The organism is Aquimarina pacifica (assembly GCF_000520955.1).
In the GTDB taxonomy this organism is placed as follows: domain Bacteria; phylum Bacteroidota; class Bacteroidia; order Flavobacteriales; family Flavobacteriaceae; genus Aquimarina; species Aquimarina pacifica.
This window is the reverse complement of sequence record NZ_JACC01000001.1, coordinates 230,687-288,357: the sequence shown is the minus strand read 5'-3', so window position 1 is coordinate 288,357 and position 57,671 is coordinate 230,687. Positions and strand designations below refer to the sequence as shown.

Here is a 57,671-nt window from a genome sequence, read left to right as displayed (position 1 = left end):
ATTGCTCCCTGACCACCACCAGCGCCAACCAAAGTGTGTATTTCATCAATAAAGAGGACAATGTCTCCGTCACTAGTTGTTACTTCTTTGATGACCGATTTGAGTCGTTCTTCGAATTCACCTTTAAACTTTGCGCCGGCAATTAAGGCCCCCATATCTAAAGAGAATATTTGTTTATCTTTTAGGTTTTCTGGGATATCTCCTGCAACAATTCGATGTGCCAGCCCTTCTGCAATAGCTGTTTTTCCTACACCGGGTTCTCCTACAAGCATTGGATTATTTTTGGTACGACGCGATAAGATTTGAAGAACTCTTCGAATTTCTTCGTCCCTACCAATAACAGGGTCTAACTTACCGTTTTCTGCCATTTCATTTAAATTTTTGGCATATTTGTTAAGGGACTGATAGGTTTCTTCTGCGCTTTGAGAGGTAACACGTTCGCCATTTCTTATCTCTAAAATTGCTTCATTGAGATGTTTATCAGTTACTCCTTGATCTTTTAGAATCTGCGAAATCTTACTTTTTGATTTGAAAACTGCAAGCACAAGGTGTTCTATCGAAACAAACTCATCGTTCATTTTTTTTGCTATCAGATTTGCCTCATTAAGAGATTTTCCGGCTTCTCTAGATAATTGAAGCTCTCCGCCACTTACTTTAGGAAAACTTTCTAAAGTACTGTCAAGAACTTGTTGTAAAAGATTGATGTTTACATTTAATTTTTTTAATAGAAATGGAAGTACATTTTCATCTACTGTAAGAATTGCTTTAAAAATATGTTCATTTTCTATTTGTTGGTGCCCAAGACCTTGAGCAAGCTGTTGTGCTTGCTGTATGGATTCTTGTGACTTTATAGTGAAATTATTAAAATTCATTTGTATCTATTTTGAGTTCATTATGGGGTAGAACAAATAACATTCCTAATAAAATTAAATGTCAAAATGTCTTTAAATCTATTGATTTTACTGACTTTTTGGCATTTTTTAATTTTGGTTTAACAAGAACATTAGATCTTTATACTGCTACTATTTTAAAAGCTAAACACGTGTTTGAGTTTGATATAGTTTATAGTGTAAAAAATAAAAGTCTTTTTATGGCAAATAATGATATTGTAAAGTTAGTTAATATATATCGACTTATGTATTTAACAAACATTAGGAATCATTTGACTAAGTTTGTACTAATTATACTATAAAGATTTTACTACAAAGAGAACATGGGAATATTTGGTAAATTATTTGGATCTGAGGAGCAACAACCAAAAGAAGAAGAAAAAGCCTTGCCATGGCAAGTGCTTAATTCAATAGATATGTTGGATAAAATAGAGGAGCTTTCTACTACTAAAACACAAGTGATTTTTAAACACTCTACTCGTTGCGGTATCAGTAGAATGGTTCTTAAGAATTTTGAAATGGGTTTTGATCTTACAGAAAGCCAAGTTGATTTATATTATCTGGATTTACTTAACCATCGTGATATTTCCTCAGAAATTGCTGCAAAATTTCAGGTTTTTCATGAATCGCCACAAATGATAGTTTTAAGAAATAGGAATGTAGTTCATCATTCTTCGCATAGTGAAATTACTGCTGAGGCTTTACATCGTTTTGTTTAGAAAAAGAATTTAGGTTTCTATTCTTGTGTATTTTTATAAACAAAGTAGTTCCTATTTTTCTAGCCCGATCCTTTGCTAATGTAGCATTAGTACCTTCGTATTGTGTATCAATTGTTGTGATCCACAAACGTAGCCAAATTCCGAAATGTATGTTCGTAATTTTGTGATTGTTTTTTTTGTCTACTTCTTGATGTGCTTTAATAGGATTTCCTTTAAATTTTTGAACAAATAAAAGGTTGGTTTCCCAAAAATCCACAAGTCTCTTGATATGAGAATCCCAATCATCGATTATAGCATTAAAAATTGGGCCTAAGTCTTGGTCGTTTCTTACTTTTTCGTAAAATTTAGAAACTATTATCTGTATGTCGTCTCTGTTTTGAATATCTTTTTTTGTAATGGGGTTCATGAGTACTACTTGTTTTTATAAATTAGACTCTTATTAATTGGTATTAATACTATTGCGTATGTAGGCTAAAACCAAGAAAAGTTTATTGTAAGAGCGATAAGAGTAGTGTTAATTACTAGGCTTGCTATTAAAAGGTTAAATACGAATTTAGGTTTCATTTGTGCTAATATAGCAGCGTTAAAAGTCATGCAAATAATCACACATATAGTCAATTCTATAATTTGCAATAAAGATCGTTCTTGCATTAGAATATACATCGCTGCAATAGAACCCAAACAGCTAGACAAAATAATACTTAAAGGTATATAGGCCATATACATTTGTCGAAAACTATTGATAAGTTTAGAATACATTTTTTTTGTTTTTTGTTACCAATTCAAGAAAAACCAATTGAAATTATTTACATTTCATTTTGTACAAGCATTGGTACTTATTTTATATTACAAAAGTATTTCAAGAATAGTCTTCGGGTTTATGATTACAATCATAAACGAGAACAAAAAATGGAGAATAATTGATTGAAGTGCTTTATATCGCTTTGATATTAGAGGTATACTTTTCTGTTTTTAATTTGAAGTTCTTCTTTTTGCTCAAGTTTTTTGATACAACGTATTACAGTTTCTACACGCAACCCAGTAAGATCTGCTAATTGCTGTCGGGTAAGTTCTACTTCGTACAAATCGGGACTTTGAGAAGAAGTCTTAGGGTTATTTTTCTTGAGATAGTTCAGAATTCTTAGAATACGATGCTCAGGTTCTTGAGTTGATATTTCAGAAACCATAACCGCTTTGTAGTATAATCTAGATGCTAATGCACCAGTAAACTTATAGTGGATTTCTGGTTTTTCTTTTAAAAGTTGTAAGAATTTTTCTTTGGGTAACTCCCAAACTTCAGAATCTATTATAGCTTCTGCATTTGCTGGATATTTAAAATCGGAAAAAAGGGGAGGTTCTCCAAAACTTTTCCCTTTCGTAAAAATGCCTTGAATATATTCTTTCCCTCGTTCTGTATAATTGTTCATCTTAATCTTGCCCGAATGCACTTGATAATATAAACGCGGAAGATCTCCTTCTTTAAAAAGTAATTCACCACGTTTATATTTTTTTAGGATAGCCCCTATATCAATCAATTCCTTTTGATCAATCATATTTTTGATTTTCGAAAGTGTATATAAAAGTTACATTATCGGTATATAATTATGTCATTTTTTTACACTTTAGATACAGATGAGATGGGTACATTTTGAAATGAAAGACCACGTTTTATCTGAAATTATAATTGGTAATTATACTTTTCAGTTTATTTTTTAAGTCTTCCCCCGAGTCATATACCATTTGCTCATTCGTAGGAAATTGTACGGCTCTTTGCCCTAAGTATCCTAATAAATTTTCTTCGATAGCACGTTTGTCTCCATTATACTTGGCATATACATGTTGAAAAACATATTCGCTGGCTATGGGGAACGTTTCTAAAAGTTGTTTTGTACGTAAGTCTCTGTATTGCACATTACCTACTACATTTGCTGCTTTGAATTGAATAAACTCGTAATATTCACAACGCACCTTTACCATTTTATCGACTTTTACTTTTTCACCTTCTTCATCAATTACAATCTCATCATTTTCATCTAATAAGTACTCCCATCCATCTTTTACAAGTCTTTCTTTTTCTAATTGACGTTCTTTTACACGTTCGGGAGAAATATTGATTTCTCTTAATGATACAAGCATAGCATAATCATAGGATATTGATTTTTGTGGTTGACTATGATATACGGTCCAATGATCATTAAGTCCATATGTGCTAAAATTTAGTAAGTCGCTTTCTAGTCTTTTAGGAATAATAACCTCAGTGTTATTTTTCATAGTTACGCTTACAAAATCGGTTCCTTTGAAATGTGCTTCTTCAATCATTTCTTTAGTATCCTTGTGATTAGGGGTAATTTTATCTAAATAAATCAAATCATCATAAACCGCACGATACTCCATTTTTCCTTTTGATAATGCTAATGATTTTTTGGCATTATCATACAAGTAGTTAGTGAGTTTTTCTTTGGTAGATATTATTTTTTGATCATAATTATTAATAGAAAAATTCGCATTTCGACCTTTTTCTGAAAGATAAAGAGGTAGTAAAGGTTTTATTCTTTCTTGTCTTTTTTTGAGCCCTGTATATGTATTATAAATACGTTCTAGGTTGGCCGGGTTTCCATCTTTTTCTAGATAACTAACATTGTTAATATCTCGATCGGCCACTTTTGCATAGGCTTCTTCAAGCATCAAGATATAAGGCTGTTTTCCCTTTTTGTCTTTATTCGTTTTTAATTTGCCTAAAGCAATATTTATTGCTTGATCATAGTTTCCTGTATTAAGTGCCTTTTCTGTTTTTTTAACACTACTACAAGAATGAACAAGAGTCGATATAACTAAAATAAGTAGTAATTTTTTCATATTGGTATTGTTTTGATTTCAGTGATTAAATCAAGTTTGGTGCCAAAATAAATATACATGATCTCATAATAAAACTATTTTGAGGTTGTATACTTTGATTTCACTATTACTTTTTGAAGACCGGAAGAAGTTTGGTAGAGACTTCTCCGAATCCTATACGCACTCCATTTTTTTCGCAATGTCCTCTCATAATCACAGTGTCATTATCTTCAATAAATTTACGGTCTCCACCTGCATCAAGGCGAACAGGTTTTTCTCCCCTCCAACTTAGCTCAAGCATAGAACCATATGAATCAGGAGTAGGGCCTGATAAGGTTCCGCTTCCCATTAGATCTCCAGAATTTACTGGGCAACCATTTACAGTATGATGAGTAAGCTGTTGTGCCATGTTCCAGTACATGTGTTTGAAATTACTTTTAGAAACAATTGTTTCATTTTCATTTTCTGGCTTGATAGCTACTTCGAGATGAATATCAAAACTTTTATCTCCTTTATATTGAAGATATGGAAGCTGCTCCTTTACGGGTTTTGGTCCTTTTGTTCTGTAGGGTTCTAAAGCATCTAGAGTAATAATCCATGGAGATATAGAGGATGCAAAGTTTTTTCCTAAGAAAGGGCCAAGGGGTACATATTCCCATTTTTGTATATCTCGAGCACTCCAATCATTAAATAATACTAACCCAAATATATAGTCTTCTGCCTCTTCTATAGGAATAGATTCACCTAAGAGGTTAGCATCTGTAGTAATAAAGGCCATTTCTAGTTCAAAATCAACCAATCTAGAAGGTCCAAAAATAGGAGTTTCGGCACCATTGATTAATTTTTGTCCTTGTGGTCTGTGTATAGGAATGCCTGAAGGTATAATTGAGCTACTACGACCGTGATATCCCACAGGCATATGAAGCCAATTGGGCATTAATGCGTTGTCTTTTCCTCTAAACATTGTTCCTACATTTGTAGCATGTTCAATACTGCTGTAGAAATCTGTGTAATCTCCTACGATTACGGGCAGTTGCATCTCTATTTCATCTAATGAAAATAAAACTGCTTGTTTATGCTTTTCATTATTTTTTAAAGTATCGTTTTTCTCATCAAAGATATCTGCAATTTTGTTACGTACTAATCTCCATGTTTTTTTTCCGTCAGAAATAAAGTCATTTAAGGAGTCTTGTAAGAATATATCATCTGTTAGAGGAATATCGTCAAAATAACCAAGTTGATGAAGGGCGCCTAGGTCAATTGCTGTATCTCCAATTCGAGTGCCTATGGTAATGATATCATCACGAGTTAAGAATACTCCGAAAGGAATATTTTGTATAGGGAAATCTGTGAACGAAGGTGTTTCGATCCAAGTTTTTCTATCAGGATAATTTGCAGTTATGGGCATTATATTTTTTTTTGGTGTTGTTGGTAAATTTAGTAATCAAATATATGGTATTCGTAATATTCAAAGTTTTTAATTATGTGAAAAATATTTAAAATAATCCTAAGATATAGGTTTATATCTATTTAAATATAATAAATAACCCTGTTATTTTCGATGTTTTCAAAAAAATCATGATTTCACTCTATTGATTATCTGAAATAGGTTCAGATTATATTGGTATTCATCTTTTACTTCGGTGTATAATGTATTGAGATTGTGTACAAGTTGTTCATATTAATTAGGGATTGTTTACATTGAATTAAGGAATGTATTTCCTACTTTTGCATTTTTATTAACAAACTAAGAATACATGCAACGCGACGAACAAATTTTTGATTTAATTCAAGACGAAAAAGAACGTCAGATTAACGGTTTAGAGCTTATTGCTTCAGAAAACTTTGTAAGTGAACAAGTGATGGAGGCTGCCGGATCAGTATTAACTAATAAATATGCTGAAGGGTATCCTGGCAAGCGCTATTATGGAGGGTGTGCTGTAGTAGATGTTGTTGAGCAGATAGCTATTGATCGGGCAAAAGAGTTGTTCGGTGCAGCATATGCTAATGTACAACCCCATTCTGGTTCTCAGGCTAATACAGCAGTATATCATGCTTGTCTTAAACCGGGAGATAAAATATTAGGCTTTGACCTTTCTCATGGTGGGCATCTTACACATGGATCTCCTGTTAATTTTTCTGGTAAATTATATGTTCCTGTTTTTTATGGAGTAGAAAAGGAAACTGGAGAATTGAATTATGATAAAATTCAAGAAATAGCTACCAAAGAAAAGCCTCAATTGATTATAGCAGGTGCATCGGCATATTCAAGAGAGATCGATTATAAAAGATTTAGAGAGATTGCAGATAGTGTAGGAGCTATTCTTATGGCAGATATTGCACATCCGGCTGGTCTTATTGCCAAAGGTGTAATTTCTGATCCTGTACCTCATTGTCATGTAGTAACTACTACAACACATAAAACATTAAGAGGACCCAGAGGAGGACTTATATTAATGGGAGAAGATTTTGAAAACCCATTTGGAATTACCCTTAAAAGTGGGAAGAAACGTATGATGTCTTCTCTACTTGATAGTGCAGTTTTTCCGGGTAATCAAGGCGGACCATTAGAGCATATTATTGCAGCAAAAGCTATTGCTTTTGGAGAAGCCTTAACAGATAACTTTTTAACTTATATCGTTCAGGTTAAGAAAAATGCTGCGGTAATGGCCAATGCATTTGTAGAAAAAGGATATGAAGTGATTTCTGGAGGTACAGATAATCATATGATGTTGATTGATTTACGTAACAAAGGCGTGACAGGAAAACAAGCAGAAGAAGCATTAGGTGTTGCAGAAATTACGGTTAATAAAAATATGGTTCCTTTTGATGATAAATCTCCTTTTGTAACTTCTGGTATTCGTATTGGTGTTGCTGCAGTTACTACTCGTGGATTATTAGAAAATGATATGATCACAATTGTAGAATTGGTGGACAAAGTAATACAGAATGTAGAAAATGAAGAAGCACTTCATGCTATTGCTGATGAGGTAAATGCTATGATGGCTGATAAACCTTTATTTATAGCATAAATAATAGATAACCTTTTTTAGGTATAAGTAAAAAGAAATCGTCTAAAATAAATTTTTAGACGATTTTCTTTTTTTAGTTCATTTTACCGAATGAATGATATGGTTTAGATTCGTAAAGAAAAAGGGTAGGAGGTTTCTATTTGAATACTAAAAAAACCGCCTTAAAAGGCGGTCTCATATATCAGAAAGCGTATCTAAGCTCTAAAAGAAGTCGTCAAAGAAAATTTCATCTTCTTCAAAATTCATTTCTATAAACTCTTCTATGTACTCATGAATAGAGCACATTGGGGATTCTTCTTTTCCCCAAAACCCTTCTTGATATATTAACTTGCTATCGCTGTATAAGTCAGATCTATATGCTTGTCCTTGAGCTTCCATAAAATCTACAGCTACTTTTTCTATTTCTTCATCAGAAGAAAAATCTGTTACATTGGCAAGAAGGTGCTCTTTTAGCATATTAGATGCCGTAAAGGGTTCATAAGTAACCTCTGACAGATCCTTTTCTTGTTTATCTACTAATTCTAGATCCCCCAGCATTTTTATCAACTCGGTTAAAACATGTACAGAATCATCATGATTTTCTGTATAAAAATAACATTCTAATTCGCTTATACCATCCCAATGATCCAAATCAATGGTATGAAAATTATTTTTCCCTATACTATCAGCAATCTTAGTTTTATCAAATAATGTATTCTCTTTATAGCTTATACCAAGGGCTTCGATAAAAGAATCACCCAAATTTATAGTAATATTGAGGTATCTATATCCTCCTTTAAGCTCCCAGGTATCAATTTCAACAGTTGCTTTTTCTGCCGTTACTTCACTTCCTAAATTTAGATTGTTAGCTTCAAAAATGTATTTTCTGTTTTCAAATTCATTAATTCCGAGTGGTTGTAAATATTGCTCCATAAAATGTTTGAGGTTAAAATTCTTACTATTTTATTTTTTTTTTGGTATCTAAGTAAACTCTAAGTGTAATTTAGAGGATCCCTTTTAACTTTTTTAAGGGTATAAAAATAAGTAATATAACTTTTTTTAATCACCCTGTTTTCAGGGGTTTGCAATAATAAAGGAGCTGTGCGGATATACGATCGCTTTAGGTTAAAAGAGTTTAAAATAGTTTTTACTAGTTTCTGCTATAAAAACAGAATTAGCTATAAAAATGGTAAATAAAGATACAGCAAAGATGGTTTTTATAGTAATTTTAGGATGTGATAGATTTTTTAACGAATACTCTGAACTTTGATTAATATGGAGTACAAGAAATAGAATAAAACACACAGAAAAAAGGTTTTCTTTTGGCTTGCTTTTTTCTGTGCGTTTGTTGTAATTAATACTACAAGTGCGGATTATTTTTTGGTTTTATTGTATTTTTTTAGAATAAGTTTGCTACACTCGAATGCTACGATTTCTGACATGGCACTGATTTTCTCTTTTCCATTTTCCTTAAGGTCATCGATATGGAATTTTAATCTTTCGTCCTTGAGACCTCCATAACCAAGATTTGATTTCCAGATTATCGTAAGATCACTTTTTCGAATAATCCGTACTTCCATCCCAAGAGATAACCAATATTTTTTCCATTTTGTAGGTAAATAACTAGCTGTCCATAATCCAGCAGGAACAATTAACTCCATTATATAATCAGCTTCTACATCATTGTACTTGGATAAGTCTTTGAGTTGAGAGCGGTTCTGAAACTCAAAAGGTTCTTTTATAGACACGACATTATTCATTACTTCTTCGGCTTTTAGAAGACTATCAAGGTTTTTTTGTACCAACTTATTAGGATAGAACCGATGTTTTTCGAGAGATTTAGCATCGTCTGATTTCGTGAGTTCGGCAATTAAACCTTCTCCAGCAGCATTTTGGGGAGTCATAATGAAAATAGGTGGTGCCTCAAAGTAGAAAAGCTTTACATTGGCAGTTTTTAGATTTTCCTTTTCTGTGGCCGTTAATTTGCCCTTTTTTTGTGCTGTAAGTGTAGATGTATTACAAAGAAATAGTAAAAGTATGAGTTGAGTTGAGATCAGAAAGTTCTTCATTTTTTTAGTATTGATTGGTTTAAATTTTTATGTATGATATGAGTTATAAAATTAAAATTATTAATTAGGATATACTAGTTATCAATTTTTTGATAAAAAACTGTTACTTTTTTTTTGTTTTATTTTTCTGAGTCGATCGCATACGTAATGATCACGCTCTTGTGGTGATAAATAGAACCAGACAAGGTGTTTATTTGTTGATATACATGTTTGTGTTTTGACTTTTGCATTTAGGGTAATCATCTCTTGTGTAAAAAACTCATCATAAACTTCTATGGTACCTTCGAAAACACCTTCTTTTTTCTGTTTGAAAGAAGACTTAGTATCGGGAATGTTTTTAAAGAAATGAAAGTTAATTAAAGCGCCAGTATTCATGAGACCATCAAAATACATGTTCAAAACTCCTTCCAATTCTGAAGCAATTAGGTTTTACTCTTTATCGAGTATCCATAAAAAGACATAAGACAAGTAATCATCACTACTTTTTTCTCCCCAATCTGGGGCGAAACGAATATGTTCTTCACCGTTATATTTTAGATCTAGAGCAAATATCAAAAGGGAGTTCAAGCACTTCACTACGCCAATCATCTTTTGTTTCAAGAATATTTTTTATTGAGTTGTGTAACCTAAAATATAGATAGATTCCTACAGTCACAATAATTGAGACTACTAGTATTAGTATCTTTAAGAGTCTTCTCAGTATTTTTTTTGTACCTATTAATTATGATAAATTATCTGATCATAACTATACTGCTTTCATTGTTTCAAATGTATTAGAAAAAAGAGTATCCTTTATATTTGTATGTCATCATATTACAAATAATCAGATATATGAAGGATTTTATATCAATTTTGGGAGTTGAGTTTAGTAAGAATGCAGATCTTGAAGTTGCTGCACAGCAAAAAGCATATCTTAAAGATCAATTTGAACATTTTGGACTGAAAACTACCAAAAGACGGGAAATTCAAAAGCCATTTTTGATCAAAGAATTTTTACCTCAGAAAGAGGAGATTCCTGCTATCGTAAAAACACTTTGGCTAAAACCAGAGAGGGACTATCATTATTTTGCACAGGAGCTTACTCAAAAATATGTCAAACAATTTGAGAAAGACGATATTCAACTTTTTGAATTTATGGTACTACATAATTCTTGGTGGGATACCGTTGATTTTATTGCTACAAAATTGATAGGTGCTTATTTTAGAAAATATCCTGAACAGCGCAATGTATATATAAAAAAATGGCTTGGTACGAATAATATATGGTTGCAAAGATGCTGTTTATTATTTCAATTAAAATATAAAGAATCACTAGACCCAATATTTTTGAAGTATGTGATTACTTCTTTATTGGGGTCAAATGAGTTTTTTATTAATAAAGCTATAGGTTGGGTCTTAAGAGAGTATAGTCGTACAAATCCTGATTGGGTGATTTCATTTGTTGATAAAACAGACTTGAATCCTCTTAGTAGGCGAGAAGCAATTAGATTAATAAAATAACTACTGTTTTAAGCTTCTTTTAAGGGAGTTGTTTTTTTTCTCTGAATAAGAGTGCTAAGTAAGACTAAAATAGATCCTGTCATGATAGAAACATCTGCCAAATTAAATATTTCTGTTTTAATGATTCCTAGATCTAAAATCAAAAAATCGGTTACTGAGCCGTATAAAATTCGATCAAAAAGGTTTCCTATACCTCCTCCGATAATAAATGTAAAACCTATTACATGCTCTATAGAGGAATCGGTTTTAATAAGTATTCTCCATAGTAGAATAATCAATACAAGTACAGGAAGTATTTGTAAAATAATTACTTTTAATGTGGGACTCCAGTTCGAACCCAAACTATAGGCTGCTCCTGTATTTTCTACCTTAGTTAATATAAAATTGTCTTCGACAATTTCGATTCGTTCATTAGGTTTTATAGTCTCTCTAACTACTTTTTTTGATATCTGATCACAACTTATATTTATCAAAACCAATAATAGTATAAGGATTATTTTTATTCTTCTGGTAATTTTCATTTTGTAATGGAGGTATGAGTACTAAAATTACAAACAATAATGATAACTAAGGGCACTTATCTAAATTATTCTATAATTTTTGAGCTTAATTAATAAGTTGATGAATATGAATTGAATAACACCAATCATTAATTATTTAGGCATTTTTTATATAAAAAAAGAGAAAAGAGGGAGACTACTTTATTAAATCACCTAATAGGTTTTGGATTCGAAATCTTATATAGAACACATTTCTTTAGCCTATCATTATCTATTAATTTTGGATGTAGGAATGTATTTACGTATTGCATTCCAATTTTTTTCATTACCGATTCAGATTTTGTGTTAATTTCTGGGGCTACAGAGTAAATGTTTGAGAGTCCAATTGTTTTAAACCCATATGCCAGACACTTCTTAGCTCCTTCAGTTGCATATCCGTTGTGCCAGCTACTTTTTTTAAGTCTCCACCCAATATCTACAAAAGTTCCTAAGTCATTGATGTAGGTTTGTTCACAAAGGCCAATAAAACCTATACATTCATTAGTTTGTAAAATATCAACGGCAAAATAACAATATTTTTTTTCGGTATATAATTGCTGCATTCTTTGGATAAACCCTTCAGTATCTTTTTTTGAAGGTTTAAAAGGGAAAAACTCCATCACTTCATCGTCATTATTAATTGCATGTAGAGCTTTTAAATTGCTTGTTTCCCAGTTTCGGAAACCCAATCTTTCTGAGGTAAAAATATAGGATGAAGTTGACATTCTTATTTACAAATGTTACGTATGAATATGCTTTAGTTTTCCTCTTCAAAAATAACACTTTCATAAGCACCAATATCCGGAGCAGTTGCATTTCTATTAACTCCTAAAATGTCTGTTCCTGTTCCTAGAATCGTTGCTTTTCCGTTAGCAGCAGATTCTTCTCCTATCATAAACATATTTTCTGATGGCTCTTTGAAATTGGGATCTTCGTTCAAAATAACATTTTCGAACAAGTCGGTATTGGTAAAATCATATAAAGGGTTACCTACTGAGATTTCGTTGAGATCGTTAAATCGGATTACGCAATTTTTGAAATTATAATTAAAAAGTTTACTCTCATCTCTGATAAAACCTAATTCAATATTTTGATTTCCATAAATAATACAGTTGGTAAAATTCGCTTGTTCAAGATCAATCGAAAAAGGTATGCCATCAAATTCTAGCACATTATCTATTAAAACCGTAGGGAAATCCCTTACAACACTTCCAAAAGTAGTATAATTAGCAAAAGTACAATGAGTAAAGTTATATATACCACCTAAGGAACAGTTAAGTGCTACTTGACCTGCATTGTTGATAACTAGATTCTCACCTAGTACATTGCCTGTGCGTGCCAAAAGTCCTACATTAGAACTGTTGTAAATTTGTGTATTCGTGATAGTAAGTGTTGGGTCGGTCCCACCATCATTAGAGTCCATTAGAATACCGACAGTTGCATTTTTTATAGTAGTATAATTAATATTGTGCCCTGTACTTCCTGCGGTTAACCATATGGTACCCCATTGTCCAGGGACATCACTAAATCCTGGTTCTAAACGGTCACTTTCAAAAATCACTTCGTTTTCAAGAAGTTCAGGATCTTCACTTAATTCACCTTGTATGTTTAGCGTAGCTTCATTGGCAACAATGATACCTGAATCAGCATGAAAGTGTATTCGAGCGCCGGCATCAATTGTTAATGTACTTCCTGATGGGACCGCCGCATATCCGTAGATAACATAGGGTTTTTCATTGGTGAAATTGAGCTGATCATCATTTAAGAAAAAGCCTTCAATTCTAACTTCATTATCATCGTCATCTGTTCCTAATAACAGTGTTTCTATTTCTCCGGTCATGGCATCTCTTGACGGAAATAGAAATGTGGCATCTTTTATAAGTGTTACCAAATCAACATCCTGTTGACTTCCATTTGGATCAAATAGGATACGATCTGTATATAAAAAATCTAATTCAGTTGTTTGATCTGTAATATCTGTTGTTGTTTCTACAAAAACGAAAATACTATCTTTAGAAAGGACTTGAATGTTTTCTAAAGAGTTTCCTGATACCCCATCTACATTAAGTCTATAGTTAGAACTTTCTCCTCTTTCTAGTGTTATTGAAGGAATGTTGATATCAGAATTACTACGATTATAAACTTTAAAGCTATACGTGCTTGATCCAATATTAGTAAAAATAGTATCGAGAAACAGCGTATCTACCGAAAATTGCAAATTTCCAGTACTATCTTCAGCTTCAAAATCATTACGACATGAACCCCAGATGATGATGATGATAAGTAAAAAAAATGATGATAAATAGCGCATGGTATAATTTAGAAAAGCCTGTATTATTAGCGATTAAAAAAAAGTGAAAAAGTTGAATCTGCAAAGTAGCAAAGATTTTTATTTTTTACTGCTTCAAGATTTCATTCTTTTTAGATATTAATTATTAAAGTATAACTTTTAGATGAGATTAATATTGTTTTTTAATAAAATTACGTTTTACATAAATTATTTCTCCTTCCTTAAATTATTCTTTGATTACAGTCATAATTATTCTAAATACCTTTAAATTTGTCTTGATAATACTTAATAAGAGAACATAATAGAATATTATGAGTACATATGATGTGGCCGTAATTGGCTCTGGACCTGGTGGATATGTTGCAGCTATTCGATGCGCACAACTAGGTATGAAAACTGCAATAATCGAAAAATATTCAACACTAGGAGGAACTTGTCTTAATGTTGGCTGTATCCCTAGTAAAGCTTTACTAGATTCTTCTCATCATTATGAGCATGCTGTAAAGCATTTTGCTGATCATGGGATAGAAATTCCTGGGGATGTAAAGATCAATTTAGAAAAAATGATTGCCCGCAAGCAGACCGTTGTTGATCAAACTTGTGATGGTGTAAGTTTCTTAATGAAAAAAAATAACATAGACGTTTTTGAAGGCGTTGGTGCTTTTAAAGACGCTACGCATGTGAATGTAACCAAAGCTGATGGAAGTGTTGAGACTATTGAGTCTAAGTATACGATAATTGCTACTGGTTCTAAGCCTTCAACCTTACCCTTTATTACTATCGATAAGAAACGTGTAATTACCTCTACTGAAGCATTAAAGCTTAAAGAAGTGCCAAAACATATGGTAATTATAGGTGGTGGTGTTATTGGGCTTGAGTTAGGACAAGTCTACAGAAGATTAGGAGCAGAAGTTTCTGTAGTAGAATTTATGGATAGAATTATCCCAGGAATGGATAAAGCATTATCCCGAGAATTACAGAAGGTAATGAAGAAGCAGGGTGTAAAGTTCTATACTTCGCATAAAGTTACGGGTGTAAAAGCAACGACTAAAGAAGTTACTATTACAGCTGATGATAAAAAAGGAAATCCGGTAGAGTTTAAAGGAGACTACTGTTTGGTGTCTGTAGGGCGTCGTCCATATACAGATGGATTAAATGCCGAAGCTGCAGGTGTAAAACTAACAGATAGAGGTCAAGTCGAAGTTAACGATCATTTACAAACCAGTGGCGCTAATATTTATGCAATTGGTGACGTTGTAAAAGGAGCAATGCTGGCACATAAAGCAGAAGAAGAAGGAACGTTTGTAGCAGAGACTATTGCTGGGCAAAAACCACATATTGATTATAATTTGATCCCAGGAGTAGTTTATACCTGGCCAGAAGTTGCTGCTGTTGGTAAAACAGAAGAAGAACTTAAAGAAGCTGGTGTAAAATATAAATCGGGACAATTTCCTTTTAGAGCTTTAGGTAGATCTCGTGCTAGTGCAGACTTAGATGGATTTGTAAAAATCTTGGCAGACGAAAATACAGATGAGGTATTAGGAGTTCATATGATAGGAGCACGTTGTGCAGATCTAATTGCCGAAGCGGTTACTGCAATGGAGTTTAGAGCATCTGCAGAAGATATTTCTCGTATGTCTCATGCGCATCCTACATTTACAGAAGCCATAAAAGAAGCGGCACTTGCAGCTACTGATAATAGAGCATTGCACGTATAGATTAATTAGATATTTTTTAAAGAGGGTTTTTGTAACAAAAATCAGTTTTTGGAAGTATAGATATAATGAGTCATTCTTTATTAGAATGACTCATTTTTTATTTGATATTATCTATATCTTAGCTTATCATGATTTGTATTAAAAAACGAGTTCACCATGTATACTAATGATAAAACAGGAATAAAAGAATATCAGGCGTCATCAGGACGCTATGAAAACATGACTTATAAGCGATGCGGAAAGAGCGGTGTATTATTACCTGCTATCTCTCTTGGTCTATGGCATAATTTTGGGTTTGTAGATCAGATGCATACAGCAAGGGATATTTTAAGATCCGCTTTTGATTTAGGAATTACACATTTTGACTTGGCAAATAATTATGGACCTCCTTATGGTTCTGCAGAAGAGAATTTTGGGACTTTATTAAAAAAAGATTTTCAACCCTATAGGGATGAACTTTTTATTGCAACTAAAGCCGGATATGACATGTGGCCTGGACCCTATGGTAATTTGGGTTCGCGTAAGTATTTGATGGCAAGCATTGATCAGAGTCTTAAGCGTATGGGACTTGATTATGTGGATATATTTTATCACCATAGACCAGATCCCGATACTCCACTAGAGGAGACGATGATTGCTTTATCTGATATTGTTAGGCAAGGAAAAGCACTTTATATTGGGATTTCTAATTATGAACCTCAAGAAACAGCAAGGGCAAAAGCATTGTTACAAGAATTAAAAGTCCCTTTTATAATACATCAAGCACGATATTCTATTTTTGATCGAGAAGTTGAACAAGGTTTACTAGAAACGCTGGAGCGTGAAGGGTTAGGTTGTATTGCTTTTTCACCTCTTGCACAGGGAATGCTTACTGATAAATATTTAAAAGGAATCCCCGAAGACTCTAGAGTGGCAAAGAATTTTACATATCTGGATAAAGAAAAACTAAACCGTCATATCACCAGAATACAAAATTTAGCAGAAATGGCTCATCAAAGAGGTCAGAAACTATCTCAGATGGCTATTGCATGGTTATTACATCAACCTCAGGTAACTTCTGTACTTATTGGGGCAAGTTCTTCTGATCAGCTCAAGGAGAATATAAAAGCATTAGAACAATTACAGTTTTCTGAAGAAGAATTACATCGTATCGATGAGATATCGCAGTGAAGGTAAAGAAGTATTTTTTTTAGTTTTATTTTCTGGGGTTTACAAGTTTTTAGGTGTCTTTAAGTTATTCAGGTCGTTGAATTAAATATTTTCTAAACGTTCTAAAAACCTCTATTATATAATTTCTCTTTATACAAACCGAAGTTGCTTAGTTATTATGCGATCCATCACAATACGGTGGATTGCTTGTTTGTTTACATGTACATAGATATGCTTCGGTAGCTTCATCAACTTTGAAAATTGTGGGAGGAGTACCGCCTTCTTTCTTGTGACTGCCATTGCAAAAAGGTTGGTCTGAACTATGACCACAGGTGCACCATGCATAATTTTTATCTGCTTCTAATTGACAGGCAACAGGTGTATTACCACCTCTTATGTTATTTTTCATAGATGTTAGTTTATCCTAAATTTATTAAATATCCGATTAAGATTCATTTTAAATAGGTTTTTGATAAAAGTTGTTTGTTTTTTAATGTTTAAGAATCTAACTCCGATTATTTAAAGTATTTTAGTAACCACAAAAGTTCTTTACATAAATTATTCATCAACCGATATAGGTTTTACTTAATTGTGAATTAATAGGGAATCGTGTGAAAATCACGAACTGTCGCGCAACTGTAAGTAACCATATAGTTTTTATCAATATAATAATCCACTGTTGGCATACCAATGGGAAGGAGGATAAAAATGTTACAAGTCAGGAGACCTGCCATATATCGAATTGACTATGCTTTCGCGATCTGGAGCTATTGTTAAGTTTGATGCCATTACCAATATAAAAATAACTTTTTTATATTGGAGAGTTCTTATATGGCATTATTTTAATTTCTGTTTTTAGATGTCCAAGCATATTTAAATTTATACAAAGGATTTTAAGAATTTATATTAATTTTTAAAATTTTAAAAATGCTTACAAACAATTTAGGCTATCCGCGTATTGGTAGCAAAAGAGAGCTTAAAAAAGCCTCAGAACAGTATTGGTCGGGTAAATCCACCTACAAAAACCTAGTCCAAGTAGGAAAGAATATTAGGAAAGAAAATTGGCTTTTGCAAAAGAATAGTGGTATTGATCTGATACCATCCAATGATTTTTCATTTTATGATCAAGTATTAGACATGTCTCTTATGCTTGGTGCTATTCCTAAAAGGTACAAAGAGTTAGCAGAAGAACTAAAGAATCCTTTGGATCTTTATTTTGCCATGGCCAGGGGGTATCAAAGAAATGGTTATGATGTTACTGCTATGGAGATGACCAAATGGTTTGATACAAATTATCATTACATAGTGCCTGAGTTTTATGAAAATCAGGATTTTAAGCTATTTTCTACCAAAGTAATTGATGAGTTTTACGAAGCAAAACAATTAGGAATAATAACTAAACCTGTCTTAATAGGTCCTGTTTCTTATCTACTATTAGGAAAAGAAAGAGAAAAGGGGTTTGAGAAGATCCAGTTAATAAATAAAATACTTCCGGTTTACTTAGAGATTATAGAAAAACTTAATGATCTAGGAGTAGAATGGATTCAATTTGAGGAACCCTTTTTGGCATTAGACCTTTCTAAAGAGGAAAAAGAAGCGTTTAAAGAAGTGTATTTGAAATTGAAAAGTTCTTTTCCAAAAATAAAGATTATGGTTACCACATATTTTGAAGCTGTGGTAAACAATATATCATTGATATCTAATGATTTGTTAGTCGATGCATTGCATATTGACTTAGTGAGATGTCCCGAGCAGTTAGAAGAAGTATTAGAAAAAGTATCTTCTCGCATACATCTATCTCTAGGTGTTATTGATGGAAGAAATATCTGGAAAAATGAGTATCAAAAATCACTCAATTATATCACTAAAGCAGTTGAATACCGAACAAAAGATACTATCATGATTGCTCCTTCATGTTCTTTGTTACACTCGCCTTGTGATCTGGATTTAGAAAGCAGTAATACTAATATTTCTAGTGAAATAAAAGGTTGGATGTCTTTTGCTAAACAAAAACTAAGCGAAGTAGTTACGCTTAAACAATTATTTCTTTGTAAAGAAGGAGATCCTATATTGGTTGCACTAGAAGAAAATATTAAAATTCATATAGAAAAAAAGCAATCAAAGCAAATTCATAACCCAGAGGTAAAAGAAAGAATTCATGCAATTAATGAAAATAATACTGTGCGCAAGAATTCATTTACGTTTAGAAAGAAGGAACAAAGTAAAGAATTAAAACTCCCTCTATTTCCTACCACAACTATTGGATCTTTTCCTCAAACTAAAGAGGTCAGAGGTTGGCGATATCAGTTTAAGAAAGGAGATATTAGTGCAGAATATTACAATGAACTTATAAGTGAAGAGATAAAAAAAACGATTCGTTGGCAGGAAGAAGTTGGATTAGATGTTTTGGTGCATGGTGAGTTTGAGCGCAATGATATGGTTGAGTATTTCGGAGAGCAATTAGATGGTTTTGCTTTCACAAAGTTTGGATGGGTACAAAGTTATGGATCCAGATGTGTAAAACCTCCTGTTATTTATGGAAGCGTAAGTAGGCCTAACAAAATGACTATTGATTGGACAACATATGCACAATCTTTGACTACAAAACTAGTTAAAGGAATGCTTACTGGACCTGTTACTATTTTGCAATGGTCTTTTGTGCGAAATGATCAGCCGCGATCTATTACCTGTAAGGAAATAGCATTGGCTATTAGAGATGAGGTGAAAGATCTTGAGGAAAACGGAATTAAAATTATTCAGATTGATGAGCCCGCATTACGAGAAGGACTGCCATTACAACAAAAAGATTGGGCAGGGTACTTAGCGTGGGCTATTGAGGCATTTAGAATCTCATCTAGCGTTGTTTCTAATTCAACACAAATACATACCCATATGTGTTATTCAGAATTTAATGACATTCTTGATCACATAGCACTTATGGATGCTGATGTAATTACTATAGAATGTTCTAGATCTCAAATGGAGTTATTAGATGCATTTGCAGATTTTGAATATCCAAATGATATAGGTCCTGGAGTATATGATATTCATGCACCTCGAATTCCTAATGCTGATGAAATCATAGAATTAATAAACAAAGCACAACAATATGTCCCCGAAGAGCAATTGTGGATCAACCCAGATTGCGGATTAAAGACTCGTGGCTGGCAAGAAACTAAAAAGGCTTTAGAAGCTATGGTATCCGCAGCACTTCAACTAAGAGAATCCGTTTTAGAAACTACAGAATAATATTTTAAAAATTATAACGCTGTGATTGCCGAGTTCTGATTTGATATTAGAACTCGGTTTTTTTAGATCCTTGCTTGATAAGTATATAAATCGAAGTATCTGCCCTCTGAGGCTATAAGTTCATCATGTGATCCGCGTTCTGCAATTTTACCAGATTCGATTACCAAAATCTGATCAGCCTTTTTAATCGTACTTAATCTGTGTGCAATTACGAAAGTAGTTCTCCCTTTCATAAGTTCATTCAGACTTTTTTGGATCAAGGCTTCACTCTCAGTATCTAGGTTAGATGTAGCTTCGTCTAAAATAATGATTTTGGGATCTGCCAAGATAGCTCTAGCGATGGCGATGCGTTGTCGTTGTCCCCCAGATAATTTTACACCGCGTTCCCCAATTAGTGTATCTAATCCATCATCAAATCTATCGGTAAATTCATTAACATATGCTGCCTTTACAGCTTGTTGTATTTGCTCTTCTGTTGCGTCGGGTCTCGGAAATAGAATATTTTGGCGTATAGAGCCTTCGAATAAAAATTCATCTTGTAAAACGACACCAAGATGTCGACGGTAGCTATTTAGTTTTACTGACGAAATATCATGATCATCAATAGTAATACGTCCTGATTTTGGATTTAAGAATGTAGCAGAAAGTCCAGCTATTGTTGATTTTCCTGAACCAGAGCTTCCAACTAATGCGGTTACAGAACCCGAGGATGCTGTAAAACTTATATTATGTAATACTTCTTTACCTTCTTCATAAGAAAATGAAACGTCATCAAAAATAATATCCCCCTTAATAGTATCAAGTACGATTGTTCGATTCTCTATTTCTTCTTCGGGTGTCATATTCATCAATTCCTCAGTACGATCAAGTCCGGCAAGTGCTTCGGTTAATTGACTCCCAATATTGCTCATCTGTACTATAGGAGCTATCATAAAACCCAATAATAATGTAAATGAAAGAAATTCTCCTATGGTTAATTCCTCTATCATAATCTTGTAACCACCGATCCCCATAATACCGGTAGAGGCAATTCCTAATAAAAAAGTTGAAGAACTCGTCATTATTGCGGTTGCCGTTAAGCTCTTTTTTACATTCTGAAATAAACGATCAACACCTTCTTCAAAACTTTTGTTTTCCTGTTCTTCTGCATTAAAACCTTTGATAACTCGCACTCCAGCAAGTGTTTCTGTTAATCTTCCTTTTACTTCGGCATTGATTACACCTCGTTTTCTAAAAATAGGGCGTATATATTTGAATGCTTTTAGAGCTACAAACCCAAAAATAGTTACAGGAACTAATACAAATAAAGTCATAGAAGGGCTTATTCTTATCAAAAGGACTAGAGAAATAATAGCCGTGATTGTACCACCTACCAGTTGAACTAATCCGGTACCGATAAGATTTCGTACACCTTCTACATCACTCATAATTCTTGAAACAAGTGCTCCTGATTTTGTGTTGTCGAAGAAGCTAATAGGTAGTGATAATACTTTTTTTTGTACTTGTGCTCTTAGTTCTGATATCAAAAATTGAGCCTGTACACTCAAAATTCTTGTTAATAAGAAGGAGGTCACCGCTTGTACCAAAATAGCTGATGCCACACAGATGAGAAGTATTTTTAGCATTTCATAATCCTTTTTGGCAATCACATCATCAATCAGATATTTGCTTGCCATCGGTAATACCAAACTGGCTAATCTACTTAGAACGATTAGTAACAATCCAATGAATACCAAATTGCGCCTAGGCCAAATAATGGTCTTAAACGCTTGGGCTATAGAAACCTTACTCTTTTTTTTGTTCTTTGGTTTGGGGTTCGAAGCAAATTCTCTCATATGTTAGGTTTACTTTTTACTTTTTAATTGCAAATAAGGAAATGGTATAGTCTAATAATTCGCTATCTCCATAATTACCATGGCCAGGAATTGCAGTTTTTAATTTTGGATATGCTTGTTTGATTTTCGTTATAGTGTTTGACCATTCTTGCAAATTTGCATCGTCTATATTTCCTTTACTGGCTTTTAGACTTTTAAGCATACAACCACCAAAAAGAAGTTCTTCATCAGGAAAATAAGATACGATATTATCTTGGGTATGTGCCTCACCAAAAAAGGAGTTCAGTATGGTTTTATCACCTAATTGCAAAGTTAAGCTGGTGTCAAAAATTTGATCTGGCTGCTCTCTTTTTTCAGTAATAAGTAATTTTGCAGTCTTTTTACTACCTATAGTTAGAATACCATTTTTTTTGTAAATGGCGATTCCTCGCGTACTATCTTCATGAAAATGGTTAAAGATCACTCCTTTTATGGTAACTTTTAATTCTTTTTGGAGCCATTGTATCAGTTCGATAAGTGCTTGATCGTTTGCAGGACTATCAAATATATATACTTCATCATTATTTCTATAGATAAAACCATTACACCCAAACGTTGCTCCATTATCTAAAGTTATTGTAGAAGTATGAATATAGCTATGCTCACTTAGTTTCATTATTTTTAGGTTTTCAGAAACGTTTATTTCTTGAGCAATTATCATTTGCGTTAGAAAGCTTAGTAGAATAGCTAAAAAAAAGTGTTTTATAGTAAAAACTAGATTCATTCGTTTTGTGGAGGTTGTTTTGTTTTTTTTATATAAAGAGCGGCTAATATAAATATTGTTCCTGGGATTCCTACCCAAAGTATTTCACTTAACAATACTTTAATCCCTTTCATTCCGAGAAATCTATGAATTCCTATAGGAGATACCTGTATGGGGCGCCAATCAAAAAAGTATCGAGTGGTATCAAAAGGTGAGAAAAAAGCGACTCCTAATCCACCTGTAGTCATTGCATCTAATAATGCATGTGATGCTGTGCAAATACTAAAATAAAGTATCAATAAATATCCATCTTTGGTAAAAACTTGTTTTCGGTAAAATACTAGAGTGACTAGAATACCTAGAAGTATTGAGAAGGCAAAAGAATGAGTAAATCCGCGATGTCCCCAGAAATCCTCATATCTAATACCAAATTTGAAACTTATCACATCTGCATCAGGCAGGATGGCACAAACGATTCCTAACATCCAAAATTTGGTAGTCGATATTTTTTTTGAAAAGGTTTTACTAAACGCATATGCGGTAAATGCGTGGGCAAAGATTGAGGCCATATTGTATCTCTATAGTTTTTAATGGATCCTCCTAATGTAATTATATTATTTAATTTATATATGTTTTTGAAGTAGAATACATGGCATTACGATGTAGATACAACAATAAATATATAGTTGGCATCATGTTTTTCGATAATGCACCTTTGGTTACAACTAAAAACCGCCCTTCTTAAAGTGAAGAAGAGCGATTAGTAGAATTAGCCTTGTGTTATTTTTAAAAAGGAAAACTAGTTTTACCAAACCCGCCAGTGCCTAATTGTATTTCATTAGTATTATTAAATTTGACACTCCCCAGAGAGCACCCTGTATGATTACTTACTAACACATTCATTCTAGCTTTTACATGCACCACACCGCTTGCTGGCATGACAAAAGAGAATGAATCCGAAGCCCAAGAAGTCCAAGTAATAGAACGTGTAGGGTCGGATAGATTAGCGCCATAAATTGTAACTGTCAATTTCTCTCTAGTAGAACACCATGCGCCTAAAGTTCCTTTAAATTTTACCTGAATAACAGAACCTGGTTCTGCACGATATTCTCCGGTAATTGCATTTAGTTCCGAACGTGGATATAAGGTGGTCAAAGCGGTTATATCATTATTTGTAAATGGTCGGTCGTGATTAAAATCCAAGCAAGTAAGCATCCATGATTCTGAATCTCCTCCTGTTGGAGTTCCATCAATATGAATTCCTCCTTCAAGACCTCGTCCTTCATCATATGGGTCTCCACCACAGCTATAACTAGTGTTTTTGAAATCGGTATGTCTAAATCCAATAGCATGTCCAATTTCATGCGCTATTACAGTGGTAGCATTATCAAAAGTGTTATAGTCGGTATAATATTTTGTGTTTAATTTTATTCTTTGGTATGGGTCTCCATTCTCAGGGTACCCAGAAATTCCAAAAATAGTGCCCATATTAGCTCCTGTAATTTTGATATCATTATTGTTTTCATCTTCGGTTCGTTCAAATATCAAATTAAGATTAAGATTGTTAAACCGAGTTAAAGCATCTTCAAAAGCATTCTGCATGTCTTGATTGAAATCAGGTGCGAAGTATACTTTTATTGTTCTAGTGTAGAGATGTGGGACATCTACTAATTCTGTGGTATGGTATTGTTTTTCTTCTGGTTCATTGGCAAGGATATCAATTTGTTTTTCTGTCAAAAAAATGTCCTTTTCTACAATATAACCGTTTTCATAAGGTAGAATTTCGTGATTTGTATTAAATCCAGCTTGTTTTAGCTTGGTAATAATAGATTCAGGAACTATTTGTTCTTTGATTACTTCTTCCGGATTGTCGACTGTAGTTTCATCAGACTCACAGGAGAAAAATAAAGTTACTATGATCAGGAATAGGGGTTTAGGTAAGAAAATATTTTTTTTCATGAAATAAAAGATTTTAAGATTATAGTTTTAATTTTTTGACTAAGCCAAGTTGGTAATTATGAGATATCAGATACCTGGCTGTGAGGTGTTTTTGTTTTCGGTCTAAAATTCAGTATTTTACTTATAATAAAAATCCCTTTTTTCAGTAGAAATTAGATTACTGAAAATAGGGGTAAAAAAATTATACAAGTAATTGTGATTTGAAGTGTACAAAAAAGAAAGCAACTAGCGTTTGGGTACCATTTTAATTTATACCATTTATTACTCCTTTCCTGAAATTAGGAGGTATTGTGATCGCAATTTTATTAAGGTATTTTTATAAAACTATTTCTTTGAAGTATTTTTTTTGGCTTTGTTTTTAACATAGATAAGGATAGATTTTCCTTTTGCAGCTTCTCGTTTTTCTATTTCGAAATGATTAATAGATTGAATTAATGGTGTCAATTTTTGAAAGCCATAATTTCTGGAGTCAAAATTCGGCTGTTTTTTTTGTAAAAGACTTCCTATTTCGCCAAGAAAAGCCCAACCTTCATCATCAGCAAGATCAGATATAGTAGAAGCGATGAGTTTGATGTCTTTTGGGGTAATCTTATCGATATTATTTTGAGTATTCCTATTGGCTTCAGAAATTACCTCTTCATTTTCATATTTTAAGATTTCTAGATAAATGAATTTATCGCAGGCCACAATAAATGGGTTCGGAGTTTTCTTTTCTCCGATACCAAAAACTTTCATACCAGCTTCTCTTAGTCTGGTGGCTAAACGTGTAAAATCACTGTCACTAGACACCAAACAGAACCCATTTACTTTTTCTGAGTATAAGATATCCATGGCATCAATAATCATGGCAGAATCTGTTGCATTTTTACCTTTGGTATATCCATATTGTTGTATGGGAGTAATGGCATTCTCAAGAAGAATTTTTTTCCATTTTGATAGATCAGGTTTGGTCCAATCTCCATAAATCCTTTTGATGGTCGGGTTGCCATATTTAGCAATTTCTTCCATCATTTCTTTAATGTAGGTTGATGGGATGTTGTCACCGTCGATGAGAACTGCTAGATTTAAATCCATAATTATATGTATGCTTTAGTAAAAGGATAGGGAACTATTTTTAATGTTCAATTATTTGAATGGAGTAAATTATCTCCTTTTTTTCTTATTCTTAAGATTATATGTCTTGTCTCCTTTAGTTTTAGGTTTTTTGTATTTCTTTTTGATTATACGTTGATAAGAACCACCTAAGTTTACTTTTTGGTTTTTAGCTTTTTTTTCATGAAATGCTTCTCCGACTTCATCCTCGTTACGTTTATTAGGATTATTGATTTCTTTTACTTTGGGCTCTTCTTCGGGGGTAAGCTGTTTAGAGATTTCGACTTGATCAGGAAAAGGAACCTGTTCTACTTCCATATCCATTAAACTCTCAATTGCATCAAGGAATTCTTTTTCTTTTTCTGTGGTTAAGACAAAAGAGATACCTTCTTTTTTAGCACGTCCCGTTCTACCAATACGGTGCATATAATTTTCTGGATAGCTAGGTGTATCAACATTAATTACGTGCGAGATATCATCGATATCAAGTCCTCTGGCCATGACATCAGTAGCAATGAGGATACGACTTTCTCCATTTTCAAAAGCTTCTATACTTCGTAGTCGATAGTTTTGGGTTTTATTAGAATGGATAACAGCACATTGTTCGGGAAACGTTTTCTCAAATCGATCAAATAATCTATCCGCCATCTTTTTATTACTTACAAACAGAAGTACTTTTTTATATTCGGTTTGGTCGCTAATAATGTGTTCTAAAAGATTAACTTTTGTGTAAAAATTAGGTGCCTGATATCCATATTGTCGAATGTTTTGTAGAGGAGTTCCACTTTTTGCGACTGATATTTTTTGAGGATTCACAAAAATTTCAGAAATAAGCGTTTCAACTTCTTCTGTCATGGTAGCAGAAAACATAATATTCTGCCGTTGTTTTGGTAGGATGTCAAAAATATTCATAAGTTGATGACGAAATCCTAAATCCATCATAACATCGACTTCATCAATTACCAATTTTTGTACGGATTTAAGTTGTAAAGCTCTGCTTACTGCGAGGTCATATAAACGCCCAGGAGTTGCAACTACAATATCTAATCCTTGAGAAACAGCTTGTTTCTGCGTATTAATATTGGTACCACCATAGACACCCGTTATACGTAGATTAATATATGTAGAAAGCTTTTCTATCTCATCAACTACTTGAACTACTAATTCTCTGGTTGGCACAAGTACAAGGACTCTAGGGTTTTGTTGAACAGAATATTTTAACGTTCTTAAAATAGGTAACATATAGCCATATGTTTTTCCTGTTCCTGTTTGTGCGATGCCAACAACATCTTTTCCCGACATAACGGGAGAGAAAGCTTGTTCCTGAATTGGGGTTGGTATATTGAACCCTAAATCATCTAAGGCATTAAGAAGTTGTGTACTTAAATTTAAATCTCTAAAACTCAATTGCTATATTTTTAGGATACAAAGGTAGCCTTATTTTGGGACTGTTTGCTTTTTGGTTACATTTGGTTTTCTAATATGACTATCATGAAAAAAATTCTTGCCTTTGCAGGCTCTAATAGCAGTACTTCTATAAATAATAAATTAGTAAAATTTGTAGCTTCAGAAATTACAGAACATAATGTAAGGACGATAGAATTGATTGATTACGAGTTGCCTATGTATAGTGAAGATGAAGAAAAAAACAATGGTTTTCCGGGAATACTCATGGCGCTTAATCAACAAATTTCTGATGTAGATGCGTTACTTATTTCTGTAAATGAGCATAATGGTAGTTTGGGAGCTTTTTTTAAAAATATGATTGATTGGTTATCAAGATTAAATCGTAATTTTCTTGAAGGGAAGAAAGTCTTGCTTATGAGTACATCGCCTGGGAAACGGGGAGGAGCAAGCGCCTTAGAATTCGCGAAGACAGTTTTCCCAAGATTCGGAGCAGAGATTGTTGATAGTTTTAGTTTTCCTTCTTTTTATGATAATTTTTCTGAAGAATCAAATAAGGTCACAGACGAGACACTTTCGTTGGGATTAAAAGAGGTTGTAAGTACCTTTGCGCATCAAATTTAAGAAATCTAGTGAGGAGTATTAAAAAATATACCATAGATAATCCATCAGAATTTAAAATTCAACTGACATATTGGGCACAACAATTTGAAGAAATTATTTGGCTGGATTCTAATGATTATACCCAGCAATTTTCGAATTATGATGCTGTTTTGGCAGTAGATGCATTTACATCTATAAAAACAGATTATGATAGTGGTTTTGATAAATTAAAAGAATATCAAGAGCAAGCAAAAGATTGGATCTTTGGGTATTTGTCATACGATCTCAAGAATGATACCGAAACATTACGATCCCAAAATCATGATGAATTGGATTTTCCAGATTTGTTTTTCTTTCAACCCAAAAGACTTTTTTTAATTAAAGGCAATGAACTTGAAGTACATTATCTAAGAATGGTAGATGATGAAATTGATCAGGATATTACCATAATCAAAACTTTTGCTGCGGTAACTCGTATATCAAATAACGAAGATTCTGCTTGTGGTAAAGTGAAAATAAGTCTTAGAATGACAAAAGACAGTTATAAAAAGAAAGTTGAAGAAATGTTGAGTCATATTCATCGAGGCGATATTTATGAAGCTAATTTTTGTCAGGAGTTTTTTGCTAAAGATAGTTGTATAGACCCTTTACAGACTTATTTTCATCTTAATGATATTTCAACACCACCATTCGCGACTTTTTTAAAAATGAATCAGCAGTATGTTTTGTCAGCATCACCAGAACGATATTTGCTAAAACAAGGAGAAAAAGTTATTTCTCAACCCATAAAAGGAACTGCAAAACGGTCTGAGAATATTGATCAAGATAGAGAACTCTTAGAAGCGTTAAAAAAAGACCCAAAAGAAAGGTCTGAAAATATTATGATTGTTGACCTTGTTCGTAATGATTTATCAAAAACAGCTACAAGAGGTTCTGTAATAGTAGAAGAATTATGTGAGATATATTCGTTTAAACAAGTACATCAAATGATTTCTACAGTAGCTTCTGAGGTCGACCCGTCTCAGTCACCGGTTGACATCATAAGGACTACCTTTCCTATGGGTAGTATGACGGGAGCTCCAAAAGTGTCTGCAATGCAAATTATCGAGAAGCTAGAAGTTTCTAAAAGAGGTGTTTATAGTGGGGCTATAGGGTATTTTTCACCAGTAGGAGATTTTGATTTTAATGTGGTAATTCGAAGTATTTTGTATAATGAGGAGAAGCAGTATATCTCTTACACAGTAGGAGGAGCAATCACCGCAAAATCTGATCCAGATAAAGAATATGAAGAATGTCTACTCAAAGCAAAAGCGATGAGAGAGGTACTTGAAGAAAGTATCTAGTTACTTTATTGTTTAGAAATTTGCAAGCCCTTTTGATGCTCAAAACGGCTAATTTGCTTTTAGCTACTCATCTTTAATAAAGAGTGAGTAGCTAAAAGCTAGAAATATAAATTTGTTTGAATTCTTTACTTGATAGCATTCGCATCTATTCGTATATTTTTCATTTGGTTGTCTTTCTGAAGTAATATGGCATACTCCAAAATTGGGGATTCACCTTGGTTATATTCGACTTCATATAATGTACTTGTTATCAACCATCCTTTATATTTTTGATAAATGAATTTTCTCACATCTTTTGGTAGTGCAATATTACTAAACCTCTCTTTGGCATGAATTAGTGCTCCATCTGTATCATAGGTAATTTTCATATGTCCTTTATCTGATTTTAGTTTTAAGTGAAATGGCTCATCAGGTATTCCTTTTTTTGCAATTGTTCTCTCACCCATTTTTGAAGCCAGATTTTCGAAGTATTTTGTGTAACTCGGGGTGTTTTTGTTTTGTATTTCTCTTTCAAACTTCGATATCCTTTTCGTTTCTACATTAGACGAATTGGTCTTTATTTCGTAGGTAGCTTTTTCTATGGCATCTTGCATCATTTTGTCACTGATTTTAATTTCGTATGATGGGTTGCTGACAGCTGCGATCATTTCTTGTGCATTTGTTGTCAATGCAATTGTTGTTGTAAATAGGACTAATAGTATTTTTCTCATGACTTCTATATGTTTATAAGGTTACGGTACAAATCAACGGTGAGAATTAAGCTTTATAAAATCAGATTGACCATAGATCATTTATAACTGATTAAATAACATGTTTTATAAATAATCACGTATTCTTATCATTTTACTATAGAAGATTCACTTTATGCTATAAAACATACACTTGATCAATAAAATAATGCAGGTTATAATTGAAGGAGTGTGTTTTTAACAGAATATTGTAAGTTTGGTAATAGATATGAGCACAGAGATTATTTTTAGAAGTCTAAGAAAAGGATATGACTGGATAGTTAAGAACAAGGTATATCATTTGTTTTTCTGGTTTTTTTATCACTTTTTGTGGTGGACTATTTTTAAGGGAGGAGTGTCAAAGGTTTTTCACCAAATTAGTGATCCAATGACATTCGTTTCATTTGTCTCTTTTGTAATCTTTCAGGCAACCGGAGTTTATTTTTGTTTGTATTATCTCATACCACGGTATTTAGAAAAATCAAAGTATATTTTATATATAACATTTGTTATCGTAACGATTTTGGTCATTGCTTTGCTCATTATTATTCCCAATTTCGTTTGGTGCTATTTTTTGGGAGGAGAAATATGTTTTAATAGTTTGTCTAAGTTTTTTTGGAAAAACACCCTGCCTTCGTCAATAGGATCTATGACCCTTGGGATGAGTATTAAGCTAGCTAAAAATTGGCTTTCATCTCAAAAGAAGCAACAAATTCTCGAAAAAGAAAAACTAGAAACAGAACTTAAGTTTCTGAGATCACAATTTAATCCTCACTTTTTATTTAATACCATAAACTCAATATTTGTATTAATCAATAAGAATACAGAGATGGCAACAGAGTCATTGGTTAAGTTTTCTGAACTTTTACGCTATCAGCTATACGAATGTAATGCATCACAAATACCATTGCATAAGGAGATTTCATATTTAAGAAGTTTTATAGAATTAGAAGAATTACGACAGAATGATAATTTTATTCTTACTACAGAATTACCTTCTTTGATAGCCAAAAATTTCTCTATTGCACCTTTTTTATTAATGCCTTTTATAGAAAATGCTTTTAAACATATATCCTGTCACACAGATGTCCCTAATAAAATAGATATTAAAATTGTAATGATAGAAGATCAATTTGTATTTGATATTTCTAATACAGTATCTCATGAAATTAAAGGATCTGTAGATGCCGTTGAGTTTGGGGGATTAGGTTTGAAAAACGTAAAACGAAGATTGATGTTATTATATCCAGACAATTATACGCTCAATATAAGTCAATCAGAACAGTTGTATAAAGTAAAGCTCACACTAAACCTTACAATTTTGGAGGGCAATTAAAATCTTTTTGATTATGATAAAATGCGTTATTATTGACGATGAGCCTTTGGCAAGAGAATGTATAAATAATTATATAACAGAAATAGATTTTCTTGAAAAAGTGGGAGAGGGAACAAACCCTATAGATCTGACCAATATATTGAGTAGAGAAAAAGTAGATCTTGTTTTTTTAGATATTCAGATGCCAGTTATCAATGGTATTGATTTTTTAAAAATTACACCTGATCTTCCTATGGTTATTTTGACTACCGCATACCCAAGCTATGCAATAGATGGATTTGAGTTAGATGTATTAGATTATTTGGTAAAACCAATCACATTGAAACGTTTTATAAAAGCAGTTAATAAGGCAAATGATTTTTTTACCTTACAATCTTTGAGTAATAATTCAAATGCAGATGTAATTAAAGAGGATTACTTTTTTATAAAATGTAATCAGAAGTTTGAAAAGATTTATTTTGATGATATTCTTTTTATTCAAGCATTACAGAACTATGTAACCATATATACCTCAGATAAAAAGTATATATCGTTATTACCTCTTAAAAATGTTGAGCGAAAACTAAAAGGAAAGAAATTTATGAAGATTCATAAATCTTATATCGTTTCTTTGCCTAAAATTGATGCTATAGAAAATCATCAAGTTATGATCAGTTCTCAGGCCATACCCATTAGTAGAAATTATAGAAAAGAAATTAAAGAAAGAGTTTTGGGTAATAAATTATGGAAAAATGACTAGAGTCATGGGATCATTTCGATTAAAATATTCGTAATGATTTACTACAATTTATATTAAGTTTTTTCTAAAACTCTTTCTAACGTCTATAATAACTTCCTTAACTTCTTGCACACTTATCTCTTTTATAGTTGCTATTTCTTCAAAATTTAGTCTACCAAAAACAAATAAGTCAATAATTTTTGAAGCTTCTAAAGGCAGCCAGCTATAAAATTTCCCCAATAGCTTTTGTTTTCTATAATCTGAAGAGGATTCTGAGTCGATCATTTTCATAATCACAGAATCCATATCATCGTAGATAAAGTTTTGTTTGTTTTCAAAGTTTTGATGATAACAAATATCCGTCAGTTCCTCTTTCATAACAAGTTCATTATCCCCGCCAACGCTATAACTCTCCTCTAATTTCTCTAGTTCACTTTTAAGAAAGTAACTGATACTAATATTTTTTTGATGCCAACCCTCTCGAACATATAACTCATCAATTAATTCATCAGAAAGTTTAAAGAGCTTTAGTTCAAGTGATAATGTGTCTATTTGCATATTCAGGTCGTCATGATATAGCTTTAATATTGCATCATCGATAACACCATTAGAACAATACATGTTTTGGGGTAAAATCCCAACACTTTCGGCGATGTATAATCGATGTTTTACATAAGGATGCAGATGCGGAACAATTGATAATAATTTCTTACTGAATTCTCTTTGATCATCAGTCTCATAAAATTTCTGTAATTCTAAAGTGCTATTCATTTGTAAATGATTTAAGAGTTGTCATCTAAAAATAACAAAAACAAATAACATAAGGTGTTAAAAACTTGATAACCAGTAATTAAATATGTTTTATTCACAAAATTGTTTGAGCAATTCAAAATCGTATATTTGAATAACCAAATTAATAGTTAATCCCTAATCTGTTGATACAACAATTTAAAGACCATATTAAAACCAACCTCACATTTCTTTTAGGTAGCAAGTTATTGATTGCATGTAGTGCAGGTATAGATAGTATCACGCTTTCTCATTTATGCCATAAATTAGGCTTAGAATTTAGTATAGCCCATTGTAATTTTTCTTTGAGAGGAGAAGAAAGTGATGAGGATGAGAGTTTTGTACAAGAGTTTGCAGATAGTGTAAGATCTCCTTTTTTTGTAAAACGTTTCGATACAGGTGGTTATGCTAAGGATAATCAGCTCTCTATTCAAATGGCAGCAAGAGAACTTCGGTATAACTGGTTTCGAGAGTTAACGATGGAGTATCAATTTGATTATATTTTGACAGCGCATCACAGCGATGATAATTTAGAAACCTTTTTGATAAACTTATCCAGAGGAACGGGGATTGAAGGATTGACAGGAATCCCAGAGGTAAATAATTGTATTGTTCGTCCGTTATTGCCTTTTTCTCGAGATCAAATTTTGCAATTTTCGAAACAGAATAAACTCAAATGGCGAGAGGATAGTAGTAATAGTAGTACTAAGTACATGCGAAATGCCTTGAGACATGAAGTGGTTCCAGAATTAAAATCGATTACTCCACAGTTTTTAGAAAACTTTAATACCACATTGTCATATCTTAAGCAGAGTAATGAGTTTATTAAGGATCAAGTGGTTAGGTTTAAAAAGGAATTGTTTGAAGAATATGAGGGAGATAGAGTACGAATTCCTATTCATAGATTGCGTGAGTTCGGTAACCCCAAAACATGTCTCTATTTTATGCTGAAAGAATATGGGTTTACAGCATGGGATGATATCGGTAAAATTAGTAGTGCTCAGTCTGGAAAACAGATTTTTTCAAAAACCCATAGATTGGTTAAAGATCGGGATTATATACTTTTGAGCTCTATATCCGAAGAAATATCAAAACGCACATATTCGATTTTAGAAGCAGAAAGAATGTTAATGATTCCTTCGGGTACCCTTAAGTTTAAAGAGGTAGATGAAATTTTAGGGACAGACCTTAAAACAATATATGTCGATAAAGAAAAGTTAAAGTATCCTCTTATTGTAAGAAAATGGGAAGAAGGCGACTATTTTTATCCATTGGGAATGAAAGGGAAGAAGAAGTTAAGCAAATATTTTAAAGATGAAAAACTATCTTTATTAGCAAAAGAGCGGGTTTGGCTATTATGCTCAGGAAAAGAAATTGTTTGGATTATTAACTACCGAGCTGATAATAGATATAGAATAACACCCAAAACAAAACAAATACTTAAAATAACTATAACCTGATGAGGTACTTTTTTATACTAATAACACTGCTTTATTCGGTAAGTGTGATCTCTCAAAATGAAATAACCTGGACAGGATCTGTAGAGAAGGGCACAGAGGAAATGTATATTCTTAAGTTCGAAGCTGTTTTAGCCGAAGGTTGGCATTTATATTCTCAACAAGAAGCAGAGGATCCAGAAGCCATAGCACCAACACCAACCGAGTTTACATTTAATGCATCTCCCGAAACTTATGAGTTGATAGGAGAAACACAAGAACCTGTAGGCATAGAAAAGTATGATAATATCTTTGAAATGGATGTTAAGTATTTTGAGAATAAGGCCGTATTTACACAAAAGATCAGACGCATTAATAAAGATATAACTTCTATAAAAGCAGAAGTCTTTTTCTCTATTTGTGATGATGAAAAATGTTTGGCTCCAGAAGCAATAGAATTTGATGTACACCTGAACGGAAATATAGCCGAGAACAAAGGAGATCAATCCAGTATTACAACAGATGATCAAACGAAATCAGATACGTTATTGATCGATCTTAAGGGGAAAGATGTTTTTCTGTCTGAACAAGAAGAAGAAAAGAGCTATTTTACTATATTCCTTTTAGGCTTTTTAGGAGGGCTAATTGCTTTATTTACACCTTGTGTTTTTCCTATGATACCATTAACAGTATCTTTTTTTACGAAAGGAAACAAGGATAGGAAAAAGGGGCTGTTTAATGCAATTTTGTATGGTTTTTTTATTTTTATTATCTATGTTTTATTAAGCCTACCTTTTCATTTATTAGATTCAGTTGATCCAGAAATTCTCAATAATATTTCAACCAACGTAGCTCTTAATATTGTCTTTTTTATTGTTTTTATCGTTTTTGCAATATCTTTTTTCGGATATTTTGAGATTACATTACCCGCATCTTGGAGTAATGCACTAGATAGTAAAGCAAATAGTATTGGGGGAATTATCGGGGTGTTTTTTATGGCATTAACCTTAGCTTTGGTTTCCTTTTCTTGTACAGGTCCAATTTTGGGTTCTTTATTAGGAGGGTCCTTGAGCAGTGATGGCGGCGCCATACAATTAAGCTTTGGAATGGGCGGTTTTGGATTGGCCTTGGCATTACCCTTTGGACTCTTTGCATTATTTCCTAACTGGTTAAATTCTTTACCAAAGAGCGGAGGATGGCTTAATACAGTAAAAGTAGTTCTTGGATTTATAGAATTAGCATTGGCATTTAAGTTTTTATCAAATGCCGATCTTGTACAGCATTGGGGACTATTAAAACGCGAGGTATTTATTGGTATTTGGATTGTCATAGGTATTGCAATGGTTCTTTATCTTTTTGGTAAAATACGTTTTCCTCATGATGGTCCTATTAAAAAAATAAGTGCAGGAAGAAAGGTGTTAGGAGCACTTACATTGGCATTTGTGTTTTATCTTTTACCTGGACTAACCAATACGGCTTATGCTAATCTTAAATTATTAAGTGGGTTCCCCCCACCATTATTTTATAGTGTTTATGAAAAAGAAGCACATGGACCTTTGGGGCTAAATGCGTATACAGATTTTGAAAAAGGAATTGAGGCAGCAAAACTTCAAAATAAACCTATTATGTTAGATTTTACAGGATGGGCATGCGTAAATTGTCGTAAAATGGAAGAGCAAGTATGGAGCCATCCCGAAATTATGAATGTCCTAAAAAATGAATATATACTTATTTCATTATATGTTGATGATCGACAAGAGTTATCCGGTGAAGAGCAATTTAAGTTTTTAAAACCCGACGGAAGAGTTAAAGATATACGTACCATAGGCGATAAATGGGCCACATTTCAAACCATAAACTTCAAAAATAATTCTCAACCATATTACGTTCTTTTAGATAGTGATATGAATTTGTTAAACCATACCACAGCATATACTCCTGATGCTATTGAGTATTTACACTGGTTACAAACGGGGATAGAGAATTTTGCTAAATAAATGAAACCTTTAAAATAAATGTAAATTATTTCAACACCATTGGTTGTTATAAAGCATGTTAAAATCTCCTTAAAACACAATCCCCGCCAGTTGCATTTTTTTATATTGATCAGCTAACTCAACATAATCAAATGCAATCAGTCAGGTTTATATTATTTATTAAGTCATTTTTATTGATGGTATTAATAAGTAATGCTCAGGAAATAACTGAGTATAAGGTAAAAGATCATTATTCAAAAAAAGAAGTAGATATCGTAATGCGCGATGGTATAAAACTGCATACTACGATCTATTCTCCAAAAGATACTTCAAAACAGTATCCTATTATAATGCAAAGAACCCCCTACAGCTCAAGACCATATGGCGAAAATCAATTTAGAAACCTCATAGGTCCGAATGAGTTTATGATGAGAGAAGGCAATATAATAGTATATCAGGACGTACGAGGTCGATGGGCGAGTGAAGGCGTCTATGATAATATGCGGGCATATATTCCAAATAAAAAAGGAACCCAATTTGATGAAGCCAGTGATACCTATGATACTATAGAATGGTTGATTAATAATGTTTCGAATACAAATAAGAAAGTAGGGATTTGGGGTATTTCGTACCCTGGATTTTATGCAACCTATTCGTTATTAGATGCGCATCCAGCATTAAAAGCGGTTTCTCCACAGGCATGTATTGGTGATTTCTTTTTTGATGATTTTCATCATAATGGCGCGTATTTATTAAGTTATTGGAGAGCTACTGCCGTTTTTGGTTACGAAAAAACAAAACCTTTAAAAGAGAGTTGGTATACATTTCCTGATCTAAAGAGTGAAGATCAATATCAGTTTTTTTTAGACATAGGGCCTTTACATAATCTAGATGCTTATTATAAAGATGATAATGTTTTTTGGAAACAATTAAAGGAGCATCCGAACTATGATGATTTTTGGCAAAAAAGAGGGATAATTCAGCATCTTAAAGATATCAAACCAGCTGTAATGGTTGTAGGAGGTCTATTTGATGCAGAAGATCTTTATGGTCCTTTAGAGACCTACAAAACAATTGAGAAAACAAGTGCTAACTATAATACTATGGTTTTCGGACCTTGGAGTCACGGAGACTGGGCTAGGGGCAAAGAACGTCAGGCAATAGGAAATGTATATTTTGGAGATAGCCTTTCTACTGGTTTCCAGAAGAATGTTGAGGCCCGTTTTTTTAATCATTTTCTAAAGGGCAACGGAGATAAAAATACGGGGCTATCAGAAATTCAAATTTTTGATACGGGTAAAAAAGAATGGAACTCTTATACTTCATGGCCACCCAAAAATTCAGAAAAGAAAATATTTTATCTAACTGAAAACGAAATTTTGTCTGATAGTTCTGGTAATGGATATTCTGAGTTTATAAGTGATCCTAAAAAACCAGTACCGTATTCTGAGGATATAAAAATGGTTTTTACACCAAGAAAATATATGACAGATGATCAGAGATTTGCAGCTCGTCGTCCTGATGTTTTAGTTTTTGAAACCCCAGTGCTTACAGAGGATATGACACTCTCTGGAGCTATAATGGCAAAACTTAACGTAGCGATTACCGGTACAGATGCAGATTGGATAGTCAAAGTTATAGATGTATACCCTAATGATACTCCCGATACAAAAGAAACGCAATCATATCTTAAAATGGGAAATTATCATATGATGGTTAGAAGCGAAGTATTGCGAGGCCGTTTTAGAAATAGTTTTAGTACTCCAGAACCATTTGAACCGAATAAAAAAACAGCTGTAGGCATAAAACTGCAAGATGTGCACCATACCTTCAAAAAAGGACATAAGATTCAAGTACAGGTGCAGAGTACTTGGTTCCCGTTAATAGACTTGAACCCTCAGACGTATGTACCGAACATTTTTAAGGCAAAAGAATCTGATTTCACAAAACAAACGCATAAAGTATATTATGACTCTTCTATAGAATTTACAATTTTAAAGTAACTAACTAAAAAAATTATTTAAACCATGAATAAAGCTAAAATCAACATCATATTATTTTCGTCTCTCGCTATGCTTTTTGGGTGTAAACAGGAGGTGAAAACACCAGAAATAGATGAAGCCGCATTAGCTCTTGCAATAGAAGAACATTCAAAAGAATTAAATGATTGGTTCGAATTACAGTTCGAGGACGATGTTGCAAAATCTCCAAAAATGCAAACCTATTTAGGGATTAAAACAGCAGATTATGGAAAATGGGATGATATCTCATCAAAAAGAGAATTAGAAAAATTTGAAAAAGCAAAAGAACGCCTTTCTTATCTCAAGGACTCTGTTGATATCGCAAAGCTCGATGAATCTACAGCATTGAGTTATTCTCTTTTTCAACAAAAACTTGAAAATAATATTGAAGATTATAAGTATCGTTTTTATACCTATCCTGTAAATCAAATGCATGGGGTTCAGTCTGAGATTCCTGCTTTTATGATTAATATGCATAGGATAGAAAATAAAAGTGATGCAGAAGCTTATATTTCGAGGCTTAATGGTATAGATGAAATGTTTTTACAAGTGGTTGAAAACATCAAAATAAGAGAAAAGAATGGAATACTTTTACCCAAATTCGTGTTTTCTAAAGTACTTGATGATTGCCAAAATGTAATCACCGGTCAGCCATTTGATACATCGAATAAACAAAGTACATTATTTGCAGATTTTAGTACTAAAGTGGCAGCTTTAGAACTTCCTGAAGAAGAAGAAAATTCGTTGTTAGAAGGTGCAAAAAAAGCCTTGTTAGAAGGGGTGAAGCCAGGTTTTGATTCACTTATTTCCCTTCTGAAAGAACAAGAGCAAAGAGCTACAACCGAAGACGGTGCCTGGAAATTTCCTAAAGGAATAGCCTTTTATAATAATGCATTAAAACGAACTACTACAACAGAAATGACTGCAGAAGAAATTCATGAGTTAGGGCTTACGGAAGTAGCACGTATTCATAATGAAATGAAGGATGTGATGAAGCAAGTATCTTATGAAGGAACCTTGAAGGATTTCTTTTCTTTTATGAAAGAGGACAAGCAATTTTATTTTCTGGATACCCCAGAAGGAAAAGAGGAATATTTAGGTCAGGCCGCAGTATTGATTGATTCTATGAAGACAAAACTTGATCAACTTTTTATAACCAAACCAAAAGCTGATATCATTGTAAAAGCAGTAGAAGCATTTAGAGAGAAAAGTGCCGGAAAAGCATTTTATCAAAGAGGTACGCCTGATGGCACACGACCAGGGAGTTACTATGCCAACCTATATGATATGTCGGCTATGCCGAAGTATCAGATGGAAGCCCTTGCATATCATGAAGGAATCCCAGGGCATCATATGCAAATATCGATAGCACAGGAATTAAAAGATGTACCCAAATTTAGGAAGCACGGAAGATATACAGCATATGTAGAGGGTTGGGGACTCTATTCAGAGTTTTTACCCAAAGAAATAGGTGCATATAAAGATCCTTATTCTGATTTTGGTAGATTAGCCATGGAGCTTTGGAGAGCATGTAGATTAGTAGTAGATACAGGAATTCATGCTAAAAAATGGACAAGAGAGCAAGGGATTGCATATTATACTGATAATACACCAAACGCAGAAAGCGATGCCATAAAAATGGTTGAGCGCCATATTGTAATGCCAAGCCAAGCAACAGCATATAAAATAGGAATGAATAAAATTCTTGAATTAAGAGAAGATGCCAAAAAAGTACTAGGAGAAAAATTTGATATAAGAGAGTTTCATGATGTGGTATTAACTAATGGCCCTGTACCTCTAAATGTACTTGAAGAATTAGTGGCTTTATGGATATCATCAAAGAAGTCAGATAGAAACAAAGAAGAAATAAGTGCATTGTAGCATAGTAATTCTTATTAATGCTGTCTTAACAGATATAATAAATTAGTTATAAAAAAGTCCCGATGTATTTTTTAATCTACATCGGGATTTTCTTTCTATGAGAACAAATACAGGTATTAATTCAGTTTTTTTAGTAATAATTCTGCGACTAACTCTGATGAAGCTGGATTTTGCCCTGTAATTAATAAACCATCTTCTTGAGCAAAGGGAGTCCAATCTTCACCTTTAGAATACTTGCCTCCATTTTCTTTAAGCATATCTTCAACCAAAAAGGGAACGACAGAAGTTAATTGTACAGCATCTTCTTCTGTATTGGTAAAACCTGTTACTTTTTTATCTTTTACCAAGGGAGTACCATCGATATTTTTTGTGTTTTTAAATACTGCAGGTGCATGGCAAACAGCACTTACAGGTTTGTTGTTTTTATAAAAATCTTCTATCAAAGCAATAGAGTTTTTATCCTCTGCCAAATCCCAAAGTGGTCCGTGGCCCCCGGGATAAAATACCGCATCATAATCCGACGAATCGATTGTTTCTAGTTTTAATGTTTTAGATAAAAGTTCCTTGGTTTCGATGTCATCATTAAATTGTAGCGTAGCAGAAGTCTGAAAATCTGGTGTAGCACTTTTGGGATCGATAGGTGGCAGACCACCTTTGGGAGAAGCAAGAGTTATTGCAACTCCGTTATCTTTTAAGAGATAATAAGGAGCTGCAAATTCTTCTATCCAGAAACCAGTTTTATGTCCTGTGTTCCCTAAATCTTCATGACTTGTTAAAACAAATAATATGTTTTTCATTTTTTCATTTTTTTGTGTTAATAGTAACTCTGAATTGATAGCGAGTTTGTCTTTTTTAAAAAGTTTAAGTATTCACAAATAGTGAATTAAGTAAAAGTATTTTTAAAAAGGTTTATTTGATAATATCCGATATTTTTCTTTCAATATATCTTAAAGGTAACTTAAGTTTTTAGAGATTTATTTTTTGTGAATGATGCTGTCGAACGAAAAAGAATACGGTAGATTTGATACATGTTGACTAACTAAAGCACATTGTTGTTTAGGATGCGTAGTAAATTGATTATTAAATTTATGGTTGTTATTAGTTCGAATAACTTTTTATGTTTCGTCTATCTAATGTTGCCTATGAAAAAGTACAGAAGAATTTATAATTTTTCAGTTTAAAAATACAATGCTTTTTTATATTTTGTAAAAAGTAATACATCCGCAGTCAATGCCTATTCCCAGAGGTGATGGGGCTCCACCTGATCCATTAATTATTGTGTTTTGATAAGCTCCCAAGGCAGTAATACTGGTAAAAAGATAGTTATATGTGCCATCTCCATTATCTTTTATTTTGAGAGTATGGTTGCCTAAATTTAATCCAGGTATACTTGAGTATGGAACGTTCTGAACCCATATTTGATAATTGAAACCGATCGCAGTATTATTTTGCGCTTGTAGTTGATAAGAATTACCAGAACCATTTTGTCCATCATCAAAATAATTAATAATTAAGTCATTGGTTAATGTCCCGATCGGAACATCAAGAGTGGCTCCCACACGATACGTAATTCTCCTATTGGTTATTACATTACATGATTTTAGAGATAAAGTGATTTTAGTTCTGGTAGCGCTTATACATCCTGTTGTTGTGTTTCGGGTCTCTGCATAATAATCACCAGCACTGGATGGCGTATAATTTGTACTTGAACTAAGGAGTAATGTACCACCTATGTTATTTGTATACCAATCTACTGTTTCTCCCGCATTTATTGTTACAGTAAGTGTTGGAAATGTACTTGCATTACGACAGACGGTTTGATTCCCTCCACTTATGGGAGTGCTTGGTTGCGTATCTACTATAACATCAATAGAGTTTGTATTGCTAATAGAACCATCAGATATGGTCGCTGTATATGTATATGTCCCAGAACTTAGTCCTGTCTCTGTTGGATTTTCTAATGAAGAACTAAAGGAATAGCTTCCCGGTCCTGTACCTGTCCAGCTAATAGTAGCGCTGCCACTACCAGTTCCTGATGGGTTAGCCATTAGGGTAAGTGTCTCGCTAGGACATATAGGACTATTGGAGCTAGGAGTAACACTAAGGCTTCCTCCCGCGTTATTAAGATCATCAAAGGAGTAGTCAGCTCCCGCCCCGCCATTACATGTAGAATAGATAATTGTACCTATTTGGATTCTTTTAGCCGCACTACAAGGCCTTGATGTATCTAAACTACCAGAAGGGATAATAATAACCGCCGCTCCCTCAGGAAGAAAAAGAGTAACATTCGAAGTCCAAGTAGCATATCCACCATCTTCTATTGTTATTAATAATGTGTTCAAACTTGAAGTATTGGATACTTCTAAAGTATCCGTACCTCCTATGCCATCTCCCACAGTCAGAGAATTAATACTATTTGGAATTGTAGTATTGAGGTCTACAGAATTTCCTCCTTCTATTGACACGTTATTTGTACCAGAAACTTCTCCAGGGTAGTTTGTCGCCCCAACCCAAGAGGATCCATTATATACTTGCCATGTCAAAGGATCGTCCCAATCTCCATCTGTAGTTGATCTATAGTCATTTAGAGATTGTGAGAATAAACTTGTACTTGATGAAATCAAAACAACAACAACAAATTTTAACATTATCAAATATTTTTCCATGCTTTGGGGCAATTAGAATATATTAAATATAGTTAAAAAAATTAACATTTGTTTATTTGTTTGAAAATAATAATAAAACTATGAATATCATTTTAAGATGAGTTATGAACAAATATTTGGGAATTTATAAATAAGTAATTTGCTTTTTTTAACGATTTCAATATTTAAATTATTGATTTTAAGTGATTTTTTTTTTGATAAGTTTTTTTGTCTAAAGTTAATGTGAATTTACTTTTTTTGACTTGAAAAAGAATTGGTTAAACAAAAAGAGGAGGTTGAAAAATTATAACCTCCTCTTTTTGTTTTTAAATTTATATATAAAATCTTCCTAAATAATTAAGAGGATATTTAATTATTGGATAGGTGTATCACTAATATAATCTGTAGAAAAATCAGACCATCCGTATTTGCTTTTTAAATATTGCGCAGGGTTTTTGCAAATCATACCATTTTCCCATCCCCAAGGAGAACTTGCTTTATTACTACCGTTACCATTATCACCAACCAAAGCAGTGCCAGTAATTGTTTCGGGATTATTACGCTGAAGCCATAATGTAGTTTCTAATGGTAAAAGGTTGTAATGTACATTTTGTGGTAAATTATCAGACTCTTTATCTGGGCTTACTGCTTGTGCTACATTATAGTAATATTTGATATACGTTCCGTCTTGGTCAGAAGAGCCCGCGTAAGCTCGAATACCATGACCCTTGGCTTCAATAAACATTTTGGCAACAGTACTGTTGTTAAGTTGTAATTCACTAGATGAGTAGTCATAAACTTCAGTATGCCATATGGTTTGGGCGTCAATGACACCTCCGAATCCTCCGGTTGATTTTCTTGTTGCAGTAATTAATACAGCTTCCATATCATTTTCATGCGAATCCAAAGAGCATAAAAAAGGAATGTCGGTCCAATCTCGCGGATGATAAACGCTATAGAGAATAAAGAAATGAGTTTCAGTATAGGTTACATAATAATATACATAAGGGATTAGTTTACCCGAATCTCTTCCTGAGACCATATTATCCCAGTTATTTCCAGTTTTCCAATCACCATCATAATCGACGGCAGTTATCCAATCTGCAGATCCACTTTTTGATTGATTTCTACACCAACCATCGGTAATGTCTACATCCTGAAAAAATATAGGCGCATATCGAGCTGCAATCGCAGCATCTGTATGGCTTATTTTACTTTGGATGGTGTCTGATGTTTCAAATACATCAGAATCATCTGTACTACAAGCAACAGATAATACTCCCAAAATTAAAAAATAAAATTTGCTAAGATACTTTGTGTGAGTTTTCATAAATAGTTTTAAGTTTAGTTTGTTTCTCAAATATAAACTTAAAAAATTAATGAATTGTTAGGGAATAGTGTGTTGAATGTTATTTTGTGTAATGGTTGCTCTAGAAAGATGATAATAATTTAATTATAGAATGGGCTAAAATTAATTGTCATAGTATATACTAAGGGATACGAACTTGGTATTTAGGAATAAATATTAGTGCACCACTATCTAATGGATGTCATACTGTTTTTGAAAGGATACATAAATCATTTTCAGTAGTATATGTGTTGTGGTGATAGTAACACAATAGTAGATTAATGTAGCAAAATTCTACAACCAGTGGTTTATTACTTATCCATTAAATTTCTAAACTGATAGAAAAAACGTTCTATTAGACGAAGATCTTCAGTAATGATCTCTACCATACCTCTCATTTCTTGTTTAAAAGGAATTTCTTTGCTGTATGTTGTAATAAGTTTGTCTGGTAACGCTACATCAATAAGGTAAAGTCCTTCTTTGTCTGGTAAAAGAGAAATATGTTTTACTTTTCCTTTGAGCGTTCCGAATTCGTCATCAGGAAAGTTTTCTAATCTAATATTGGCGGTTTGTCCAATTTTTATTTTTCCTGAATTCTGAGCAGGTGCTTTTATTTTTGCTAAATAGGAAGAAGATTCTGAGGGAATAATGATAAAAATAAGATCACCAAGAGCCACTGTTTGGTTTACAGTCCAATAATTTAGAAAAGAAACACGACCGCTAATATCAGCAGAGAGTACATATTTTAGTTCCCAATCTTTTATGCTCTTTTTTAGTTGTCCGAATGATTGTAATACTTTTTTAAATAATTTTATTTCCTCTTTTCTCTTATTAATTTCTGTTCCTTTTGATGTTTTTGATGCATTACTTATACTTTCTGTAATCTGAGATAATTGCACATCATTATTTTCATAGGTTCGTTTGGCCTGCAAAAATTCGAGTTCTTTTCCTTCATATTCCTGAGCAGAGATTACTCCTTTTTCAAAAAGACTTTTTTGACGTAATAATTCTCTTTTATTAAAATCTAATTCAGTTTTGTTTAGTCTTTTTTGTGCTTTAAGGCTTTCTAGTCTTCTATATAGTTCAGATAGAGAAACTTCATTTGCAATAGCTTCATTAGAAAAAGGCTGTAGCTCTTTATTAAGAATATATTCAGAATAACTGTTTTCGAATAAGGCAAAATTGGTTTCGATTTCGCCAAGAAATAAGATTGGCAGTTCATCAATAGGGAAACTAAAAGATTCGTTACTAATAGTTATAGTATCGATAACTGATTTTAATAAAAATATATCTTTATAATTAGCGCTACTTTGTAAGATGGCTAGGGGAGTGCCTTGAGATACCCTCTGATTATCCTTAACCAAAATTGACTCGATTTTTTCGGTTACTTTGGCATATTCTTTTTGCGGTGGTATTCGCGTTGTTATAATTGCTTCGGCAGGTATTACGTCTGGATATTTAATTAACCAAGAAAGAAAAAGTAATAATAATACCAATACTAAAATCAATAGGTTACCCCATCGAATCATCCAATGAGGTACTCGAGTCAGAATTTCTTGTACTTCTTCACTACGGAGTTGTATGTCGTCTAATGTTTCTGGCATTATTTAGTAATTCTTAATTCGTAAATTATAACTTATTTTCCTAATTCAAGTTGGTTCTTGACTAGGTTATAATAGTTTCCTTTCTTAGCAATAAGCATTTCATGGTTTCCTACCTCGGCAATTTTTCCTTTGTCTAGCACTACTATTTGATGTGCATTTTTTACAGTGCTTAATCGATGAGCTATTACCATTACTGTTTTATTTTCAAAAAAAGTATCTAATTTTTCCATGATCACTTTTTCATTATTTGCATCTAGGGCAGAAGTAGCTTCATCGAAGAAGAGGAATCGTGGGTTTTTATAAACTGCTCGTGCAATAAATAAACGTTGTTTTTGACCTGTGCTTAATCCGACTCCTTCTAGTCCTATTTTGGTATTGTATGATAATGGGAGTGATTCTATAAATTCTTTGATATTGGCAACATCAATGGCATGGGCCAATTTTTTTTTGTCTACATAATCTTCACCGACGGCAATATTATTGGCAATGGTATCATTAAATATATATCCCTCTTGCATAACTACTCCGAACTGATCTCTCCAGAATTTTTGAGATACATTTTTAAGGTCATGGTTGCCAACAAAAATTTGACCATCTACGGGTTCATAAAATTTGAGAAGTAGTTTCATTAATGTTGTTTTTCCGCTACCGCTTACACCTACAATGGCTGTTATTTTATTTGAGGGAATAGATAGGCTAAGGTCTTCTAACACATGCTTATCTGATCCAACATATCTAAAACTTAAATTTTTAATGTCAAAACCAACGTTTTCTGCAATATCCCTTATTTTTTCGTCTCCGGTATGTTCCTCATCTTCTTTATTATGAATTTCTCCGAGACGTTCTAATGAGATTTGGGCGTCCTGTAATTCGCGTAAAAAATTAATAAGTTGTGCGATAGGAGCATTTAATTGGCCTACAATAGCAGTTATAGCAAGCATCATACCCAATGTAATTTCTCCGTCAATAACCAATTTTGCAGAGAATACGGTAATCAATATATTTTTTAATTCATTTATAAAAGCAGATCCTACACTCTGATATTGTTCTAATGCAAGATTTTCAATAGATATTCTGAATAGTTTTGCCTGTACAAACTCCCAGTTCCAGCGTTTTCTTTTTTCGGCGTTATGAAGTTTTATTTCTTGCATTCCATTTACTAACTCAATAACCTTACTTTGTTCCTCACTAATTTGTGAAAAACGTTTGTAGTCTAATTTTTTACGCTTTTTAAAAAAAATAAGAACCCAAGCAAAATACAGTGTGCTACCGACGGCAAAAATTCCGAAAATAGGAAGACTATAATAAATCAATACAATGCTAAATACTATTAGATTTACCATAGAGAATAAAACATTAAGCGATGACATAGTAAGTATCTGCTCTATTCTTTTATGATCATTAATTCTTTGTAAAAGGTCTCCTGTCATTTTTACGTCAAAATAGGAGATAGGTAAATTCATAAGTTTTATGAAAAAATCTGAGATCAACGAAATATTAATTCGTGTACTCAAATGCAATAAAATCCAACTTCTTAATACATCTATTAATGTTCTGCCAACAAATAAAGACAGCATCGCTATTAGCACCAAATAAACAAAATCAAGGTCTTGGTTTTTGATTCCTACATCTACAATGCTTTGAGTAAGAAAAGGAGTAATGAGTTGAAGTAAACTTCCTGCAAGCAGTCCTAATATAAGTTGATAGATGAATGCTTTATACTTGAATATATATTTAGATATGAATTTGAAACCAAATTTTTGTTCCTCTTCATCAAGGTTATCATTATAAAATTTCGGTGTCGGTTCTATCAGTAGTGCAACTCCCTCTTCGGTATTTTCGTCTGCATTATTTCCAATCCAGGCCTTCAGGAATTCTTCTTTAGTATAGGTAATTAATCCGTGTGCAGGATCAGAAATATAAATGGTTGTTTTACCTCTTCGGTTTGTTTTTACATCATAAAGAACTACGTAATGAATTTTGTTCCAGTGTATAATACAAGGAAGAGGAACCTCATCAAGTTTATTCATTGATAATTTGACTCCCAATGATCTAAAACCAATTTGCTCTACAGCTTCACTAAGTCCTAAGAGAGAACTACCTTCTCTTGTAGTTTCGCTTAATGTTCGTAAACTAGGTGTGTTGAGTACTTTTCCATAATATTTAGCTATAATTTTGATACATGTAGGACCACAATCTTTGGATTCGGCTTGATTATAAAATGGAAATTTTGACATTAAGTTACTGCGATTTAATTGATTTTACACATAATAAGCGTGCAGATGCAAAGTAAAGTAATTCTTTTTTATTTTACTACCCCAATTACAGTGCATCATATAATGTATTTTTCTCAGGAAATATTACTCCTTATAATAGGTAATATTTACGTTTTTTATCAAAAATATTTAGAACCTAAAAAAATGCTGAAACGTGATTTTGAGATTTTGATTTATTCTTAACTAAAAGAATGAGCATATGTTAAAATTTTGTGTGTTTTGTGATAAAAAACTGAATTTATCAACCGAAAACGTTTTAGTTTTTAAACAAATTAGGTTATTACTTCCATTAACGATAGCTTTGACTCAATGGCGCAAAAAATTAAAAATATAGCGGTACTAACTTCAGGAGGAGATGCTCCTGGAATGAATGCTGCAATAAGAGCGGTAGTTAGGGCATGTAGCTATTATAAAGTGAATTGCTTTGGAGTGTATAAGGGGTATGAAGGACTTATTAATAATGAGTTAGAAGAACTGAATGCACGATCAGTACGTAATATTATTAATAAGGGAGGTACTTTTCTAAAATCAGCACGTTCTAAAACATTTAGAACAGTTGAAGGAAGACAAAAGGCACATGCTAATCTGGTTAAAAATAATATAGATGCTCTTGTGGTAATAGGAGGTGATGGTAGTTTTACAGGAGCTCTTAAGTTATCAGAAGAGTTTAATTTTCCGGTTGTAGGGGTGCCTGGTACTATAGATAATGATATTAACGGTACTGACTATACGATTGGATATGATACAGCTTTGAATACAGTTGTAGATGCAATAGATAAGATCAGAGATACTGCGAGTTCTCATAATCGTCTTTTCCTTATTGAAGTTATGGGGCGAGATGCTGGAGATATTGCATTAAATTCTGGAATAGGTGCTGGGGCAGAAGAGATTTTAATTCCCGAAGAAGATATGGGGGTTGAACGTTTAATAGAATCTTTGAAGAAAAGTAAAACCACAGGAAAAACTTCTAGTATTATTGTAGTTGCAGAAGGAGATACCTCAGGAAAAAATATTTTTGAATTAGGCCAATATGTAGAGAATAACTTAGAGGGTTATGAAGTAAGAGTTTCTGTATTAGGTCATATACAAAGAGGAGGCACACCGAGTTGTTTCGATAGAGTACTAGCTAGCAAACTAGGAGTAGGTGCCGTAGAAGCTCTTTTAGATAATAAACGAGAAGTAATGATAGGGATTGTTCATAAGAAAGTAACTATTGTTCCTTTGGTAGATGCATTGAAAAAAAGAGTTCATAAACACGATAAATTGATTAAAGTTGCTGATATTACGTCAGTGTAATTATAACCACGTTTTTTAAAATAAAAAAAAACAACTAAATTATTAAATATGAGTACGTTAAAAATTGGAATTAACGGTTTCGGTAGAATTGGTAGAATTGCTTTTAGAATTGCTTCTGAGCGTGATAATGTAGAGATTGTAGCGATTAACGATTTACTGAATGTTGATCATTTGGCATACCTACTAGAATATGATTCTGTACATGGTAAGTTTGATGGAACTATAGAGGTAAAAGATGGAAGCCTTGTTGTTAATGGTAAAGAAATTAGAATTACTGCTGAGCGTAATCCTGAAGATTTGAAATGGGATGCTGCAGGTGTAGATGTGGTTATGGATTGTACCGGTATTTTTACTACTCTCGATTCAGCAGGAGCTCATATTAAGGCAGGTGCAAAAAAAGTAGTAATATCTGCACCATCAGCAGATGCACCAATGTTTGTAATGGGAGTAAATCATAAAGAAGTTAAGAGTTCAGATACAATTGTGTCTAATGCATCTTGTACAACGAATTGTTTAGCTCCTTTGGCAAAAGTAATTAATGATAATTTTGGTATCGAAGAAGGTTTGATGACAACTGTTCATGCTGCAACTGCTACGCAGGCTGTAGTTGATGCTCCATCAAAAAAGAACTATAGAGCAGGACGTTCTTCTTTAAATAATATTATTCCTGCATCTACAGGAGCTGCTAAAGCGGTAGGTAAAGTAATTCCTGAATTGAATGGTAAACTTACAGGGATGGCTTTTAGAGTTCCGACAGCAGATGTTTCTGTAGTTGATCTTACTGTAAAGACAAAAAAATCAGTTTCTTATGACGAACTTAAGGCTGTTGTAAAGAATGCTGCAGAAAATGAATTAAAAGGAGTTTTGGCATATACAGAAGAGCCAGTAGTATCTCAAGATTTTGTAGGAGAAGCGAATACATCTACTTTTGATGCAAATGCAGGAATTGCTCTTAATGACAACTTTTTTAAGTTAGTATCTTGGTATGATAATGAATACGGGTATTCTTCAAAATTAGTTGATTTGTCTACCTATGTAGGTAATTTATAAAAAAAGAACACTTGTCTAAAGTGTTTATAATATATTAATATAACTATCTTATTGAGTGCACACCAGAGCATCGATAGTATGATTTGTAGTGTTACGCTCAATAGGATAGTATATTATTTAGAAAGTAGTATTCTAGATAAACAATAAATCTGTATTAAAAATGATTTTATTAGCTGACGGTGGTTCTACCAAATGTGATTGGATTCTTCTTGGTTATGAAGGAGAAGTGATATTCAAAACCCGAACTGAAGGTTTAAATCCTGCCATATTTGATATCTCTTTACTAGAAAAGAGACTCAAAAAAAATGAGGAACTTGCGTTGCATCGCGATAAAATCGAAACTGTTCATTTTTTTGGTGCTGGGTGTGGTACATCAAAACCAACAGAAATGTTGACCCGAGTTTTTGAAGATTATTTTGTGAACTCAGATGTTGTGGTACGCGAAGACATGGTTGCTGCCGTGTACGCAGCTACTGCAGAACCTGGTATTGTTTGTATATTGGGAACAGGTTCTAATAGTTGTTATTTTGATGGAGATGAGATTAAGATGACCGTTGAGTCTTTAGGATATGTTCTTATGGATGAGGCAAGCGGAAACTTCTTCGGAAAACGACTTATACGTGATTATTACTACAAGCGTATGCCTCCTGAAGTTGCTGCAGAATTCGAAAAACGATTTGATCTATCGGCAGACTCGATTAAAGAAAATTTATACAAAAAAGATAATCCTAACACCTACCTTGCTTCTTTTGCAGAATTTATTTTTACCAGTGAGCGTAATGGATATTTTTATAAAATTGTAACCGAAGGGATTCAGTTGTTTGTAGAGAATAGAGTGCTTTGTTTTCCTGAGGCACAGAATGTTCCTGTACACTTTATTGGCTCTATAGCTCATTTTAGTGAAGATATTATTAGAGCAGCAGTTTGGCCCTATAGTTTGACTGTAGGAAATATAGTTAGAAGACCAATTGATGGACTTATAGATTATTACAGAAATGAAGTAATAAAAAAAAAAGTTAATCAAGTCTGAAATTATTCGGTGAAATTATAATTAAGAGTGATTCTTGTTCCCTCACCAATAATAGAATTAATGAATATTCTACCATTAATATAATTCATTCGTTCCTTCATAAAAAATAATCCCATTCCGCCCTCTGCATTATTTTTGGGTTTAGCGGGGATCTGGTTAAGATCAAATCCATTTCCGTTATCCTCTATTATAATACTTAGGATGGCATCAGAATGGTTAACAATAATAAGGATAAAGTCTGATTTAGCGTATTTAATTGCATTGTTTACTGCTTCCTGTGTGACACGGTATAGGTTGGTCTCTACTAAGGTGTCAAACCGTTGATCAAACTCAGATTTGTTCTCAAAAATAATATTCTTGCTTGTTAGCTTTGATAGCTCACGAGCCATTTTTCTTAGTGCAGTAGGGATTCCGTAATCTTTTAATTCTGGAGGTGTGAGGTTAAAAGTAGCCATTCTTATTCCTTGAATAAGATCTACTGATAATTTTTTAAGGCCTTCTATTTTTTGGGTAGCTTTTTCTATATTTTGTAAATTAATAGACTCAATATTAAATTTTAGTGCAGTAAGCATCTGGCCAATACTATCATGTATTTCTTTTGCAATACGTTTTCGCTCTTCTTCTTGGGCTTCTACGATTTGACTTGCGTTTGATTTTTGTAATTCTTCTTTCTCTCTGTATTTTTCGGCATTCAATCGCTCTACTTCATTTTGAGCCTCTTTACGCTTAGAAATGTCAGAACAAAGCACTAGTCGCTCCATATTACCAGATTCTCTTAAGACGGTAAGGATAGATATATCTAACCATATTTTTTGTCCCTGTACAGCTTCGAATACAAATTGCTCATTAAATACGCCTCCTTTATTTTGTGCGATGAGTTGAAGTAATCTATTTTTTTGTACCTCACCTAATCCCATAAGTTCCGCAAGGTTCTTTTGATTATTAGGTCCTTGATCTAGACGCAATAGCTTACTAAAACGCTCACCAAGGCTTCTTATAATCCCATTTTCATCTACTCGAGCATAAAGTAATGTTTGATCTATGGCCTTGGTAAGTGATATGAGCTCTTGTACATTTTCGTTTTGAGTTTTTCTTAGTTTTTCGGCATTAAGAGCCATATCTGTTGCATTTTGTTGGGATATCAACAAATTTGATATGGTCTTTTTTACTCTAAGAGTTATAGGGCGAAATAGAAATAAAAACTCAACCATTAAAATTATAATGATTAAGCCAAATATTAGGTATTCGATTCTCTTAAGACTAGATATTTTTTCTTGGGCTTCTTTTTCATAACGAAATACAATTGCATCCATTTGTTTTAGAAAAAGAGGTTCGTTAAATATTACGTTGGTTAAATTAGGGGCAAGAAGTTCACTATCTATAGAGTCTTTTTTTGCTAAATTGAGTATTTCGATACTACTTTCGTATATGGTCTCAAAGTATGGTTGTAATACCAAAAACATTCTTTTGATTTCGGTACTGTCCTTCTTTCCTTTTTGAATGGAGTCGTTGTATTTTTTTAAATTTTGATGCGACAGTTTCCAGAGGTTAATTGTAGATTGTAGTTCTTTTACATATTGTTCCTTCTTCGAGTTTTGGTCATCTATATGCGAGAGTAATAAAATTTCTTTAGAAAGTTTTTGACTAAGCATACGCTGTCGCCCAGATAAATTAATGATTCTAGAATCATCAATTTGACTATTCAGAAATTGTTGTATAAAAAATTGTCCTCCAAAAGTAAATAATGCAATGGCTCCAAGAGCAATTGCGTATACTTTGGTCAGACGATTAAAAGTTTGGTGGTCTAGTGATTCTCTTCTGTTCAAAATTGGATTATTCGGCTAATGCCTTTTTAATTAGTGCCAACCCTTTATCAGAATAAGAGAGTTGCAAAGCTGCTTTATGACCTTTTTCAGACATTTTTCGCCAAGTTTTTTGTAGGATGTCAATTATTTTTTCTTCTTCATGTTTGATCAAAAAACCTTCGTAATAGAAGTTAAGAAAGACAAGACAAATTACATCTTCTAATGTTTGAGTTTCGATATCTTTCTTTAGTTTTTTCTTCTGAAGTAAAAAGGATACTCGTTCTATAGTTTCTTTGTCATATCCGATCTCTGTAAGGATTCCTGCTGTTTTTTTTGCGTGAAATTTTTTAAGATCCTCTCTCCATTTTAAGTATCCAACCCGATCCATGGGATAGGTTTCTCGAGGGATTTCCCATCTGCAAATATGTTGAGCTCTGGCAGCAATTTGTAAAGCTACAGATGCATTAGGCTCAAATGTATTTATAGTTTGGGTCATACGTTGCCCATAGATTAATTCTTTGGGAATTGATTGCCCTTCTATTATTTCGTGATTTGGGTCATTGGCATTAGCTTGGTCGATTTTTGTAAGCGCTTCTGATAATTGAATAGGTGCCATAAGTAATTTGTATTTATAGCAAAGTTAATGTAAACTATATAATTATAAAATGTACAAAGACTATAATCCTAGTTGTATGTTGCGTTTGTTATAAGAAAAGCAATTTTTATGTTTAAAGAAATTCTTATAGCCTGTGTAATGTGCTTTTTCTTATTGAATATTTTTCAAAAAGAGGGATGTATTCTTCTTGTTTAGAAATAGAAAACCATCTTAACTTTGATGAAAAATTAAGATGGTTACAGAATTAATTGAATTAGCCCTATTAAATAACTTTTTAGAACACTAGAAATAGCAGCTATTCTGAGAAGCCAATATAAACGATATCACCTTCTATTTTTACAGGATAAGTTGCTATAGGAGCAATATCACCATTTAGGTTTTCTCCGTTTTCTAAGGAAAATGTTTTCTTATGCAGTGGGCAGGCTACCTTAGGAATTCCGTTTTGGTCACCGATCATTCCTCTACTTAATACCATTTCCATTTTATGGGGACATACATTTTGACATGCATACCATTCGTTTTTTCGTTCAAAATTAAAGACCGCAATTTGTTTTTCTTTATATTTTACGCAAGCTCCGCCATCTTTTGGGAAATCACTTACTTTTGCCGCTTCATACCATACGGTTACATCTTCTACAGAAGTACTTTTATATATATCCAAAATTTTCTCCATTACAAATTACTCTTTTGAGGATTTTTTGATAGCTCTTTAAGAATAGAAATTCGATTCAAAAAGTTATCATTATGCTATTGCTATTTTATTATTTCCAGTGTTTAGGCATTTTTTGTTCACGTAAAGGAACAAATACTAAGTTATCATCATCATCATCACTATTTACAAAGTGACTGAAACGTTTCATCATTTCTGGGTCATTAATGGCCTGAGTCCACTCGCATTCAAACTTATTAACCAATGTGCTCATTTCTCTTTCTAGATCTTCACAAATTCCTAAGCTATCTTCAATAATTACTTGTTTTAAATATTCCATACCACCTTCTAAACGTTCTTGCCAAGCAGCTGTACGTTGTAAAGGTTTAGCGGTACGCATGTAAAACATTAAGTAGCGATCTAAGTATTTTATTACAGTTTCGTTATCAATTTGTTCGGCCAATAGTTCTGCATGGCGGGGAGTTGCACCACCGTTACCTCCTACATATAAATTCCAACCACCATCAACGGCAATTAACCCAAAATCTTTTCCACGAGCCTCTGCACATTCACGAATACAACCAGAAACACCTCCTTTTATTTTATGAGGAGATCGCATACCTCTGTATCTGTTCTCTAGCTCAATACCAAAAGAAACACTCTCATCCATACCATAGCGACACCATGTAGATCCTACACAAGTTTTTACAGTACGAAGTGATTTTCCGTAGGCATGACCACTTTCAAAACCTTCTTCAATTAAATCTTTCCATATAAGTGGTAATTGGTTCAAAGTTGCACCAAATAAATCTATACGAACTCCACCTGTTACTTTGGTGTATAAGTCATATTTCTTGGCAATTTCTCCAAGGGCAATCAATTTTTGTGGAGTAATTTCTCCTCCAGGAATACGAGGAACGACCGAGTAAGTTCCGTTACGTTGAATGTTTGCTAAGAAACGGTCATTCGAGTCTTGTATGGCATATTCGACATTGGCTGTGTCGGCATGAATTGTTGCCATTAGTGAAGCTACCACAGGTTTACATAATTCGCATCCATGACCACCATTTCCGTGATTGTCAAGAACTTCATTAAAAGTTTTATACCCTTTTACTTGGATTAAATCATATAGCTCTTGGCGATTAAGGTCAAAGTGTTCACATACACTATCTTTTACCTCTCGTCCTAAAGATTTTAAAGTAGCATCAACTAAGTCTTTAACCATTGGTTTACAACCACCACATCCGGTTCCGGCTTTAGTGCAGCTTACCACATCACCTAGATCATTTGCTTCTCCACTTTCAATAGCACCACATATTTGGCCCTTAGTAACACTTTCGCAAGAACATATTTGTGCATCATCTGGTAGATCCATAACATCACCCAACAATCCGCCACCTTCGCCACCACGACTACCTAAAATTAGGTCTTCAGGATCTTCAGGAAGCTTCATTCCGTTAATGTAAATTTGGAATAATGAGTTGTAATCTGAAGAGTCACCTATTAATATTCCTCCTAATAACTTTTTACCGTCTTTGGTAACATTTATTTTTTTATAAATTCCACTACGTTTATTAACGTAGGTAATTTCATCTATTTCTTCTTTCGCTTCGTTTAAGGCGTCACCAAAACTAGCTACTTCTGTACCAATTAATTTCAGTTGGGTCGACATGTCAATAGATTCAGCCATTGCAGCTTCTTCTCCTATGATTTGTTGTACAGCTACTTCGGCCATGTCATAACCAGGAGCTACCAAACCATAAATCATTTGATTTAGAAGGGCACATTCACCTATAGCATATATACTACTATCAGATGTCTGCATTTGTTGGTTTACTACAATTCCACCACGAGTCCCCACTTCTAGTCCACATTCTCTAGCAACTTCATCACGAGGACGAATACCTGCAGAAACCACTAACATGTCAACTTTCAGTTCTGTATTATCTACATACTGTAAACCTTCGATGGCTTTGTCACCTTGTATATGTTGTGTTTGTTTTGAAAGGTGTACTTTCAATCCTAAGTCTTCAATTTTTGCTTGAAGCATATCACTAGCTCCTTTATCTAACTGTCTTGGCATAAGCCGAGGAGCAAATTCTACTACGTGAGCATTTAAGCCTAAGTTTTTAACTGCGTTTGCAGCCTCTAAACCTAATAATCCACCACCAAGAACTGCTGCTTCAGTTTTACCGGCAGCTTTTAATTTCTTAGCATAAGCTTCAGTTGCTTCTAAATCCTCAATAGTACGGTATACAAATACACCTTCTTTTTCAACTCCAGGAATTGGAGGGACAAAAGCAGATGACCCAGTAGCTAAAATTAAGTAGTCGTAAGAATACTTAACGCCACGGTGATTTGCAACGGTTTTATTTTCTCTGTCAATTTCGGTGATCATTTCCGAAATATGCAAATCAATGTTATTTTCTGTATACCAAGTTGCAGAAGACATACTTAAGTCTTCAGCAGTTTTACCATCATAAAATTCACTTAGATGTACACGATCGTATGCTCTTCTTGGTTCTTCGCCAAAAACGGTAAGTTCAAAATCATTGAATTTTTCTGAGGCCACAAATTTCTCACAAAATTTGTATCCTACCATTCCATTACCTATTACTATTACCTTCTTCATTGTTCTGAATTTATAGATACAAAATTAAGTATAAATACGTATTGCTACACTAGAAATTACGTAATTATAGATATGTGTGATTGCGAATTTGAAAATAATACATAAAAAAACCTGCGAAAATGGTATTTCGCAGGTTTTTTTAATGATTATGCATTTTTGAGTAAGATTTACTCCATTATTCTTTAGGTTTTGGGCTCCATTTTAGGAAATTAGGTTTTACAACTAACATTGCCCATCCCCAGTTTTGGATACTTGCAGGATCATCAACTCCTTTTAGAAGCTCCATTGAGTCTGAAGCGAACATATGAGAGTATCCTAGTTTTAGCGTTACATACGGAAGTAATTTCTGAGTATATACCAAATCTAATTCTGTTCCTAAGTAAGCATCTGCATCTGAACCGTCAGTGTCTATCATTGTAGCAGCAGTTCCTAGGTAATGACCTTTTACTAATAAACTTGATTTTTCACCAGTTTTGAAGATTACTTTACCATAGATATCGGTTAAACCTACACTATTAGCATGGTTACCAACATAGAAGTAATCCATAAATCCGTTAAATTTATGATTAGTACCGTATAGTGGGAAAAACGATTTGTTTTTTCCATCGGTAGCATCTTGATCAGTACCACTCTGAATTTCGAATCCTAGTCCTAATTTTGTCTTACCAACTTTACCAATTCCTTCTAGTCCTACTAAGTATGCGCTCAAGTCGGTTCCTGAATTAGCCTCACCTGTTTGTAAGTATCCGTTAAAAGCTAAGCCAATACCTCCTAATTTGAATTTTGAGTGTGTTCCGAAAGTTTGTCTGTGATAAAATCCATCAACACCAACTCCATTCTCAAGGTTTTGGAAAGTGTTATTAAGTGCTAATAAACTAATACTAACAT

49 protein-coding genes and 1 riboswitch (2 of these 50 running past the window's edge) are annotated in these 57,671 nt (G+C 33.2%); of the genes, 17 read left to right on the top strand and 32 right to left on the bottom strand.

Going from position 1 to position 57,671, the window contains the following annotated elements; genetic code table 11:
* Positions 1–872, bottom strand: the 5' portion of a protein-coding gene (clpB, locus tag DZ60_RS0101135) for an ATP-dependent chaperone ClpB (RefSeq protein WP_025739746.1). It extends 1,729 nt beyond the left edge of the window; only the first 872 of its 2,601 coding nucleotides appear in the window; its start codon is at positions 870–872; its stop codon lies beyond the left edge, outside the window.
* A gap of 341 nt (positions 873–1,213) precedes the next feature.
* Between clpB and ytxJ the strand changes: the two genes are divergently transcribed.
* Entirely contained in the window at positions 1,214–1,609 is a 396-nt protein-coding gene (ytxJ, locus tag DZ60_RS0101125) for a bacillithiol system redox-active protein YtxJ (protein ID WP_025739743.1), read from the top strand.
* On the opposite strand, the gene DZ60_RS0101120 is transcribed toward ytxJ, so the two are convergent.
* The 5 genes from DZ60_RS0101120 to fahA form a co-directional block, all read right to left on the bottom strand.
* Positions 1,578–2,015, bottom strand: a complete 438-nt coding sequence (locus DZ60_RS0101120; RefSeq protein WP_051477522.1) for a group III truncated hemoglobin — start codon at positions 2,013–2,015, stop codon at positions 1,578–1,580. The genes ytxJ and DZ60_RS0101120 overlap by 32 nt on opposite strands.
* Before the next feature lie 65 nt (positions 2,016–2,080).
* Positions 2,081–2,368 (bottom strand): hypothetical protein, encoded by a 288-nt coding sequence (locus DZ60_RS0101115; protein ID WP_025739740.1) that lies wholly within the window; start codon positions 2,366–2,368, stop codon positions 2,081–2,083.
* A 191-nt stretch (positions 2,369–2,559) separates the two neighbouring features.
* Complete coding sequence (locus DZ60_RS0101110; protein WP_025739738.1) at positions 2,560–3,162, bottom strand: Crp/Fnr family transcriptional regulator; 603 nt, start codon at positions 3,160–3,162, stop codon at positions 2,560–2,562.
* Positions 3,163–3,277: 115 nt separating this feature from the next.
* The gene (locus DZ60_RS0101105; protein ID WP_025739736.1) at positions 3,278–4,465 is read right to left on the bottom strand and encodes a hypothetical protein; all 1,188 of its coding nucleotides are present in this window, start codon (positions 4,463–4,465) and stop codon (positions 3,278–3,280) included.
* Positions 4,466–4,571: 106 nt separating this feature from the next.
* Positions 4,572–5,852 carry a fumarylacetoacetase gene (gene fahA, locus DZ60_RS0101100; RefSeq protein ID WP_025739735.1) on the bottom strand — a complete coding sequence of 427 codons (1,281 nt, stop codon included), beginning with the start codon at positions 5,850–5,852 and terminating at the stop codon, positions 4,572–4,574.
* A gap of 349 nt (positions 5,853–6,201) precedes the next feature.
* On the opposite strand from fahA, the gene glyA reads away from it, so the two are divergent.
* Positions 6,202–7,476: a serine hydroxymethyltransferase gene (gene glyA, locus DZ60_RS0101095; protein ID WP_025739733.1), complete on the top strand. Its 1,275-nt coding sequence runs from the start codon at positions 6,202–6,204 to the stop codon at positions 7,474–7,476.
* Between the two features lie 201 nt (positions 7,477–7,677).
* On the opposite strand, the gene DZ60_RS0101090 is transcribed toward glyA, so the two are convergent.
* The 4 genes from DZ60_RS0101090 to DZ60_RS25035 all read right to left on the bottom strand — a co-directional run bounded on the left by DZ60_RS0101090 (position 7,678) and on the right by DZ60_RS25035 (position 10,124).
* Positions 7,678–8,388, bottom strand: coding sequence for a hypothetical protein (locus DZ60_RS0101090; protein ID WP_025739731.1), 711 nt, complete (start codon positions 8,386–8,388; stop codon positions 7,678–7,680).
* A 440-nt stretch (positions 8,389–8,828) separates the two neighbouring features.
* Positions 8,829–9,524, bottom strand: a complete 696-nt coding sequence (locus DZ60_RS0101085) for a hypothetical protein (protein WP_025739730.1) — start codon at positions 9,522–9,524, stop codon at positions 8,829–8,831.
* An 81-nt stretch (positions 9,525–9,605) separates the two neighbouring features.
* Entirely contained in the window at positions 9,606–9,935 is a 330-nt protein-coding gene (locus DZ60_RS0101080) for a hypothetical protein (RefSeq protein WP_152537333.1), read from the bottom strand.
* An 18-nt stretch (positions 9,936–9,953) separates the two neighbouring features.
* Positions 9,954–10,124, bottom strand: a complete 171-nt coding sequence (locus DZ60_RS25035; protein WP_161634357.1) for a hypothetical protein — start codon at positions 10,122–10,124, stop codon at positions 9,954–9,956.
* A gap of 231 nt (positions 10,125–10,355) precedes the next feature.
* On the opposite strand from DZ60_RS25035, the gene DZ60_RS0101070 reads away from it, so the two are divergent.
* Positions 10,356–11,024 carry a DNA alkylation repair protein gene (locus DZ60_RS0101070; RefSeq protein WP_025739727.1) on the top strand — a complete coding sequence of 223 codons (669 nt, stop codon included), beginning with the start codon at positions 10,356–10,358 and terminating at the stop codon, positions 11,022–11,024.
* 8 nt (positions 11,025–11,032) lie between these two features.
* Here DZ60_RS0101070 and lspA read toward each other — a convergent pair whose 3' ends face one another.
* From lspA to DZ60_RS0101055, 3 genes are all read right to left on the bottom strand, one after another.
* A complete protein-coding gene (lspA, locus tag DZ60_RS0101065; RefSeq protein WP_025739725.1) occupies positions 11,033–11,545 on the bottom strand; it encodes a signal peptidase II in 513 nt (170 codons plus the stop codon).
* A 188-nt stretch (positions 11,546–11,733) separates the two neighbouring features.
* Positions 11,734–12,288, bottom strand: coding sequence for a GNAT family N-acetyltransferase (locus DZ60_RS0101060; protein ID WP_034228246.1), 555 nt, complete (start codon positions 12,286–12,288; stop codon positions 11,734–11,736).
* A 32-nt stretch (positions 12,289–12,320) separates the two neighbouring features.
* Positions 12,321–13,874 (bottom strand): hypothetical protein, encoded by a 1,554-nt coding sequence (locus tag DZ60_RS0101055; RefSeq protein WP_025739721.1) that lies wholly within the window; start codon positions 13,872–13,874, stop codon positions 12,321–12,323.
* A 290-nt stretch (positions 13,875–14,164) separates the two neighbouring features.
* On the opposite strand from DZ60_RS0101055, the gene lpdA reads away from it, so the two are divergent.
* Positions 14,165–15,571 carry a dihydrolipoyl dehydrogenase gene (gene lpdA, locus DZ60_RS0101050; protein ID WP_025739719.1) on the top strand — a complete coding sequence of 469 codons (1,407 nt, stop codon included), beginning with the start codon at positions 14,165–14,167 and terminating at the stop codon, positions 15,569–15,571.
* Between the two features lie 156 nt (positions 15,572–15,727).
* Entirely contained in the window at positions 15,728–16,741 is a 1,014-nt protein-coding gene (mgrA, locus tag DZ60_RS0101045; protein WP_025739717.1) for an L-glyceraldehyde 3-phosphate reductase, read from the top strand.
* Positions 16,742–16,889: 148 nt separating this feature from the next.
* Here the strand turns inward: mgrA and DZ60_RS0101040 are convergent, their stop codons facing one another.
* Complete coding sequence (locus tag DZ60_RS0101040) at positions 16,890–17,129, bottom strand: CDGSH iron-sulfur domain-containing protein (RefSeq protein ID WP_025739716.1); 240 nt, start codon at positions 17,127–17,129, stop codon at positions 16,890–16,892.
* Positions 17,130–17,279: 150 nt separating this feature from the next.
* A riboswitch (cobalamin riboswitch) is annotated at positions 17,280–17,470 on the top strand.
* A gap of 177 nt (positions 17,471–17,647) precedes the next feature.
* Here DZ60_RS0101040 and metE point away from each other — a divergent pair.
* A complete protein-coding gene (metE, locus tag DZ60_RS0101035) occupies positions 17,648–19,969 on the top strand; it encodes a 5-methyltetrahydropteroyltriglutamate--homocysteine S-methyltransferase (RefSeq protein ID WP_025739714.1) in 2,322 nt (773 codons plus the stop codon).
* 62 nt (positions 19,970–20,031) lie between these two features.
* Here the strand turns inward: metE and DZ60_RS0101030 are convergent, their stop codons facing one another.
* The 6 genes from DZ60_RS0101030 to DZ60_RS0101005 all read right to left on the bottom strand — a co-directional run bounded on the left by DZ60_RS0101030 (position 20,032) and on the right by DZ60_RS0101005 (position 27,004).
* Complete coding sequence (locus tag DZ60_RS0101030) at positions 20,032–21,804, bottom strand: ABC transporter ATP-binding protein (protein ID WP_025739712.1); 1,773 nt, start codon at positions 21,802–21,804, stop codon at positions 20,032–20,034.
* A gap of 16 nt (positions 21,805–21,820) precedes the next feature.
* Positions 21,821–22,567, bottom strand: a complete 747-nt coding sequence (bla, locus tag DZ60_RS0101025; RefSeq protein ID WP_025739710.1) for a subclass B1 metallo-beta-lactamase — start codon at positions 22,565–22,567, stop codon at positions 21,821–21,823.
* Positions 22,564–23,115: a metal-dependent hydrolase gene (locus tag DZ60_RS0101020; protein ID WP_025739708.1), complete on the bottom strand. Its 552-nt coding sequence runs from the start codon at positions 23,113–23,115 to the stop codon at positions 22,564–22,566. The genes bla and DZ60_RS0101020 overlap by 4 nt, the downstream gene beginning before the upstream one ends.
* 217 nt (positions 23,116–23,332) lie before the next feature.
* Positions 23,333–24,505, bottom strand: a complete 1,173-nt coding sequence (locus DZ60_RS23895) for a M57 family metalloprotease (protein ID WP_025739706.1) — start codon at positions 24,503–24,505, stop codon at positions 23,333–23,335.
* 324 nt (positions 24,506–24,829) lie between these two features.
* Positions 24,830–25,579: an NYN domain-containing protein gene (locus tag DZ60_RS0101010; RefSeq protein ID WP_025739704.1), complete on the bottom strand. Its 750-nt coding sequence runs from the start codon at positions 25,577–25,579 to the stop codon at positions 24,830–24,832.
* Between the two features lie 69 nt (positions 25,580–25,648).
* Positions 25,649–27,004, bottom strand: coding sequence for a DEAD/DEAH box helicase (locus DZ60_RS0101005; RefSeq protein ID WP_025739703.1), 1,356 nt, complete (start codon positions 27,002–27,004; stop codon positions 25,649–25,651).
* An 84-nt stretch (positions 27,005–27,088) separates the two neighbouring features.
* Here DZ60_RS0101005 and DZ60_RS0101000 point away from each other — a divergent pair, with 84 nt between their 5' ends.
* Entirely contained in the window at positions 27,089–27,625 is a 537-nt protein-coding gene (locus tag DZ60_RS0101000) for an NADPH-dependent FMN reductase (RefSeq protein WP_025739702.1), read from the top strand.
* 8 nt (positions 27,626–27,633) lie between these two features.
* Positions 27,634–28,947: an aminodeoxychorismate synthase component I gene (gene pabB / locus DZ60_RS0100995; protein ID WP_025739701.1), complete on the top strand. Its 1,314-nt coding sequence runs from the start codon at positions 27,634–27,636 to the stop codon at positions 28,945–28,947.
* Between the two features lie 125 nt (positions 28,948–29,072).
* Here pabB and DZ60_RS0100990 read toward each other — a convergent pair whose 3' ends face one another.
* Entirely contained in the window at positions 29,073–29,657 is a 585-nt protein-coding gene (locus DZ60_RS0100990) for a hypothetical protein (protein WP_025739700.1), read from the bottom strand.
* Positions 29,658–29,904: 247 nt separating this feature from the next.
* Between DZ60_RS0100990 and DZ60_RS0100985 the strand changes: the two genes are divergently transcribed.
* On the top strand, positions 29,905–31,011 hold the full coding sequence (locus tag DZ60_RS0100985) for a sensor histidine kinase (RefSeq protein ID WP_025739699.1): 1,107 nt from the start codon (positions 29,905–29,907) through the stop codon (positions 31,009–31,011).
* 13 nt (positions 31,012–31,024) lie between these two features.
* Positions 31,025–31,750: a LytR/AlgR family response regulator transcription factor gene (locus DZ60_RS0100980; protein WP_034228244.1), complete on the top strand. Its 726-nt coding sequence runs from the start codon at positions 31,025–31,027 to the stop codon at positions 31,748–31,750.
* A 48-nt stretch (positions 31,751–31,798) separates the two neighbouring features.
* Here the strand turns inward: DZ60_RS0100980 and DZ60_RS0100975 are convergent, their stop codons facing one another.
* Positions 31,799–32,500, bottom strand: a complete 702-nt coding sequence (locus tag DZ60_RS0100975; RefSeq protein WP_025739696.1) for a hypothetical protein — start codon at positions 32,498–32,500, stop codon at positions 31,799–31,801.
* Between the two features lie 164 nt (positions 32,501–32,664).
* Between DZ60_RS0100975 and tilS the strand changes: the two genes are divergently transcribed.
* From tilS to DZ60_RS0100955, 4 genes are all read left to right on the top strand, one after another.
* Positions 32,665–33,978 (top strand): tRNA lysidine(34) synthetase TilS, encoded by a 1,314-nt coding sequence (tilS, locus tag DZ60_RS0100970; protein ID WP_025739694.1) that lies wholly within the window; start codon positions 32,665–32,667, stop codon positions 33,976–33,978.
* Positions 33,978–35,951: a protein-disulfide reductase DsbD family protein gene (locus tag DZ60_RS0100965; protein WP_025739692.1), complete on the top strand. Its 1,974-nt coding sequence runs from the start codon at positions 33,978–33,980 to the stop codon at positions 35,949–35,951. Before tilS ends, DZ60_RS0100965 begins: the two co-directional genes overlap by 1 nt.
* 176 nt (positions 35,952–36,127) lie before the next feature.
* On the top strand, positions 36,128–37,933 hold the full coding sequence (locus DZ60_RS0100960; RefSeq protein WP_241448696.1) for a CocE/NonD family hydrolase: 1,806 nt from the start codon (positions 36,128–36,130) through the stop codon (positions 37,931–37,933).
* Positions 37,934–37,957: 24 nt separating this feature from the next.
* Positions 37,958–39,832 carry a DUF885 domain-containing protein gene (locus DZ60_RS0100955; protein ID WP_025739689.1) on the top strand — a complete coding sequence of 625 codons (1,875 nt, stop codon included), beginning with the start codon at positions 37,958–37,960 and terminating at the stop codon, positions 39,830–39,832.
* Positions 39,833–39,948: 116 nt separating this feature from the next.
* On the opposite strand, the gene DZ60_RS0100950 is transcribed toward DZ60_RS0100955, so the two are convergent.
* The 5 genes from DZ60_RS0100950 to DZ60_RS0100930 all read right to left on the bottom strand — a co-directional run bounded on the left by DZ60_RS0100950 (position 39,949) and on the right by DZ60_RS0100930 (position 47,666).
* Positions 39,949–40,629 carry a type 1 glutamine amidotransferase domain-containing protein gene (locus DZ60_RS0100950; RefSeq protein WP_025739687.1) on the bottom strand — a complete coding sequence of 227 codons (681 nt, stop codon included), beginning with the start codon at positions 40,627–40,629 and terminating at the stop codon, positions 39,949–39,951.
* 399 nt (positions 40,630–41,028) lie between these two features.
* The gene (locus DZ60_RS0100945) at positions 41,029–42,480 is read right to left on the bottom strand and encodes an immunoglobulin domain-containing protein (protein WP_025739685.1); all 1,452 of its coding nucleotides are present in this window, start codon (positions 42,478–42,480) and stop codon (positions 41,029–41,031) included.
* 370 nt (positions 42,481–42,850) lie between these two features.
* Positions 42,851–43,807 (bottom strand): hypothetical protein, encoded by a 957-nt coding sequence (locus tag DZ60_RS0100940; RefSeq protein WP_025739683.1) that lies wholly within the window; start codon positions 43,805–43,807, stop codon positions 42,851–42,853.
* Positions 43,808–44,136: 329 nt separating this feature from the next.
* On the bottom strand, positions 44,137–45,429 hold the full coding sequence (locus DZ60_RS0100935; protein WP_025739681.1) for an HlyD family secretion protein: 1,293 nt from the start codon (positions 45,427–45,429) through the stop codon (positions 44,137–44,139).
* Positions 45,430–45,461: 32 nt separating this feature from the next.
* On the bottom strand, positions 45,462–47,666 hold the full coding sequence (locus tag DZ60_RS0100930) for a peptidase domain-containing ABC transporter (protein WP_025739679.1): 2,205 nt from the start codon (positions 47,664–47,666) through the stop codon (positions 45,462–45,464).
* Between the two features lie 348 nt (positions 47,667–48,014).
* On the opposite strand from DZ60_RS0100930, the gene pfkA reads away from it, so the two are divergent.
* The 3 genes from pfkA (at position 48,015) to DZ60_RS0100910 (ending at position 51,081) form a co-directional block, all read left to right on the top strand.
* Positions 48,015–49,001, top strand: coding sequence for a 6-phosphofructokinase (gene pfkA / locus DZ60_RS0100920; RefSeq protein WP_025739678.1), 987 nt, complete (start codon positions 48,015–48,017; stop codon positions 48,999–49,001).
* A 48-nt stretch (positions 49,002–49,049) separates the two neighbouring features.
* Positions 49,050–50,051 (top strand): type I glyceraldehyde-3-phosphate dehydrogenase, encoded by a 1,002-nt coding sequence (gene gap, locus DZ60_RS0100915; protein ID WP_025739676.1) that lies wholly within the window; start codon positions 49,050–49,052, stop codon positions 50,049–50,051.
* A gap of 160 nt (positions 50,052–50,211) precedes the next feature.
* Positions 50,212–51,081, top strand: a complete 870-nt coding sequence (locus tag DZ60_RS0100910; protein WP_025739673.1) for an N-acetylglucosamine kinase — start codon at positions 50,212–50,214, stop codon at positions 51,079–51,081.
* A gap of 2 nt (positions 51,082–51,083) precedes the next feature.
* Here the strand turns inward: DZ60_RS0100910 and DZ60_RS0100905 are convergent, their stop codons facing one another.
* From DZ60_RS0100905 to DZ60_RS0100885, 5 genes are all read right to left on the bottom strand, one after another.
* Positions 51,084–52,907 carry an ATP-binding protein gene (locus tag DZ60_RS0100905; RefSeq protein WP_025739672.1) on the bottom strand — a complete coding sequence of 608 codons (1,824 nt, stop codon included), beginning with the start codon at positions 52,905–52,907 and terminating at the stop codon, positions 51,084–51,086.
* 7 nt (positions 52,908–52,914) lie between these two features.
* On the bottom strand, positions 52,915–53,502 hold the full coding sequence (locus tag DZ60_RS0100900; RefSeq protein ID WP_025739671.1) for a DUF4202 domain-containing protein: 588 nt from the start codon (positions 53,500–53,502) through the stop codon (positions 52,915–52,917).
* 295 nt (positions 53,503–53,797) lie between these two features.
* Positions 53,798–54,175, bottom strand: coding sequence for a nitrite reductase small subunit NirD (gene nirD / locus DZ60_RS0100895; protein WP_025739669.1), 378 nt, complete (start codon positions 54,173–54,175; stop codon positions 53,798–53,800).
* Positions 54,176–54,263: 88 nt separating this feature from the next.
* The gene (nirB, locus tag DZ60_RS0100890) at positions 54,264–56,783 is read right to left on the bottom strand and encodes a nitrite reductase large subunit NirB (protein WP_025739668.1); all 2,520 of its coding nucleotides are present in this window, start codon (positions 56,781–56,783) and stop codon (positions 54,264–54,266) included.
* Between the two features lie 175 nt (positions 56,784–56,958).
* Positions 56,959–57,671: the 3' portion of an alginate export family protein gene (locus DZ60_RS0100885; protein ID WP_025739667.1), read on the bottom strand. Its footprint extends 598 nt past the window's final position; the window shows 713 of its 1,311 coding nt (coding positions 599–1,311); its start codon lies off the right edge, out of view; the stop codon is at positions 56,959–56,961.

Bases quoted from the DNA above. Each gene is read 5' to 3' on its own strand.
- ytxJ (WP_025739743.1), top strand. From the start codon at position 1,214: ATGGGAATATTTGGTAAATTATTTGGATCTGAGGAGCAACAACCAAAA.
- DZ60_RS0101120 (WP_051477522.1), bottom strand. From the start codon at position 2,015: ATGAACCCCATTACAAAAAAAGATATTCAAAACAGAGACGACATACAG.
- DZ60_RS0101115 (WP_025739740.1), bottom strand. From the start codon at position 2,368: ATGTATTCTAAACTTATCAATAGTTTTCGACAAATGTATATGGCCTAT.
- DZ60_RS0101110 (WP_025739738.1), bottom strand. From the start codon at position 3,162: ATGATTGATCAAAAGGAATTGATTGATATAGGGGCTATCCTAAAAAAA.
- DZ60_RS0101105 (WP_025739736.1), bottom strand. From the start codon at position 4,465: ATGAAAAAATTACTACTTATTTTAGTTATATCGACTCTTGTTCATTCT.
- fahA (WP_025739735.1), bottom strand. From the start codon at position 5,852: ATGCCCATAACTGCAAATTATCCTGATAGAAAAACTTGGATCGAAACA.
- glyA (WP_025739733.1), top strand. From the start codon at position 6,202: ATGCAACGCGACGAACAAATTTTTGATTTAATTCAAGACGAAAAAGAA.
- DZ60_RS0101090 (WP_025739731.1), bottom strand. From the start codon at position 8,388: ATGGAGCAATATTTACAACCACTCGGAATTAATGAATTTGAAAACAGA.
- DZ60_RS0101085 (WP_025739730.1), bottom strand. From the start codon at position 9,524: ATGAAGAACTTTCTGATCTCAACTCAACTCATACTTTTACTATTTCTT.
- DZ60_RS0101070 (WP_025739727.1), top strand. From the start codon at position 10,356: ATGAAGGATTTTATATCAATTTTGGGAGTTGAGTTTAGTAAGAATGCA.
- lspA (WP_025739725.1), bottom strand. From the start codon at position 11,545: ATGAAAATTACCAGAAGAATAAAAATAATCCTTATACTATTATTGGTT.
- DZ60_RS0101060 (WP_034228246.1), bottom strand. From the start codon at position 12,288: ATGTCAACTTCATCCTATATTTTTACCTCAGAAAGATTGGGTTTCCGA.
- DZ60_RS0101055 (WP_025739721.1), bottom strand. From the start codon at position 13,874: ATGCGCTATTTATCATCATTTTTTTTACTTATCATCATCATCATCTGG.
- lpdA (WP_025739719.1), top strand. From the start codon at position 14,165: ATGAGTACATATGATGTGGCCGTAATTGGCTCTGGACCTGGTGGATAT.
- mgrA (WP_025739717.1), top strand. From the start codon at position 15,728: ATGTATACTAATGATAAAACAGGAATAAAAGAATATCAGGCGTCATCA.
- DZ60_RS0101040 (WP_025739716.1), bottom strand. From the start codon at position 17,129: ATGAAAAATAACATAAGAGGTGGTAATACACCTGTTGCCTGTCAATTA.
- metE (WP_025739714.1), top strand. From the start codon at position 17,648: ATGCTTACAAACAATTTAGGCTATCCGCGTATTGGTAGCAAAAGAGAG.
- DZ60_RS0101030 (WP_025739712.1), bottom strand. From the start codon at position 21,804: ATGAGAGAATTTGCTTCGAACCCCAAACCAAAGAACAAAAAAAAGAGT.
- bla (WP_025739710.1), bottom strand. From the start codon at position 22,567: ATGAATCTAGTTTTTACTATAAAACACTTTTTTTTAGCTATTCTACTA.
- DZ60_RS0101020 (WP_025739708.1), bottom strand. From the start codon at position 23,115: ATGGCCTCAATCTTTGCCCACGCATTTACCGCATATGCGTTTAGTAAA.
- DZ60_RS23895 (WP_025739706.1), bottom strand. From the start codon at position 24,505: ATGAAAAAAAATATTTTCTTACCTAAACCCCTATTCCTGATCATAGTA.
- DZ60_RS0101010 (WP_025739704.1), bottom strand. From the start codon at position 25,579: ATGGATTTAAATCTAGCAGTTCTCATCGACGGTGACAACATCCCATCA.
- DZ60_RS0101000 (WP_025739702.1), top strand. From the start codon at position 27,089: ATGAAAAAAATTCTTGCCTTTGCAGGCTCTAATAGCAGTACTTCTATA.
- DZ60_RS0100990 (WP_025739700.1), bottom strand. From the start codon at position 29,657: ATGAGAAAAATACTATTAGTCCTATTTACAACAACAATTGCATTGACA.
- DZ60_RS0100985 (WP_025739699.1), top strand. From the start codon at position 29,905: ATGAGCACAGAGATTATTTTTAGAAGTCTAAGAAAAGGATATGACTGG.
- DZ60_RS0100980 (WP_034228244.1), top strand. From the start codon at position 31,025: ATGATAAAATGCGTTATTATTGACGATGAGCCTTTGGCAAGAGAATGT.
- DZ60_RS0100975 (WP_025739696.1), bottom strand. From the start codon at position 32,500: ATGAATAGCACTTTAGAATTACAGAAATTTTATGAGACTGATGATCAA.
- DZ60_RS0100965 (WP_025739692.1), top strand. From the start codon at position 33,978: ATGAGGTACTTTTTTATACTAATAACACTGCTTTATTCGGTAAGTGTG.
- DZ60_RS0100960 (WP_241448696.1), top strand. From the start codon at position 36,128: ATGGTATTAATAAGTAATGCTCAGGAAATAACTGAGTATAAGGTAAAA.
- DZ60_RS0100955 (WP_025739689.1), top strand. From the start codon at position 37,958: ATGAATAAAGCTAAAATCAACATCATATTATTTTCGTCTCTCGCTATG.
- DZ60_RS0100950 (WP_025739687.1), bottom strand. From the start codon at position 40,629: ATGAAAAACATATTATTTGTTTTAACAAGTCATGAAGATTTAGGGAAC.
- DZ60_RS0100945 (WP_025739685.1), bottom strand. From the start codon at position 42,480: ATGTTAAAATTTGTTGTTGTTGTTTTGATTTCATCAAGTACAAGTTTA.
- DZ60_RS0100940 (WP_025739683.1), bottom strand. From the start codon at position 43,807: ATGAAAACTCACACAAAGTATCTTAGCAAATTTTATTTTTTAATTTTG.
- DZ60_RS0100935 (WP_025739681.1), bottom strand. From the start codon at position 45,429: ATGCCAGAAACATTAGACGACATACAACTCCGTAGTGAAGAAGTACAA.
- DZ60_RS0100930 (WP_025739679.1), bottom strand. From the start codon at position 47,666: ATGTCAAAATTTCCATTTTATAATCAAGCCGAATCCAAAGATTGTGGT.
- pfkA (WP_025739678.1), top strand. From the start codon at position 48,015: ATGGCGCAAAAAATTAAAAATATAGCGGTACTAACTTCAGGAGGAGAT.
- gap (WP_025739676.1), top strand. From the start codon at position 49,050: ATGAGTACGTTAAAAATTGGAATTAACGGTTTCGGTAGAATTGGTAGA.
- DZ60_RS0100910 (WP_025739673.1), top strand. From the start codon at position 50,212: ATGATTTTATTAGCTGACGGTGGTTCTACCAAATGTGATTGGATTCTT.
- DZ60_RS0100900 (WP_025739671.1), bottom strand. From the start codon at position 53,502: ATGGCACCTATTCAATTATCAGAAGCGCTTACAAAAATCGACCAAGCT.
- nirD (WP_025739669.1), bottom strand. From the start codon at position 54,175: ATGGAGAAAATTTTGGATATATATAAAAGTACTTCTGTAGAAGATGTA.
- nirB (WP_025739668.1), bottom strand. From the start codon at position 56,783: ATGAAGAAGGTAATAGTAATAGGTAATGGAATGGTAGGATACAAATTT.